Origin of the sequence: Kitasatospora sp. NPDC059160 (assembly GCF_042755465.1) — a bacterium.
Classification (GTDB): domain Bacteria; phylum Actinomycetota; class Actinomycetes; order Streptomycetales; family Streptomycetaceae; genus Kitasatospora.
In genome coordinates this window covers 117,794-168,319 of sequence record NZ_JBHZCN010000001.1, presented here as the reverse complement: position 1 = coordinate 168,319, position 50,526 = coordinate 117,794, and the positions used below count along the sequence as shown (strand labels likewise).

At 72.8% G+C, this 50,526-nt stretch carries 52 protein-coding genes (1 of these 52 running past the window's edge); 31 read left to right on the top strand and 21 right to left on the bottom strand.

Annotation, left to right across the window (positions count from 1 at the left end; translation table 11 throughout):
- Positions 1–83: 83 nt before the first annotated feature.
- From ACFXOZ_RS00780 to ACFXOZ_RS00770, 3 genes are all read right to left on the bottom strand, one after another.
- Positions 84–1,385 (bottom strand): DUF5667 domain-containing protein, encoded by a 1,302-nt coding sequence (locus ACFXOZ_RS00780; protein WP_380522896.1) that lies wholly within the window; start codon positions 1,383–1,385, stop codon positions 84–86.
- A 288-nt stretch (positions 1,386–1,673) separates the two neighbouring features.
- Positions 1,674–2,492, bottom strand: coding sequence for an ECF subfamily RNA polymerase sigma factor, BldN family (locus tag ACFXOZ_RS00775; RefSeq protein ID WP_375882333.1), 819 nt, complete (start codon positions 2,490–2,492; stop codon positions 1,674–1,676).
- 555 nt (positions 2,493–3,047) lie between these two features.
- Positions 3,048–4,070 (bottom strand): HAD family hydrolase, encoded by a 1,023-nt coding sequence (locus tag ACFXOZ_RS00770; RefSeq protein WP_375881755.1) that lies wholly within the window; start codon positions 4,068–4,070, stop codon positions 3,048–3,050.
- A gap of 118 nt (positions 4,071–4,188) precedes the next feature.
- On the opposite strand from ACFXOZ_RS00770, the gene ACFXOZ_RS00765 reads away from it, so the two are divergent.
- The 7 genes from ACFXOZ_RS00765 to hemB all read left to right on the top strand — a co-directional run bounded on the left by ACFXOZ_RS00765 (position 4,189) and on the right by hemB (position 11,637).
- Positions 4,189–4,464 carry a glutaredoxin family protein gene (locus tag ACFXOZ_RS00765; protein ID WP_375881756.1) on the top strand — a complete coding sequence of 92 codons (276 nt, stop codon included), beginning with the start codon at positions 4,189–4,191 and terminating at the stop codon, positions 4,462–4,464.
- Between the two features lie 163 nt (positions 4,465–4,627).
- Complete coding sequence (locus tag ACFXOZ_RS00760) at positions 4,628–5,362, top strand: exonuclease domain-containing protein (protein ID WP_380522893.1); 735 nt, start codon at positions 4,628–4,630, stop codon at positions 5,360–5,362.
- 107 nt (positions 5,363–5,469) lie between these two features.
- Positions 5,470–6,366, top strand: coding sequence for a redox-sensing transcriptional repressor Rex (locus ACFXOZ_RS00755; protein WP_375882336.1), 897 nt, complete (start codon positions 5,470–5,472; stop codon positions 6,364–6,366).
- 25 nt (positions 6,367–6,391) lie between these two features.
- Positions 6,392–7,732, top strand: a complete 1,341-nt coding sequence (locus ACFXOZ_RS00750; protein WP_375881762.1) for a glutamyl-tRNA reductase — start codon at positions 6,392–6,394, stop codon at positions 7,730–7,732.
- 41 nt (positions 7,733–7,773) lie between these two features.
- Positions 7,774–8,778 carry a hydroxymethylbilane synthase gene (gene hemC / locus ACFXOZ_RS00745; protein WP_380586232.1) on the top strand — a complete coding sequence of 335 codons (1,005 nt, stop codon included), beginning with the start codon at positions 7,774–7,776 and terminating at the stop codon, positions 8,776–8,778.
- A 73-nt stretch (positions 8,779–8,851) separates the two neighbouring features.
- Positions 8,852–10,498, top strand: a complete 1,647-nt coding sequence (locus tag ACFXOZ_RS00740; RefSeq protein ID WP_380586229.1) for a uroporphyrinogen-III synthase — start codon at positions 8,852–8,854, stop codon at positions 10,496–10,498.
- Between the two features lie 128 nt (positions 10,499–10,626).
- Positions 10,627–11,637: a porphobilinogen synthase gene (gene hemB / locus ACFXOZ_RS00735; protein ID WP_380586277.1), complete on the top strand. Its 1,011-nt coding sequence runs from the start codon at positions 10,627–10,629 to the stop codon at positions 11,635–11,637.
- Here hemB and ACFXOZ_RS00730 read toward each other — a convergent pair.
- The 3 genes from ACFXOZ_RS00730 to ACFXOZ_RS00720 form a co-directional block, all read right to left on the bottom strand.
- Positions 11,621–11,887 carry a hypothetical protein gene (locus tag ACFXOZ_RS00730; RefSeq protein WP_380522889.1) on the bottom strand — a complete coding sequence of 89 codons (267 nt, stop codon included), beginning with the start codon at positions 11,885–11,887 and terminating at the stop codon, positions 11,621–11,623. The genes hemB and ACFXOZ_RS00730 overlap by 17 nt on opposite strands.
- A 131-nt stretch (positions 11,888–12,018) precedes the next feature.
- Complete coding sequence (locus ACFXOZ_RS00725) at positions 12,019–12,363, bottom strand: rodlet layer protein (RefSeq protein WP_188309838.1); 345 nt, start codon at positions 12,361–12,363, stop codon at positions 12,019–12,021.
- An 82-nt stretch (positions 12,364–12,445) separates the two neighbouring features.
- Positions 12,446–12,790, bottom strand: coding sequence for a rodlet layer protein (locus ACFXOZ_RS00720; protein WP_375881773.1), 345 nt, complete (start codon positions 12,788–12,790; stop codon positions 12,446–12,448).
- Between the two features lie 280 nt (positions 12,791–13,070).
- On the opposite strand from ACFXOZ_RS00720, the gene ACFXOZ_RS00715 reads away from it, so the two are divergent.
- Positions 13,071–13,778, top strand: coding sequence for a hypothetical protein (locus ACFXOZ_RS00715; protein ID WP_375881776.1), 708 nt, complete (start codon positions 13,071–13,073; stop codon positions 13,776–13,778).
- A gap of 133 nt (positions 13,779–13,911) precedes the next feature.
- On the opposite strand, the gene ACFXOZ_RS00710 is transcribed toward ACFXOZ_RS00715, so the two are convergent.
- The 3 genes from ACFXOZ_RS00710 to ACFXOZ_RS00700 all read right to left on the bottom strand — a co-directional run bounded on the left by ACFXOZ_RS00710 (position 13,912) and on the right by ACFXOZ_RS00700 (position 15,063).
- Complete coding sequence (locus ACFXOZ_RS00710; RefSeq protein ID WP_380586222.1) at positions 13,912–14,292, bottom strand: hypothetical protein; 381 nt, start codon at positions 14,290–14,292, stop codon at positions 13,912–13,914.
- A 149-nt stretch (positions 14,293–14,441) separates the two neighbouring features.
- On the bottom strand, positions 14,442–14,711 hold the full coding sequence (locus tag ACFXOZ_RS00705; protein WP_380522886.1) for a chaplin: 270 nt from the start codon (positions 14,709–14,711) through the stop codon (positions 14,442–14,444).
- A 109-nt stretch (positions 14,712–14,820) separates the two neighbouring features.
- On the bottom strand, positions 14,821–15,063 hold the full coding sequence (locus ACFXOZ_RS00700) for a chaplin (RefSeq protein WP_380399087.1): 243 nt from the start codon (positions 15,061–15,063) through the stop codon (positions 14,821–14,823).
- A gap of 570 nt (positions 15,064–15,633) precedes the next feature.
- Between ACFXOZ_RS00700 and ACFXOZ_RS00695 the strand changes: the two genes are divergently transcribed.
- Complete coding sequence (locus ACFXOZ_RS00695) at positions 15,634–15,873, top strand: chaplin (RefSeq protein WP_380522885.1); 240 nt, start codon at positions 15,634–15,636, stop codon at positions 15,871–15,873.
- A 283-nt stretch (positions 15,874–16,156) separates the two neighbouring features.
- Positions 16,157–17,833: an RICIN domain-containing protein gene (locus ACFXOZ_RS00690; protein ID WP_375881788.1), complete on the top strand. Its 1,677-nt coding sequence runs from the start codon at positions 16,157–16,159 to the stop codon at positions 17,831–17,833.
- A gap of 12 nt (positions 17,834–17,845) precedes the next feature.
- Here the strand turns inward: ACFXOZ_RS00690 and ACFXOZ_RS00685 are convergent, their stop codons facing one another.
- The gene (locus ACFXOZ_RS00685) at positions 17,846–18,433 is read right to left on the bottom strand and encodes a DUF4291 domain-containing protein (protein ID WP_380586219.1); all 588 of its coding nucleotides are present in this window, start codon (positions 18,431–18,433) and stop codon (positions 17,846–17,848) included.
- Between the two features lie 155 nt (positions 18,434–18,588).
- Between ACFXOZ_RS00685 and ACFXOZ_RS00680 the strand changes: the two genes are divergently transcribed.
- Both ACFXOZ_RS00680 and ACFXOZ_RS00675 read left to right on the top strand, forming a co-directional pair.
- Entirely contained in the window at positions 18,589–19,875 is a 1,287-nt protein-coding gene (locus ACFXOZ_RS00680; protein ID WP_380586216.1) for a hypothetical protein, read from the top strand.
- A 63-nt stretch (positions 19,876–19,938) separates the two neighbouring features.
- Positions 19,939–20,427 carry a MarR family winged helix-turn-helix transcriptional regulator gene (locus ACFXOZ_RS00675; RefSeq protein WP_375881795.1) on the top strand — a complete coding sequence of 163 codons (489 nt, stop codon included), beginning with the start codon at positions 19,939–19,941 and terminating at the stop codon, positions 20,425–20,427.
- Positions 20,428–20,521: 94 nt separating this feature from the next.
- Here the strand turns inward: ACFXOZ_RS00675 and ACFXOZ_RS00670 are convergent, their stop codons facing one another.
- Entirely contained in the window at positions 20,522–21,004 is a 483-nt protein-coding gene (locus ACFXOZ_RS00670; protein ID WP_350507657.1) for a hypothetical protein, read from the bottom strand.
- 479 nt (positions 21,005–21,483) lie between these two features.
- On the opposite strand from ACFXOZ_RS00670, the gene hemL reads away from it, so the two are divergent.
- The 7 genes from hemL (at position 21,484) to ACFXOZ_RS00635 (ending at position 28,462) form a co-directional block, all read left to right on the top strand.
- A complete protein-coding gene (gene hemL / locus ACFXOZ_RS00665; RefSeq protein WP_380522882.1) occupies positions 21,484–22,812 on the top strand; it encodes a glutamate-1-semialdehyde 2,1-aminomutase in 1,329 nt (442 codons plus the stop codon).
- A 64-nt stretch (positions 22,813–22,876) separates the two neighbouring features.
- Complete coding sequence (locus tag ACFXOZ_RS00660) at positions 22,877–23,527, top strand: histidine phosphatase family protein (RefSeq protein WP_380586274.1); 651 nt, start codon at positions 22,877–22,879, stop codon at positions 23,525–23,527.
- 151 nt (positions 23,528–23,678) lie between these two features.
- Positions 23,679–24,284 (top strand): TlpA family protein disulfide reductase, encoded by a 606-nt coding sequence (locus ACFXOZ_RS00655; RefSeq protein ID WP_380586214.1) that lies wholly within the window; start codon positions 23,679–23,681, stop codon positions 24,282–24,284.
- The gene (locus ACFXOZ_RS00650) at positions 24,281–25,069 is read left to right on the top strand and encodes a cytochrome c biogenesis CcdA family protein (RefSeq protein WP_375881810.1); all 789 of its coding nucleotides are present in this window, start codon (positions 24,281–24,283) and stop codon (positions 25,067–25,069) included. Before ACFXOZ_RS00655 ends, ACFXOZ_RS00650 begins: the two co-directional genes overlap by 4 nt.
- Positions 25,070–25,071: 2 nt before the next feature.
- On the top strand, positions 25,072–26,799 hold the full coding sequence (locus ACFXOZ_RS00645) for a cytochrome c biogenesis protein ResB (RefSeq protein WP_380586211.1): 1,728 nt from the start codon (positions 25,072–25,074) through the stop codon (positions 26,797–26,799).
- 3 nt (positions 26,800–26,802) lie between these two features.
- The gene (gene ccsB, locus ACFXOZ_RS00640; protein WP_380586208.1) at positions 26,803–27,933 is read left to right on the top strand and encodes a c-type cytochrome biogenesis protein CcsB; all 1,131 of its coding nucleotides are present in this window, start codon (positions 26,803–26,805) and stop codon (positions 27,931–27,933) included.
- Between the two features lie 121 nt (positions 27,934–28,054).
- Positions 28,055–28,462 (top strand): hypothetical protein, encoded by a 408-nt coding sequence (locus ACFXOZ_RS00635; RefSeq protein ID WP_375881817.1) that lies wholly within the window; start codon positions 28,055–28,057, stop codon positions 28,460–28,462.
- Between the two features lie 45 nt (positions 28,463–28,507).
- On the opposite strand, the gene ACFXOZ_RS00630 is transcribed toward ACFXOZ_RS00635, so the two are convergent.
- Positions 28,508–29,566 carry a ScbA/BarX family gamma-butyrolactone biosynthesis protein gene (locus ACFXOZ_RS00630; protein ID WP_380586205.1) on the bottom strand — a complete coding sequence of 353 codons (1,059 nt, stop codon included), beginning with the start codon at positions 29,564–29,566 and terminating at the stop codon, positions 28,508–28,510.
- A 350-nt stretch (positions 29,567–29,916) separates the two neighbouring features.
- Between ACFXOZ_RS00630 and ACFXOZ_RS00625 the strand changes: the two genes are divergently transcribed.
- Positions 29,917–30,534 carry a ScbR family autoregulator-binding transcription factor gene (locus ACFXOZ_RS00625; RefSeq protein ID WP_380586202.1) on the top strand — a complete coding sequence of 206 codons (618 nt, stop codon included), beginning with the start codon at positions 29,917–29,919 and terminating at the stop codon, positions 30,532–30,534.
- An 85-nt stretch (positions 30,535–30,619) separates the two neighbouring features.
- On the opposite strand, the gene ACFXOZ_RS00620 is transcribed toward ACFXOZ_RS00625, so the two are convergent.
- The 4 genes from ACFXOZ_RS00620 to ACFXOZ_RS00605 all read right to left on the bottom strand — a co-directional run bounded on the left by ACFXOZ_RS00620 (position 30,620) and on the right by ACFXOZ_RS00605 (position 34,332).
- Positions 30,620–31,231, bottom strand: coding sequence for a ScbR family autoregulator-binding transcription factor (locus ACFXOZ_RS00620; RefSeq protein WP_375881825.1), 612 nt, complete (start codon positions 31,229–31,231; stop codon positions 30,620–30,622).
- Between the two features lie 259 nt (positions 31,232–31,490).
- Positions 31,491–31,700 carry an acyl-CoA carboxylase subunit epsilon gene (locus ACFXOZ_RS00615; protein ID WP_375881827.1) on the bottom strand — a complete coding sequence of 70 codons (210 nt, stop codon included), beginning with the start codon at positions 31,698–31,700 and terminating at the stop codon, positions 31,491–31,493.
- Positions 31,701–31,775: 75 nt separating this feature from the next.
- Entirely contained in the window at positions 31,776–33,377 is a 1,602-nt protein-coding gene (locus ACFXOZ_RS00610) for an acyl-CoA carboxylase subunit beta (RefSeq protein ID WP_375881829.1), read from the bottom strand.
- Positions 33,378–33,828: 451 nt separating this feature from the next.
- Positions 33,829–34,332, bottom strand: coding sequence for a PLD nuclease N-terminal domain-containing protein (locus tag ACFXOZ_RS00605; RefSeq protein ID WP_380522877.1), 504 nt, complete (start codon positions 34,330–34,332; stop codon positions 33,829–33,831).
- Positions 34,333–34,424: 92 nt separating this feature from the next.
- Between ACFXOZ_RS00605 and ACFXOZ_RS00600 the strand changes: the two genes are divergently transcribed.
- From ACFXOZ_RS00600 to ACFXOZ_RS00585, 4 genes are all read left to right on the top strand, one after another.
- Positions 34,425–35,882, top strand: a complete 1,458-nt coding sequence (locus tag ACFXOZ_RS00600; protein ID WP_380586199.1) for a menaquinone biosynthesis decarboxylase — start codon at positions 34,425–34,427, stop codon at positions 35,880–35,882.
- Positions 35,879–36,775: a menaquinone biosynthesis prenyltransferase MqnP gene (gene mqnP, locus ACFXOZ_RS00595; RefSeq protein ID WP_380522876.1), complete on the top strand. Its 897-nt coding sequence runs from the start codon at positions 35,879–35,881 to the stop codon at positions 36,773–36,775. The genes ACFXOZ_RS00600 and mqnP overlap by 4 nt, the downstream gene beginning before the upstream one ends.
- Positions 36,776–36,846: 71 nt before the next feature.
- On the top strand, positions 36,847–37,128 hold the full coding sequence (locus ACFXOZ_RS00590) for a type II toxin-antitoxin system Phd/YefM family antitoxin (protein WP_375881838.1): 282 nt from the start codon (positions 36,847–36,849) through the stop codon (positions 37,126–37,128).
- Between the two features lie 4 nt (positions 37,129–37,132).
- Complete coding sequence (locus ACFXOZ_RS00585) at positions 37,133–37,411, top strand: type II toxin-antitoxin system RelE/ParE family toxin (RefSeq protein ID WP_380586196.1); 279 nt, start codon at positions 37,133–37,135, stop codon at positions 37,409–37,411.
- Between the two features lie 115 nt (positions 37,412–37,526).
- On the opposite strand, the gene ACFXOZ_RS00580 is transcribed toward ACFXOZ_RS00585, so the two are convergent.
- Together ACFXOZ_RS00580 and ACFXOZ_RS00575 are read right to left on the bottom strand one after the other, a co-directional pair.
- Positions 37,527–38,282 carry an alpha/beta fold hydrolase gene (locus ACFXOZ_RS00580; RefSeq protein WP_380522874.1) on the bottom strand — a complete coding sequence of 252 codons (756 nt, stop codon included), beginning with the start codon at positions 38,280–38,282 and terminating at the stop codon, positions 37,527–37,529.
- Positions 38,283–38,375: 93 nt separating this feature from the next.
- Positions 38,376–39,602: an FAD-dependent oxidoreductase gene (locus ACFXOZ_RS00575; RefSeq protein ID WP_380586193.1), complete on the bottom strand. Its 1,227-nt coding sequence runs from the start codon at positions 39,600–39,602 to the stop codon at positions 38,376–38,378.
- Positions 39,603–39,699: 97 nt separating this feature from the next.
- On the opposite strand from ACFXOZ_RS00575, the gene ACFXOZ_RS00570 reads away from it, so the two are divergent.
- Positions 39,700–40,494, top strand: a complete 795-nt coding sequence (locus tag ACFXOZ_RS00570; protein ID WP_380586190.1) for a TetR/AcrR family transcriptional regulator — start codon at positions 39,700–39,702, stop codon at positions 40,492–40,494.
- Positions 40,495–40,647: 153 nt separating this feature from the next.
- Here the strand turns inward: ACFXOZ_RS00570 and ACFXOZ_RS00565 are convergent, their stop codons facing one another.
- From ACFXOZ_RS00565 to ACFXOZ_RS00555, 3 genes are all read right to left on the bottom strand, one after another.
- Positions 40,648–42,696 (bottom strand): LPXTG cell wall anchor domain-containing protein, encoded by a 2,049-nt coding sequence (locus tag ACFXOZ_RS00565; protein WP_380586187.1) that lies wholly within the window; start codon positions 42,694–42,696, stop codon positions 40,648–40,650.
- Between the two features lie 276 nt (positions 42,697–42,972).
- Complete coding sequence (locus ACFXOZ_RS00560) at positions 42,973–43,689, bottom strand: MOSC domain-containing protein (RefSeq protein ID WP_375881856.1); 717 nt, start codon at positions 43,687–43,689, stop codon at positions 42,973–42,975.
- Between the two features lie 65 nt (positions 43,690–43,754).
- Positions 43,755–44,501 carry a cyclase family protein gene (locus ACFXOZ_RS00555; protein ID WP_380399047.1) on the bottom strand — a complete coding sequence of 249 codons (747 nt, stop codon included), beginning with the start codon at positions 44,499–44,501 and terminating at the stop codon, positions 43,755–43,757.
- A gap of 91 nt (positions 44,502–44,592) precedes the next feature.
- On the opposite strand from ACFXOZ_RS00555, the gene ACFXOZ_RS00550 reads away from it, so the two are divergent.
- The 6 genes from ACFXOZ_RS00550 to ACFXOZ_RS00525 form a co-directional block, all read left to right on the top strand.
- Entirely contained in the window at positions 44,593–45,267 is a 675-nt protein-coding gene (locus tag ACFXOZ_RS00550; RefSeq protein WP_375881861.1) for a UbiX family flavin prenyltransferase, read from the top strand.
- A 119-nt stretch (positions 45,268–45,386) separates the two neighbouring features.
- Positions 45,387–45,845, top strand: a complete 459-nt coding sequence (locus ACFXOZ_RS00545; RefSeq protein ID WP_030232219.1) for an Lrp/AsnC family transcriptional regulator — start codon at positions 45,387–45,389, stop codon at positions 45,843–45,845.
- Positions 45,846–45,849: 4 nt separating this feature from the next.
- Positions 45,850–46,812 carry a threonine/serine dehydratase gene (locus ACFXOZ_RS00540; protein ID WP_375881863.1) on the top strand — a complete coding sequence of 321 codons (963 nt, stop codon included), beginning with the start codon at positions 45,850–45,852 and terminating at the stop codon, positions 46,810–46,812.
- Positions 46,813–47,072: 260 nt separating this feature from the next.
- On the top strand, positions 47,073–48,236 hold the full coding sequence (mqnE, locus tag ACFXOZ_RS00535; protein WP_375881866.1) for an aminofutalosine synthase MqnE: 1,164 nt from the start codon (positions 47,073–47,075) through the stop codon (positions 48,234–48,236).
- Between the two features lie 115 nt (positions 48,237–48,351).
- Positions 48,352–49,632, top strand: a complete 1,281-nt coding sequence (locus tag ACFXOZ_RS00530; RefSeq protein WP_380586183.1) for a L,D-transpeptidase family protein — start codon at positions 48,352–48,354, stop codon at positions 49,630–49,632.
- Between the two features lie 122 nt (positions 49,633–49,754).
- A protein-coding gene (locus ACFXOZ_RS00525; protein ID WP_380522867.1) for a beta-ketoacyl-ACP synthase III crosses the window boundary here: on the top strand, positions 49,755–50,526 show its 5' portion. It continues 173 nt past the right edge of the window; only the first 772 of its 945 coding nucleotides appear in the window; its start codon is at positions 49,755–49,757; its stop codon lies off the right edge, out of view.

The following is a 50,526-nucleotide window of genomic DNA, read 5'->3' as shown; positions in this document are numbered from 1 at the left end:
CGCGCCCCCCGGGCCGCCCCGCGGGGCGCGGGGGGGGGGGGCCCCGGGGGGCCGCCCCCCCCCCCGCCCCCCCACCGCCCCGCTCAGCTCCCGCCGAGGATCCGCAGCCCGGGCAGCAGGCCGGGGATCAGCGGAGGCACGTCCACGCCCTGCTGGGCGCCGCTCGGCGTGCTGGGCGCACCGGACGGCGGCTGCGGCACCTGCGGCGGGGCCGCGTCGGCGCTCGGCGAGGGCCGGCCGCCGGTGAGCCCGCTGGTGAGGTTGCCGACCAGTCCGTTGACGGCGTCCGGTGCGCTGCTGGGCAGGGTGCTCGGCAGTCCGCCGCCCTTGGCCCCGCCGCCGGCCGTGCTGCCGCTGCCGGCGGTGTCCGGGGCGCGGTCGGTGCCGGGGCGGTTGCCGCTGCCCGTGCCGCCCTGGGACTGCGCGGAGCCGGGTGCGGCGCCGGAGCCGTCGGGCCCGGTGCCGGCCGGGGAGCCGCCGGTCGAGGAGGAGGAGTCGTCGCCCGCTCCGGTGCCGCCCGGTCCACCGCTCTTGGCGGGGGGCTGGGTCAGGCGCAGGGGCGCGACGTCCTCGGTTATGTCGTCGAAGAGCTGGTTCACCAGGTGGGCCTGCTCGGTGAGTTGGACCGGCAGCCGGCCCTGCAGCTCGCTCCAGCGGCCGTCCTCGTCGTGGGCGAAGCCGGCCAGCGCGCGCATCGGGCCCAATGAGCCGTTGCTGCGGTAGACCGAACGCAGCAGCTCGCGGCCCTTGAGGGCGTCGGCGTGCATGTCGTCCAGCGCGCGGCGGACCCGGTCGACGGTGCCGGGGCTGAGCCCGGTGGTCGAACCGGACGGCCCGACCAGGGCGTTGGCCTCGCCGAGCCGGGTGGCGGCGTTGCCGAGCAGCAGTTCGCCGCGCTCCGAGTCGGAGTCCGCGAGGTCGAGTCGGAGCCCTTCGAGGCCGCGCTTCATGCCGTACAGCGTGTCCCCGGGGAGGGCACTGGTGCTTGCGGCGGCCGCGCCGGCCAGGCTGCCGACGGCGAGCCCGGCGACCAGTCCGCCGATCGCGAAGCGGCGGCTCCACCGGCCGCGCGGCGCCGTCCGGATCGCCCGGTGGCGGCGCTGGCGGGGCACCGCGGCGCCCGGCCCGCCCGCGAAGGCCTGCTCGAACGCGGCCATCAGCTGGGCGCGTTGGACCGTCCGGACCTCCTGGTCCAGGACTGGCCCGGGCAGTGCCCCCAGCGCGTCGGCCACCCCGACCAGTTCGGCCATCGCCACCGAACCGGCTTCGGCGGCGGCGATGTTGGCCGATTCGGCGGTGGCCGCGCGGAGTTGCTCCGCCTGGTGGGCCTCCAGCGCCTCGGCGAAGGCCTTCGCCCGTCGGTGCTCCAGCACGTTTGCCGTCACGGGCCACACCTCCCTTCGTCGTTGTCGACACCCCGGCCCGCCGGACGGTTGCCCCGGCGGGCCAAAGCCACTCCATCGGGTGACAGGTCACAATTCGGCTTGACCGTATGCCTGGTGGGGGCTTGCATGCTGGCCAACGAGCGGTACGGGCGGTCGGTTACGCACGGCTGATCATCGGACCGACCGTTCACCCGGACGTGTCGCCCGGGTGGCAGTGGTGACGGGCCGTCGGGCCGGCGCCGGGTCGGGCCCCGCCCGGGCCCTATCGCTCCCTCGGTCACCGTCGCCTCACCGCGCGTCGGGCGGCAGGAGCCGGGCGAGGGTGCGTACGGCGCGGTACTGGAGGGTCTTGATCGCACCCTCGTTCTTGCCCATGATCCGCGCCGTCTCGGCCACCGACAGCCCCTGGAGGAAGCGCAGCGTCACGCACTCCTGCTGCTGGGGGTTGAGCCGGCGCACCGCGTCCAGCAGGGCGGCGTTGGAGAGCGACTCCAGCACCGACTCCTCCGGGCTGCGCTCGCACTCGTTGGAGTCGAGCATCTCGCCGGTGGTGACCTCCAGCCGGAACCGGCTGGACTTGAAGTGGTCGGCGACCAGGTTGCGCGCGATGGTGACCAGCCAGGCCCCGAAGTCGCGGCCCTGCCAGGTGAAGGTGCCGATCCGGCGCAGCGCGCGCAGGAAGGTCTCGCTGGTGAGGTCCTCGGCGGTGGCCCGGCTGCCGACCCGGTAGTAGATGTAGCGGTAGACGGTGTCCGCGTAGTGGTCGTAGAGCCGGCCGAAGGCCTCGCTCTCGCCGGCCTGGGCCCGCTCGACCAGCTCCATGATCGGGTTGTGCTCGGTCTCGTAGCCGGGGCTCGGCGCGGTGCGGGTGCGGCTGCGGCCGACGCCGGTGCTGCCGGTGCGGCTGCGCGAGCCGGTGCCGGTGGAGCCGGCGGCGGTGGTGCGCAGCGCGGTGCCGGGGCCGTGCTGGTGGCCGAACGGCACACCGGCGGGCACGAGTTGGGGCGAGGCGGCGAGCTGGCTGCGGAGCAGGGTGCGCAGCAGGTCCAGGCCGGTGGAGATCTGCCGCTCGGCCGGGCGGCCGCGGAGGCCGGTGCGGGGGCGCAGGGGCGCGGACGACGGGCGGGAGGGTGCAGGCGCGTCGTTCCGGACGGGTGGGTACACGGGACTCCCAGAGGCAGAACTGTGGACGGATCACCTCCGCCTGCGCGGAGAGCACTCCCCATGACATCCGTTCGAGCGGGACGCATGGGTGACGTGCATCCAGGAGAGAATAACGCTTTGTGCAATGACAGCTACACCGTGTGGTCGAAGTGGTCGTTTGGGATCCATTTGTTGCGCATATTCGGCTGACACTGACCGGAGATGTCGGCGTTCATCCGGCTCAACGTGACCGTTCGGGCGCCCAGGGTGACCAATTCGGCGGCACTGCGGGCGGTTTCCCAGCCTTGGGGCCCCGCAACCCCCGACTTTCCCGGCCTGGCGAACGATCAGAACCGGTCACCGGGTGACAAGTTCGCACAGCGGGCCCGGACAGCCGTGTCGGAGCCGGGAGTTCGCTCGTACGAGGGGCCAGGTCAGGCCCCTGATTGACGCCCTCTCACCCGCACGGGGGAGCGGCAGAAACGGTTCCGTGGACGGCCGTCCGGCCCGGACCGGGGCTCAGCCGCGCCGACGGCGGCGCCGCAGCGCCACCCCGGCCGCGGCCGCACCGGCCAGCACCCCGAGCGCGGCCGCCGCCGGCAGGCCCGCCCGGGCCGCCTTGCGCCCGGTCCGGAAGTCGCGCACCCGCCACCCCTGCGCCCGGGCGTGCCGCCGCAGCGCGCCGTCCGGGTTCACCACGTACGGGTGGCCGACCAGCGAGAGCATCGGGATGTCGTTGGCCGAGTCGCTGTAGGCCGCGCAGCGGTCGAGGTCCAGCCGCTCGCGCCGGGCCAGCGCGTTCACCGCGGCGGCCTTGGCCGGGCCGTGCAGCAGGTCGCCGACCAGCCGGCCGGTGTAGTGGCCGTCCCGGGCCTCCGCGACGGTGCCCAGCGCGCCGGTCATGCCGAGCCGCCGGGCGATGATCCGGGCCACCTCCAGCGGGGCGGCGGTGACCAGCCAGACCCGCTGGCCGGCGTCCAGGTGCATCTGGACCAGGGCGCGGGTGCCCGGCCAGATCTTGTCGGCGACGACCTGCTCGAAGACCTCCTCGCAGATCACCTCCAGGTCGGCGGTGCGCTTGCCGGCCACGATGCCCAGGGCGGTGTTGCGGGCGTCCGAGATGTGGTCCGGGTCCTCGGTGCCGTGCAGCCGGAAGAGCGCCTGCTGCCAGGCGAAGCGGGCGATGTCGCGGCGGGTGAGGAAGCCGTGGCGGTAGAGGCCGACGCCGAGGTAGAAGATCGCGGCGCCGCGCAGGATGGTGTTGTCGCAGTCGAAGAAGGCGGCGGCGCGCGGGTCGTCCCGGTCCGGGGTGTGGTTCCCGGCCGGGGCCTTGGGGGCCTTCCCGGGCCGGCCGGGTGCCGGGCTCCCCTCGGTGGCGGGGGCCGCCCCGGGCTCCTGCGCCACCGGGGCGTCCGTCGCGGGGGAGAGCAGCGGTTCGGCGCGCAGCGCGGCCTCGGCCGCCGCTGCCGCGGCCTCGCCCGCCAGGGCGCTCCGCTCGGTGGTGGAGCGTCTCGCCTGGGTGAGCCTTCGGAGCACGGCCATGTCACCGAGCATAGCCAGCCGGGCGGGGAGCGGCCGTGACGGAGCCGTGCCCGTGCGGTGAACAGCTGCCGGGCGGGCACCGCCCGGGCCGGAGGGGCGGGTCGAGGACAATGGGCAGGTGAGCCCACTGCTGCGACGCAAGAGCCCCGAGCCGGCGGCCCGTACCGTGACCCTGGTCGGCAAGCCCGGCTGCCACCTGTGCGACGAGGCCCGGGAGGTGATCGTCCGGGTGGCGGCGGAGCTGGGCGCGACCTTCGAGGAGAAGGACATCACCCGGGACGAGGAGCTGTACCGCCGCTACTGGGAGCAGATCCCGGTCACCCTGGTCGACGGCCGCCAGCACGACTTCTGGCGGGTCGACGAGAACCGCCTGCGCAAGGCCCTGGGCGGCTGAGGAGGGGTTCGTGCGTGCACCACCTCCCCCGCCGACCGGCGGGGGAGCTTCGCCGAATCGTTGTCGAAGACACTCCGTTCCGGCGTGGGGCCGGGCGCCCCGGTCGGCTTACGATCGAACGCGTTTGCGCCCGTGGGGGGCTGAGCACGCGAGGAGTGCCGCCATGCTTCCCCGTCCGACCCCCGCGCTGCCCGCAGCCCCGGGCTTCGCCGTGGTGGACGTGGAGGCGACCGGCCGCAGCCCGTGGCGGCACCGGGTGGTCGAGGTCGCGGTGGTGCTGCTGGACGAGCGGCTCCGCCCCGAGGGCGAGTTCGCCACCCTGCTGGACCCGCTGGGCCCGGTCGGCCCGACCCATGTGCACCGGATACGCCAGGCCGACGTCGAGGGCGCGCCCCGCTTCCGGGAGATCGCCCCCCGGCTGCTGGAGCTGCTGGCCGGCCGGGTGCTGGTCGGTCACCACGTCAGCTGCGACCACGCCTTCCTGGAGCGCGAGTTCGCCCGGATCGGGGTGCCGCTGCCGCCCGTCCCCCTGCTGTGCACGATGCGGCTGGCCGGCGCCCACCTGCCGCAGGCCCGCGGCCAGGGCCTGGCGGCCTGCGCGGAGGCGGCCGGTCTGGGCTGGTTCCCGGCGCACACCGCGCTGGGCGACGCCCGGGTGACGGCGGAGCTGCTGCGGCACTGCGCGGGCGTCCCGTCCTGCCCGCCGGACGACTGGACCGGGCCGCTGCGCGAGGCCGCCCGGGTGTCCTGGCCACGGCTGGGGCGGGCCCGTTCCCGGCCGTCCGGCGGTACGGTGCCACTGCTGCGCCGGGAGGCGCCGTACGGCCCCTGGCTGCCCGGCGCCCGAGCCCCGGAAGTGGTCCTGACACAGGCCGGTGCTATGAGCTCATCGGCGTGATGCGTGTCACTGTGCCGGGACAAATCGGACACCATCTTTGTGCACACGTTCACAAACGCTTAGCCTGGCTGCCAAAGCCCAGCTTCACCCACAGGAGCACCGTGGCAATCGGCCGATCACCACAGAGCAGTTCGCAGACGCCCGACCAGGGCGCCGCGCGCCGACCCGCGCGCGCCCGGGGCATCCCGGAGGCGACCGTCGCCCGCCTCCCCCTCTACCTGCGGGCCCTCACCGCGCTCTCCGAGCGTTCGGTGCCGACCGTGTCCTCCGAGGAACTGGCCGCCGCCGCCGGTGTGAACTCGGCCAAGCTGCGCAAGGACTTCTCCTACCTCGGCTCCTACGGCACCCGGGGCGTCGGCTACGACGTCGAGTACCTCGTCTACCAGATCTCCCGCGAGCTCGGCCTGACCCAGGACTGGCCGGTCGTCATCGTCGGCATCGGGAACCTCGGCCACGCCCTCGCCAACTACGGCGGTTTCGCCTCCCGCGGCTTCCGGGTCGCCGCCCTGTTGGACGCCGACGCGAACGTGGTCGGTTCCACCGCGGCCGGACTGCCGGTGCGCCACATGGACGAGCTGGAGTCGATCGTCGAGAGCCAGCACGTCTCGATCGGTGTGATCACCACCCCGCCCGGCGCCGCCCAGCAGGTCTGCGACCGACTGGTCGAGGCGGGCGTCACCAGCATCCTGAACTTCGCCCCGACCGTGCTGACCGTCCCGGACGGCGTGGACGTGCGCAAGGTGGACCTCTCCATCGAGCTGCAGATCCTCGCCTTCCACGAGCAGCGCAAGGCCGGCGAGGAGCCCGACCGCACCGAGTCGGTGCTGGACCGCGCCCCCGGCCCGGTCCGCGCGGCCGCGGCCAAGCTGCGCCGGGCGGCCGGCGGCAGCGGCAAGGGCCGCACCGGCGCCGAGCCGGCGGCCAAGGAGCCGGCCGAGCCGTCGGCCAAGGGCAAGCCCGCCAAGGGCGGCGAGGGCGAGCTGTCCGCGGTGATGCCCGCGTGAACACCGAGAGCTGTGGGGGGCGGGCATGAGTCTTCTCGTCGTCGGACTGAGCCACCGGACGGCACCGGTCGGCGTGCTGGAGCGTGCCGCGCTGACCGGTGAGGTCCCGACCCGGCTGCTGCACGACGCGGCCGCGTCCTCGACCGTCGCCGAGGCCGCCCTGCTCAACACCTGCAACCGGATCGAGCTGTACGCGGACGTGGACAAGTTCCACGGCGGCGTCGCCGAGCTGTCGCTGCTGCTGGCCCACCACAGCGGGGTGGACCTGGAGGAGCTGACCTCCCACCTCTACGTCCACTACGAGGACCGCGCCGTCCACCACCTCTTCTCGGTGGCCTGCGGCCTGGACTCGATGGTGGTCGGCGAGGGCCAGATCCTCGGCCAGCTGCGCGACGCGCTGGCCAAGGCCCAGGACGAGCACACCGCCGGGCGCGGCCTGAACGAGCTGTTCCAGCAGGCCCTGCGGGTCGGCAAGCGGGCGCACAGCGAGACCGGGATCGACAAGGCCGGCCAGTCGCTGGTCACCTTCGGCCTGGAGCAGGTCGCCGCGGGCGCGGGCGAGATCGCCGGCAAGCGCGCGCTGGTGGTCGGGGCCGGCTCGATGAGCTCGCTGGCCGCCGCCACCCTGGTCCGCTCCGGGGTCACCGACCTGCTGATCGCCAACCGCACGCCGGCCCGCGCCGAGCGCCTGGTGGAGATCCTCGGCCCGGACGTGGCCCGCACCCTGGACCTCGCCAAGGTGCCGCAGGCGCTGGCCGACGTCGACCTGGTGATCTCCTGCACCGGCGCGGCCGGCGTGGTGGTCCGGGCCGAGGACGTCGCCGCCGCGGTCGCCGTGCGCACCGCCCCCGAGCCGCTGGCGCTGCTCGACCTCGCCATGCCGCGCGACGTCGACCACGCCGTGCACGAGCTGGACGGCGCCCTGCTGGTCGACCTGGAGAGCCTCTCCCACGCGCACGCCGCCAGCCCCGGCGCCGGCGACGTCGACGAGGTCACCCGGATCGTCTCCGACGAGGTGACGGCCTTCGGCGCCGCCCAGCGGGCCGCCCGGATCGCGCCGACCGTGGTCGCGCTGCGGGCGATGGCCTCCGACGTGGTCGCCGCCGAGCTGGGCCGGCTGGACTCCCGGCTGCCCGACCTGGACGAGCGCTCCCGCGCCGAGATCACCCAGACCGTCCGCCGCGTCGTCGACAAGCTGCTGCACGCCCCGACCGTCCGGGTGAAGCAGCTGGCCGCCGAGCCCGGCGGCGCGTCCTACGCGGACGCCCTGCGCGAGCTGTTCGACCTCGACCCGGCGGCCGTGCACGCCGTTTCGGGCACACCCGTCGGCGGCCGCCCCCAGCCTTCGGCCGGGAGCACCAGATGAACCGTCAGCCATCCCACGAGTACCACCGGGACGATCACCTCATGAATGGTCAACCGCTCACCGAGCAGGCTCCGGCCGCCGCCCTGCGGCTCGGCACCCGGCGCAGCGCGCTCGCCATGGCCCAGTCGGGCATGGTCGCCCGCGAGGTGACCAGGCTCACCGGCCGCCCCGTCGAGCTGGTCGAGATCACCACCTACGGCGACACCTCGCGCGAGGCGCTCGCCCAGATCGGCGGCACCGGCGTGTTCGTCTCCGCCCTGCGGGACGCCCTGCTGGAGGGCCGGATCGACTTCGCCGTGCACTCGCTCAAGGACCTGCCCACCGCCGCGCCCGAGGGCCTGGCGCTGGCCGCCGTCCCCGCCCGCGAGGACGTCCGGGACGCCCTGGTCGCGGCCGAGGGCCTGGCCCTGGACGAGCTGGTGGAGAAGCTGGCCGGGGCCGGTCGCCCGGCCCGGATCGGCACCGGCTCGCCGCGCCGGATGGCCCAGCTGAACGCCTGGGCCCGGGCCTGCGGCGCCCAGCTGGAGACCGTGGCGATCCGCGGCAACGTGGACACCCGGATCGGCTACGTGAGCGCCGGCGAGCTGGACGCCGTGGTGCTGGCCACGGCCGGCCTCAACCGGCTCGGCCGCAGCGCCGAGATCTCCCAGCACCTCGACCCCGAGCTGATGATCCCGGCCCCCGGCCAGGGCGCGCTCGCAATCGAGTGCGCCGCCGCCGACACGGACCTGACCGCCGCGCTCGCCGCGCTGGACCACGCCCCCACCCGGGTCGCCGTGGCCGCCGAGCGCGCCCTGCTGGCCACCCTGGAGGCCGGCTGCTCGGCCCCGGTGGCCGCACTGGCCACCTGGGGCCGGGAGAACGAACTGCAGCTGGACGGGGTGGTCGGCGATCCCGACGGCACCGCCCTGCTGAAGATGTCCGCCAACGGTCCGATCGTCCTCGACGAGACCGCCGAGCAGCAGGCGCGGGCCCTCGGCCACGCCCTGGCCGCCCGGCTGCTCGACGCGGGCGCGGCCACCCTGATGGGGGAGCGAGCCCGATGAGCGAGCGAAGCGAGCGAATCATGAAGAGCTGCGCGTTTCGCGAAGAGACCGCCGAGCGCAGCGAGGTGGGCGCATGAGCCCCACCGCCGCCACCGACGCCCTCTTCCCGGCCGGCCAGCCCACCGGACGGTGCACCTTCCTGGGGGCCGGTCCCGGGGACCCGGGGCTGCTGACCCTGCGCGCGGTCGAGGTGCTGTCCTCGGCCGACGTCCTGGTCGCCGACCCGCTGACCGCGGCCGCCGTGCGCACCCACTGTCCGGCCGGCGTGCAGGTGCACGCCCCGGCCGCCGAGGGCGCCGACTTCGACCTGGCCAAGCTGGTCGCCGAGGCCGTCCGGGCCGGCAAGCACGTGGTCCGCACCGTCGACGGCGACCCGGGCCTGGACGGTTGCGCCGCCGAGGAGATGCTCAGCTGCGCGGGCGACGGGATCCCCTTCGAGGTGATCCCGGGCGTCGCCCAGTCGGTCGGCGTCCCGGCGTACGCGGGCGTCCCGCTGCGCGGCGCGGCCGGCACCGACGTCCGCTTCGTGGACGGCGGCCAGCTGCTGTCCGGCGCCCCGGTCGACCTGGGCGCGCCGGAGACCACCCTGGTGGTCCGCACCACCCTGGGCCAGCTGCCGGCCACCGCGGGCGCGCTGGTCTCCAACGGCCGCAAGCCGGACTCGGCGCTGAGCGCCACGCTGTCCGGCACCACCACCCGCCAGCGGACCTTCACCTCCACGCTGGCCACCATCGCGGCCGACCTCAAGATCGCCCGGGTGCTGCCCTCGCCGGTCTCCGCCCCGGTGGACCCGGCGACCTCGGTGATAGCCGTGGTGGGTGAGCAGGTCGCCCACCGGGCCTCGCACTCGTGGTTCGAGACCAAGCCGCTGTTCGGCTGGAACGTCCTGGTGCCGCGCACCAAGGAGCAGGCCCACGGCCTGTCCGAGCAGCTGCGCTCGTACGGCGCGGTGCCGCAGGAGGTGCCGACCATCGCGGTCGAGCCGCCGCGCACCCCGCAGCAGATGGAGCGGGCCATCAAGGGCCTGGTCACCGGACGCTACGAGTGGATCGCCTTCACCTCGGTGAACGCCGTCCGCGCCGTCCGGGAGAAGTTCGAGGAGTACGGCCTGGACGCCCGCGCGTTCGCCGGGATCAAGGTCGCGGCGGTCGGCGAGACCACCGCCCAGGCCCTGGTGGACTTCGGCGTGAAGCCGGACCTGGTGCCCTCCGGGGAGCAGTCCGCGGCCGGGCTGCTGGAGGACTGGCCGCCGTACGACCCGGTCTTCGACCCGATCGACCGGGTGCTGCTGCCGCGCGCCGACATCGCCACCGAGACCCTGGTGGCCGGCCTGGTCGAGCTCGGCTGGGAGGTCGACGACGTGACGGCGTACCGGACGGTGCGCGCCTCGCCGCCGCCGGCCGAGACCCGCGAGGCGATCAAGGGCGGCGGTTTCGACGCGGTGCTGTTCACCTCGTCCTCGACCGTCCGGAACCTGGTCGGCATCGCCGGCAAGCCGCACAACGTCACGGTCATCGCCTGCATCGGCCCGGCCACCGCGAAGACCGCCGAGGAGCACGGCCTGCGGGTCGACGTGATGGCCCCGGCGCCGTCGGCGGCCGCGCTGGCCCAGGCGCTGGCAGACTTCGGCGCCAAGCGCCGGGACACCGCGACGGCCGCGGGCGAGCCGGTCTACCGGCCCAGCGAGCGCCGTCCGGGATCCCGCCGCAAGGCCCGCTGAGATCCCTCAACTATGGTGCTGGGGGCGGCGGTTCGTCGCCCCCAGCACTGCACAACCGTTCGGAGAGAGAAGCCGTGTCCGCTGAATTCCCGTACGTTCGCCCCCGTCGACTGCGGCAGAGCCCGGCGATGCGCCGACTGGTCGCCGAGACCCGGCTGCACCCGGCGGAGCTGATCCTGCCCGCCTTCGTCAGCGAGGGCATCAGCGAGCCCAAGCCGATCGCCGCGATGCCCGGCGTGGTCCAGCACACCCGGGACAGCCTGCGCAAGGCCGCGGTGGAGGCCGCCGAGGCGGGAGTCGGCGGCATCATGCTGTTCGGCCTGCCCGAGGTGAAGGACGCCGTCGGCTCCGAGGGCACCAATCCGGACGGGATCCTCCAGCGGGCCATCAGCGACGTGGTCGCCGAGGTCGGCGACCGGCTGGTGGTCATGTCCGACCTCTGCCTGGACGAGTTCACCGACCACGGCCACTGCGGCGTGCTGGCCGAGGACGGCAGCGTGGACAACGACGCGACCCTGGCGCGCTACGCCGAGATGGCCGTGGTCCAGGCCGAGGCCGGCGTCCACATGGTCGGCCCGTCGGGGATGATGGACGGTCAGATCGGCGTCGTCCGGCGGGCGTTGGACGCGGCCGGGTACCAGGACGTCAGCGTCCTCGCCTACACCGCCAAGTACGCCTCCGCGCTGTACGGGCCGTTCCGCGAGGCCGTCAACTCATCGCTCAAGGGCGACCGCAAGAGCTACCAGCAGGACCCGGCGAACGCCCGCGAGGCGCTGCGCGAGCTGGAGTTGGACCTCGCCGAGGGTGCGGACCTGGTGATGGTCAAGCCCGCGATGCTGTACCTGGACGTCCTGCGGCAGGTCGCCGACGCCTCGCCGGTGCCGGTGGCCGCGTACCAGATCTCCGGCGAGTACTCGATGGTGGAGGCCGCCGCCGCCAACGGATGGATCGAGCGGGAGCGCACCATCCTGGAGACTCGGTCTCTTATCCCGGGTGCGGGCGTGGAGATCTTATACAATTACGGGGCGGTCGTCGCCGCCGCGCTCCTACTGCTGCTTACCTACCTCCACCGCATTCCGCCGCGCCGCTCCCCCGCGGGGAGCGGCCCGGCCTTCCTCGTTGCTACTTCCAGCCCTTGATGTGCGCGAAGCCCCCACCGCCGCCGATCAGGTCGGTCGAGGTGGCGGCACCCTCGGCGAAGCCGCCGGCGACGACGTCGGTGGTGTGGCCGACGCCGAAGCCCCCACCGGCCACGAACGGGTGGTCACCGGAGGCGACGATGCCGCCGCCGCCCACCAGGCCGACGTGGGCGAACGCCGGGGTGGCGGCACCGGCGAGCGCGAGCGCGGCGGTGGCGGTCAGGGCGGCCTTGGCCAGCGTGCTCTTCATGGATCTGCCCTCTCTGTGGGGGCGCCCGGGGCGCCCGTCCTCTGACTGGTGCTGTGACTCTTGTCTGCCAAGCCCGGAGGGCCCGGGGAGCTTCTCCTCCCCGGGCCCTCCGTCCGTGCCGTGCCCCTTGATCAGCCGATCAGGTGCGAGACACCCGCGTCGCCCGAGGACTGGGTGTTCTGGCCGACGTTGCAGATCTGCTTCGGGGTGCTGTTCAGGACGGGCACCTCGACCGGAACCGCGACGCCGACGACGGCGACGGCGATGTTGTGGACCTCCGGCAGGCAGATGTTCGCGTTGTCCAGGGTGTGGAAGTTCGGGCTGCCGTTGCCGTGGGTGCCGGTCTGGTTGGTGCCGCCGTTGCCCTGGACGGAGGTGGCGGCGCCGTCCGAGTCGACGATGGCGGAAGCCGAGCCGGCGGACATCGCGATGGCGGCGGCGGCCAGGCCGGCGGCGGCGAGGGACTTCTTGATCATTTCCGGTTTTCCTCTCAAGGGTGAATCGGGGAGCGATTCGAGGGTGGTTCAGGGGGTGGTGCGGAGGTGGGCTGGGGGAACGTCAGCCGACCAGGTGGGACACGCCCGCGTCGCCGTGGCTCTGGGTGCCCTGGCCCTGGGTGCAGTACTGCTTGCCACCGCTGTTGGCGATCGGGACCTCGACCGGGACGGCCACACCGAGAACGCCGACGGCGATGTTGTGGATCTCGGGGAGGCAGACGTTCGCGTTGTCCAGGAAGTGGAAGTTCGGGCTGTTGTTCCCGACCGTCCCGGTGAAGTTGGTGCCGCCGTTGCCCTCGATGGAGGCGGCCGAGCCGTCCGCGTCACCGATGGCCGAAGCGGGAGCGGCGGCGCCGGCGAGCGCGGCGACGGCCAGGCCGGCGGCGGCGAAGGACTTCTGGATCATGGGGAGATCCCTCTCTGAAATGCTTTCGGTTTCCGTGCGTAGCAACGCGTCGGACGCTCAGACCCGGTCTGCAGTCACTGACGTCCAGATCAAAGAATGACGGCACGGAAGGTTACGGGGATTTTTGAAAAGAGTCCGGGAGGCGCGTCCGAGGGTGGTTTCCGGTCGGATTATTACGCCGAATCGGTTAACGCCCGCAATCCGAACTCCTGGTCACTCGTTGCGCAGATTGCTTTCCGGCTGCGGCCCCGCAGCCCTCCCCGAAGGAACGGTGAAAAGCATGAAGTTCTCCAAGCGGGCCGGCGCGATGCTGTTGGCGGTCGGTGCGGGCGTGCTCGCCTCCCAGGGAGCGGCCTCCGCCGCCCCGGTCAGCCCCGACCAGGTCGGAGCCCTGGAGGACAAGCTGGCCACCCAGCAGGTCCCGGCGGACGTACCGCTCACCCCGCTCGGCAGCCACGTCACGGCCGGCATCCCCACCTCCCTGCTCATGCCGCCGGTGGCCGGCCGGACCACCGACAACGGGCTGCTCCCGGACCACCTGGTGCCCCAGCTGGCCACCGGCAAGGTCGGCCCGAGCGCCAAGGCCCAGCTGCCGCTGCCGCTGGTCGACCAGGGTGCCGACCTCGGTGAGGTGCTGCTGGAGGCCCCGGCCGCGCCGCTCCAGGCCAAGACCCCCGGCCTGGACGTGGGCAAGCCGCTCTCCCTGGTGCACGACGGCACCGGCCAGCTGGCCGACGGCCGGCTCCGGGTGGACGAGGTGGACCCGCACCTGGTGCCCGGCGCCGTGCAGACCGTCCCCGGGGCCACCGCGAGCCTGGGCGGCGACGAGAGCCGGCTCTCCGTCACCGACGAGGCGAACGACCTGGCCAACACCACCACCGCCACCGCCACCGGCGTCCTGGGGCAGACCGACGCGACCGGCACGGCGACCTCGACCGTCACCGGCCTCGTCCAGCAGAGCGGCCTGGCCGACCTCACCCAGCTCTGAGCCCAGCTCCGAGCCTGGCTCCGAGCCCGGCACTGCGCCCGGCACTGAGCCCGGCTCCGGGCTGCCGCCCGACGCGCCGGAGCCCGGCACCCCTGGCCACCAGGAGGGGTGCCGGGCTCCGGCGCGTCCGCGGTCAGCCCGGCAGGACGCCGGAGAGCCCGCCCACCAGCGGGAGGTCCTTGACCCCGCCGCCCGCGCTCAGCGGTCCGGTCAGCGTGCCGGTGCCCACCGGGGCCAGGCCCTGGTCCGGCCGGACGGTCGCCCCGTTGTTGAGCACGTCGGCCGAGGAGTTGGCCCACGGGTCCAGGCGCAGGCTCTTGATCGGCGCGACGCCGTAGCCGAGGCCGGCCGTCGTCCCGTTCAGCGCCTGCCCGACGTCGGTCTTCGCCAGCGTGGCCGGGCCCGCGGCGGGCTCCTGCCCGGCGGCGGGAGCGGCCTGCGCCGAACCCGCGCCGAGCAGCACCACGGCGCCCACGGCGGCGGCCAGCCCGGCCCCGCTCTTCTTCGAAACCATGCGGTTCACCCTTCGGTGGAGTGCGGCCCGGCCCGGCGGAACCCGAGGGAGGGGCCCTGAGCATCCGGACGTCCCGTCCGGAGAAACCGAACTGCCCCCCGGCCGGCTGGTCGGGGGGCAGGACGGCCGAAACGCGTGCCGATCGGGGATCAGCAGTCGTCCGCGGGCTGCGGGTGCATCTCGACGTTGGCGCAGCTGTTGCCGAAGGCCGGGTTCAGCAGGCCGATCACGTCGATGGAGTTGCCGCACAGGTTGATCGGGATGTGCACCGGGACCTGGATCTGGTTGCCGGAGGCGACACCCGGGGAGCCGGCGGCCACGCCCTCGGCGCCCGAGCTGGCGGCGGCGGAGCCCGCCGCGCCCATCACCAGGCCGGCAGCGGCGGCGGAGAGGACGGCGACCTTCTTCACGTTCTGCATAGGGGTTGATCTCCTCGATCACACACGGGTGGAGCGCGCCGCGCCCCGGCGCTGCGGGGCGCGGCACGGGCTCGGTGAATCAGCTGTCGCCGGGTCGGCGACCGCGGGTTCAGCCGACGTTGGCGCAGGAGTTGCCGAAGGCCGGGTTCAGCAGGCCGATCACGTTGACGGTGTTGCCGCAGACGTTCAGCGGGATGTGGATCGGCACCTGGATCTGGTTGCCGGAGAGCACGCCGGGGGAGCCGGCGGCCACACCCTGGGCACCCGAGCTGGCGAACGCGCCGCCCGCGGCACCGAGCACCAGGCCGGTGGTGGCCAGCGACAGGATGGCGGCCTTCTTGAGGTTACGCATGTCTGTTCCTCCGATTTCTGCCCGACGCAAGGGGAATGTCGGGAAACGGGCGAGCACGAATACTCACCCGAACGGTTCAGGGATTGCCGTGTTTGTCACTCCGGCGGCGCACACCGGCGTGTTGCGCCCGTGGCTCGGGCGTCGACGCAGCCGCCGCGTTCTTCCGGTACCTCGCGAACATTTCCCGCACGGCCGGGAACGGTCCGGACAGAGGTGCGACCGGGAATTCCCGGTCAGGCGTTCAGGCGGTGTCGCCGAACGCCGGGTTCTGGGGGGCCCGCCACGTCGACCGGCCCGCCGTGGGCCGCGGTGCCGACGTGGCCGTGGGCGAGCTGCGCATGGGCGGTACTCGATTCGTGTGAGCAGGGCCTGGTGGATCGTCTTCGTGAGGGAGAACGAGGCAGCACGCGAGGGGAAACGGTCCGGACCGGTGATCACCCGAATGCCGGTCGGCGGCCGGATTGCTCCAGACGGGTGACAGTGCGGGCACCGTCGCAACCGCTCCGGACGGGTGTCGTTCTAGATGTCGCACTCCCCGTGCATCTCTGTATGAACAGTCAGGAGGCTCGCATGAGCATCAAGAAGACCGCCGCCGTCGGCGCGGCCGTGGTGGGCATCGTGGCCGCCGGCGCCGGCACCGCCATGGCCAGCTCCGGCGCCGAGGGTGTCGCTGCGGGTTCCCCCGGCGTCATCTCGGGCAACCAGATCCAGATCCCGGTGCACGTTCCCGTCAACCTGTGCGGCAACAGCGTCGACATCGTGGGTCTGCTGAACCCGGCGTTCGGCAACCACTGCGCCAACGTGGGCTGAACCCACCCCCGGTTCGGCCGGTGAGAGCCGCCGTTCCGTGCTTCCCTCCTGGGGCGCGGAACGGCGGCTCTTTTTTCGTGCTCTCCCGGGTCCTTCCGGGTCCGCTCGTGCCCTCCCGTGCCGCCGCCGTTCCGGGGGCGGTTTCCCGGTGCTGTCACGAGCCTTGTTGCACTACTTGTCAGTACCTAGAATGTGAGACCTGCTCACCTTTTCGGCACCTCTCTTGCCCCGCACCGCCCGGCAGCACGGGCCGGGCGGCCCCCACCCCCGCAAGGAGTCGCGTGTGATCAGGTTCCGCACCCCCGCTGCGCGGCGGGCGCGAACGGGCTCGTCCCGGTCCGCCGCACTGCTCGCCACCGGCGTCCTCGTCGCCACCCTCGGCCTGGCCGGCGCCCCCGCCGCGTTCGCCGACAGCGCCCCGGCCCCCGCCCCGGCGCCCACCCGCCCGGCCGCGATCGTCGCCCTCGGCGACAGCGCCATCTCCGGGGAGGGCGCCGGCACCGACACCAACGACGGCTACTTCCCGGAGACCGACACCTCCACCAACTACTGCCACCGGCACCCCAAGTCGGAGATCTTCACCACCGACATCCCCGGGGTCACCCCGATCGACCTGGCCTGCTCCGGCGCCCAGACCGGCGACCTGGTCAGCGACCCCGAACTGGCCAAGATCACCGGCGGTGGCAGCGGCGACTTCGGCGAGCCCAAACAGGACGTCAAACTCGCCGACACGGCGGCCAAGTACGACGTCAAGATGGTCGTCGTCACCATCGGCGCCAACGACGACTTCGACTTCAGCGGCATCATGATGCACTGCCTCGCGCAGTACTTCCCGATCCCCAAGGACCAGGGCTGCCGGGACACCATCGGCAGCGACGAGATCCGCCGGCGGGCCAAGGCGGTCCAGCCCAAGGTGGTCGCCGCGCTGCAGAACATCCGGCAGACCATGCGCCGGGCTGGCTACGCCGACTCCTCGTACCAGCTGGTCTACCAGTCGTACTTCAACCCGATCACCCCGGACATCCGGCGCAACGACTACCTCGGCAAGATCGCCGACGGCTGCCCGGCCTTCCCCGAGGACCTCGCCTGGGGCCACAACCTGGTGGTCCCCACGCTCAGCGACGCGCTCCGCGGCGCGGCCGAGCAGGTGCCCGGCGTCCGGTACTTGGACCAGCGGCGGGTCGCCTTCGGGCACGAGGTCTGCGCGGAGTGGACGAGTTCGCCGTACGAGTACAGCAACGGGGACGTCATCAACCTCTCCGAGTGGGCCCGCAACGGCTGCGACTCGCAGATCGGCATCCCCGGGCTGTGCATGAACATGGTCCGCCAGTCGTACCACCTGCGGGTGGCCGGCTACCGCGGCGAGGGCGTCTGCCTCGGCCAGTTCTTCGCCAAGCCGGACCAGACGGAGGCGTACTGCACCCTCAACCAGCAGAACACCACCTCGATCCAGCCGCTCACCCCCGGCAAGCCCTTCGGTGACACCCCCGAGGACGGCTCCTGGTACCAGCTCACCAACGCGGCCACCGGCAACGCCCTCGACCTCACCGGCGGCGGCAGCTACGGCGACTCCACCAACGGCCGGGCCGCCATCAGCTACCCGGCGACCGGCGGACTGAACCAGTCCTTCGTCCTGGAGGCGAAGGCCGGCGGCAGCTACGAGCTGGACTTCAGCGGCAACCGCGGCATGTGCCTGGACGCCAACGCGGCCTCCACCGCGCCCGGCACCCGGATCCAGCAGTGGGGCTGCAACGGCGGCGCCAACCAGCACTGGGTGTTCACACCGGCCGGCAACGGCAACTACCGGATCGCCGACTCGGCGGACCCGACCAAGGTCCTGGCGGCCGGCACCACCCTCGACGCCAAGGGCAACCCCTACGTCGAACTCGCCACCGACACCGGCGCCCCCACCCAGCTCTGGCAGCTCACCAAGCTCGGCATCGTCTACCTCCACAGCTGACCCCAGCCGACCTCAGCCCGCCGCCGCCCCCACCCGGGCGGCGGCGGCCGCACCCAGCGGGTAGGCCGTCTCCACCGGCAACAGCGCGGCATCCCGCTCCCGCCGCACCTGGTCCGCCAGCGCCGTGACGTCCGTGATGCCCCGGATCCACTCGTCCGCGTAGCGCCGCACCGCCTCGCCGCGCAGCCCGACCTGGATCGTCCGCCACTCCAGCGCCCGCAGGTCCGGCCCGCGCTCCGGATCCCACTGCACCCGCACCGGGCTCTGCCGCAGCTCCCGCTTCCAGGCCGCCTGCGAGGCGTGCACCCGCCCGGTGTAGCCGCTCAGCACGGCCCGCTCCAGCGCCCAGTCGAAGCCCTCGCGGCTGATCTCCAGGGCCAGCACCCGCTCCTGGCCGGGGCTCCGGCCCCAGTCGCTGCGGTGCATCATCCAGAGGAACGAGGGCTTGATCCAGGTCATCCGGTCCCGCTGGAACGCCTCCGGGAACCGCCCCTCGGCCGCCGCCGGTTCGGCGATCGCCGGCGGGAAGGCCTGGTAGACGGTGAGGGTGTCAGCGGTGTGGAGCGCCCGGATCCGGTGCTTCGGCGGCTGGAGCGGCATGCGGGCATCGTCGGGGGCGGCGGCGGCCGGGCGCCACGGGTTTTCCGGGGCGGGCGGGGGCGGGGTGGGGTGCGGGGGTGTGCCGTAGGCTCTCCGGAACGTCGTTGCGCCGGAGCCGCGCGCACCATGAGCGGGGCGGGGAGTACCCAGAGCAGATGAGCACGGCATCGAGCACCGAGTCGTCCAGCACCGAACCGTCCAGCGCCGCTCCGGTGGCCGGGCCGGGGGAGCCGGTCGAGGAGCGGGCGGACCGTACGCCCGGCCGGTTCATGGCGCTGGTGGACCGCTTCGCGCCCGCGCTGGGCGCGTACGCGGTGGTCAAGGCGATCGGCCTGACCGTGTTCCTGATGCTGCTGGAGCACACCGGCGACTACTTGAAGAAGCAGCCCGGCCGGGGCGGCGGCGCCCACTCCTGGGACGTGCTGGGCACCTGGGACGGCGTCTGGTACCAGCGGATCGCCGAGAACGGCTACGACCCGCAGCTGATCGAGCTGCACGGGTTCCCGCTGGCCACCTACTACGAGAACTCCTCCGCCTTCTTCCCGCTCTACCCGTGGCTGATGCGGCTGGTCGGCGCGGTCACCGGCCTCGGCCCGTACGGCTCCGGGATAGCGGTCTCGGTGCTCGCCTCGCTGGTCGCCGCGGCCGGGATCTTCGCGATCGCGGAGCGGCTCGCGGGGTTCCGGGCCGGTGTGGTCGCCGCGGTGGTCTGGGGCCTGTTCCCGGGCTCGGGCGTGGAGTGGGCGGTCTACTCGGACTCGCTGTTCGTCGCGCTGTCCACCTGGGCCTGCTACTGCGTGATGACCCGCCGCTGGCTCGCGGCCGGGCTGCTGGCCCTGGTCGCGGGCCTGAACCGGCCGACGGCGGCCGCGCTGATCGCGGCGGTGTCGATCGCCGCGCTGGTCGCCCTGGTGCGCCGCACCGACGGGGTGGCCCGCCCGCTGACCGCGATGCTGATCACCCCGTGGGGCCTGTTCGGCTACGTCGCCTGGGTGGGCTGGCGGATGGGCGACTGGGGCGGCTACTTCAAGCTCCAGCGCGGCGCCTGGAACCGCTACTTCGACTTCGGCGCCTCCACCGTGCGCACGGTGATGGACGTGATCACCGGCCACTGGGACTTCTGGCAGTCCAATCCGGTGCCGGACCTGATCGCGATCGCCCTGCTGATCGCCCTGCCCGGCCTGCTGGTGCTGCTGGCGCGGGCCCGTCCGCCGCTGGTGCTGTGGGTCTTCACCGCGCTGACCGTCTTCACGGCGCTGAGCAGCAACCAGATCTTCGGCAACATCTCCCGCTACCTGCTGCCGGCCTTCCCGCTGTGCATCGGCCTGGCGGTGGCGCTGCGCAAGGTGCGGACCTCCTCGCTGGTCGGGCTGTTCGCGATGCCGGTGATCGCGGCGGGCTGGTACGCGGGCTATGCGCTGTTCGAGTTGGGTATCCCGTAACCCCGATGTTGGTTGGCTACGGGATCATCCGGCAGCAGACGGGCCGTTGCTAATCTCGGACGTATGACGACGACCCCGCCCGTGCGCCAGATCCGCGACATCTCCGGCCTGCTGGACCACGCGAGCCACGTGCTGGCGACTCGGATGGCGGCCGCCTTCACCGAGCTCGGGATCACCCCGCGCGCGTACGGCGTGCTGTTCCACGCGCAGGAGACCGAGCGCACCCAGATCCAGCTGGCCGAGCTGGCGGACCTCGACAAGACCACCATGGTGGTCACCGTCGACGAGCTGGAGAAGGCGGGCCTGGCCGAGCGCCGCCCGTCCGCCACCGACCGCCGGGCGCGGATCATCTCGGTCACCGAGGCGGGCGAACGCGCCGTCGAGCAGGGCACCGCGATCGCCGACCGGGTCCACCGGGAGGTGCTGGAGGCGCTGCCGCGGCCCGAGCAGGAGGTCTTCGTCTCGGCCCTGTCCCGGCTGGTGGACGGGCACCTGGCGGAGCCGGTCGAGAGCGAACGCACCGTCCGACGGGCCCGCCGCTCCCGCGGCTGACCCGCCCGGGGAGCCGATCCCGGGTCAGGGGGAATCGACGGACCGTCAACCACCCTTGCCCCGAGCGGCGTTCAGCGGGCCGGGCGCGGTGCGCTCAGGGCCAGACCAGGCAGTACAGCTGGTGCCCGGCGTCGTGCAGCCGGTTGGCGAAGTCCTGCCACTCGTGCAGCATGCTGTAGATCACGAAGGCGTCGCGCGGTCCGCGGCGGTCCGGGACGGTGGACCAGATGAAGGCGGCCGCGCCGAGTTCGGTCTCGTCCGCCTTGCGCAGCGGCTCGACCACGTTGTGCGGGAGTTGGACGACCGCGTAGTCGGGGTGCAGCACGACGAGTTCCAGCGGCGGCACCTGGTGCAGCGGGACGCCCTGGATGCCGGTGAGGACCATGGCGCTCATGGTCTCCGGCTTGATCTTGGTGGAGAGGTGGCCGGTGGGGGAGCCGCTGGTCTCCATCAGGTCGCCGAGCCGCCCCAGCGCGCCGAGTTCGCCGGCGTCCAGGCCCAGCCCGCCCGGGCCGAGGGCGGTGGGGACTCTGGCGGCGGTGGCGCGGTCCGGTGCGCCGAAGTACTTGTACGTCACCCCCACGTGTCCCTCACCCCGCCTCTCGCCGCCGCGACGACCACGACCCGTACCCGCTCCCGTACCCCCGCGTGCGGTCTCGGCGGGCCTGCGGGGGCCACCCGCTGCCTCGTCGAACCCGTCCTGCGCCTCGGACACTCGGACCATCCTCACCGGAACTCGCCGGAATCGACAGACCCCCGCACGTCCGGCGTCCCGCCGGCCGTGCTCCTTACCGTCATTCGCCGCCGTGCCTACTCGCGGGCCGTACCCACCAGCGGCACACAGCAGTCCTCTCCACACCCCTGTACACAACCGGAGCGCTCGCGCACTCTGTGCACACAGTCTGACTGGTCCGTGTGACGGAACAACCAGCGGCCCCGCCCGTACACCACCGCCACGGGCGACCGTCAGGGACAACCGTACAGACAACGGTGCCCGGATCATCGTTCCAGATGATCGGGCCGGACATGCAGAGCCCAAGGACACGATTTGAGACCATGTCTCCCGTGAGCTACCCCTACGAAGCCCCCCAGTCCCAGTCGCTGTTCGATCGCGCCTCCGTGGTCACGCCCGGCGGCGTCAACTCCCCGGTGCGCGCCTTCCGCGCGGTCGGCGGCACACCGCGCTTCATGGTGTCCGGCACCGGCCCCTACCTCACCGACGCCGACGGCCGCGAGTACGTCGACCTGGTGTGCTCGTGGGGTCCGATGATCCTCGGCCACGCGAACCCGGCCGTGATCGAGGCCGTCCAGCGGGCGGTCTCCCGCGGCACCTCCTTCGGCACGCCCGGTCAGGGCGAGGTCGAGCTGGCCGAGGAGATCGTCTCCCGGGTGGCCCCGGTCGAGCAGGTCCGCCTGGTCTCCTCCGGCACCGAGGCCACCATGTCCGCGATCCGGCTCGCCCGCGGCTTCACCGGCCGGGCGAAGGTGGTCAAGTTCGCCGGCTGCTACCACGGTCACGTGGACGCGCTGCTGGCCGCCGCCGGTTCCGGCGTGGCCACCTTCGGCCTGCCGGACACCCCGGGCGTCACCGGCGCCCAGGCCGGCGACACCATCGTGCTGCCGTACAACGACCTGGCCGCCGTCGAGCAGGCCTTCGCCGCCCACCCGGGCGAGATCGCCTGCGTGATCACCGAGGCCTCGCCCGGCAACATGGGCGTCGTCCCGCCGCTGCCCGGCTTCAACGCCGGCCTGGCCCGGCTCTGCCGGGACAACGGCGCGCTGTTCGTCTCCGACGAGGTGATGACCGGCTTCCGCGTCTCCAAGGCCGGCTGGTACGGCCTGGAGGCGGCGCACGAGGGCTGGGCGCCGGACCTGCTGACCTTCGGCAAGGTCATGGGCGGCGGCTTCCCGGCCGCGGCCTTCGGCGGCCGGGCCGACGTGATGGCCCACCTGGCCCCGGCCGGCCCGGTCTACCAGGCGGGCACCCTGTCCGGGAACCCGGTCGCCACCGCGGCCGGCCTGGCCCAGCTGCGCGGCTGCACCGACGAGGTGTACGCGACGGTGGACGAGGTCTCCGCCGAGATCTCCGGCCTGGTCTCCGAGGCGCTCACCAAGGAGGGCGTGGCGCACCGGCTGCAGACCGCCGGGAACATGTTCTCGGTGTTCTTCACCGAGGCGCAGGTCACGAACTACGACCAGGCGAAGACCCAGGAGGCGTTCCGCTACACCGCCTTCTTCCACGCGATGCTGGCCGAGGGCGTCTACCTGCCGCCGTCCGCCTTCGAGTCCTGGTTCGTCTCGGCGACCCACGACGCCCGGGCGATCGAGCGGATCGCCGCCGCGCTGCCGGCCGCGGCCCGCGCCGCTGCCGCCGCCACGGCCTGAGCCCCCTCCCGACCACAGGAGCAGTTGAGAAGTGAGCGCCAAAGAGATCACCGTCGTCCACGTGATGCGCCACGGTGAGGTGCACAACCCGGAGGGCGTGCTGTACGGCCGCCTGCCGGGCTACCACCTGTCCGAGCTGGGCCGCCAGATGGCCGACCGGGTCGCCGAGGACCTCGCCGGGCGGGACATCGCCCACGTGGTGGCCTCCCCGCTGGAGCGGGCCCAGGAGACCGCCGAGCCGATCGCCAAGGCGCACGGCCTGGAGGTCGCGGTGGACCCGCGGCTGATCGAGGCGGAGAACGTCTTCGAGGGCAAGACCTTCGGCGTCGGCGACGGCTCGCTGCGCAACCCGGGCTACTGGAAGTACCTGACCAACCCGTTCAAGCCCTCCTGGGGCGAGCCGTACCTCGACCAGGTGGTGCGGATGATGGGCGCGCTCGGCGCCGCCCGGGACGCGGCCCGCGGGCACGAGGCGGTCTGCGTCAGCCACCAGCTGCCGGTCTGGATCCTCCGCTCCTTCGTGGAGCGCCGCCGGCTCTGGCACGACCCGCGCAACCGGCAGTGCTCGCTGGCCTCGCTGACCAGCTTCACCTTCGAAGGCGACAGCATCGTCTCGGTCGGGTACCGCGAGCCGGCCCGTGACCTGCTGCCGGCGCACCTGGTCGGCAAGGGCCGCAAGGGCGACAAGCCGGTGGGCAGGAGCTTCGGCGCCTGAGGCCCGTAAGCGGTGCGTAAGTATGACTTCGGGTCACCTGACGAAAGTCGGGTGGCCCGAAGTCTTCGCAGGTCAGAGGGTGTGCGACGCGCAAGGTAGGACCCCGGCGAACCCGCCCGGAACTCCATGCGAAACTTTTCACATGTCTGCCATGACGCGCCCCCGTCCCCGTGTCGCCGCAGCCGCCGCCACAGTCGCCGCCGCTGCGCTCGTCCTCACCGGCTGTTCCTCCTCGGGCTCGTCGAGCAGCAGCGAGGGGCAGGTCGGGTTCGTGACCGTCAAGGGGACCAACCTGTCCAAGGCGGACACCGGCAAGCGCGGGGACGCGCCGGACATCTCCGGGGAGACCCTGGAGGGCAACCAGGTCAAGCTCTCCGACTACCGCGGCAAGGTCGTGGTGCTGAACGTCTGGGGCTCCTGGTGCGGTCCGTGCCGGGCCGAGGCGAAGAACCTCCAGGCCGTCGCGGACGAGTACAAGGACAAGGGCGTCCAGTTCCTGGGCATCAACACCCGGGACACCGACAAGACCAACGCCGTCCGCTTCGAGCAGGAGCAGGGCGTCTCCTTCCCGAGCATCTTCGACCCGGCCGGCACCCAGCTGCTCAAGTTCCCCAAGGGCAGCCTCAACCCGCAGTCCATCCCGACCACCCTGGTCGTCGACCGCGACGGCAAGCTGGCCGCCCGCGCCGTCGGCGGGACGACCCAGGAGGCGCTGGAGTCGATCGTCCAGCCGGTGGTCGCGGAGCAGCAGCAGTGAGTGGGCCGCTGAACGCCGCCGCCCTCCCGCTGGCCGACACCTTCACCACGGTCCAGAGCGGGGCGCTGCTCGCCGCCGCGCCGGTCGCGCTCGCGGCCGGGCTGGTCTCGTTCTTCTCGCCCTGCGTGCTGCCGCTGGTGCCCGGCTACCTGTCGTACGTGACGGGCTTCTCCGCCGCCGACCTCGCGGACGCCCGCGGCGCCAAGCGCGGCCGGATGCTGCTCGGGGCGACCCTGTTCATCCTCGGCTTCACGGTGGTCTTCGTCTCCGGCGGGGCGCTGTTCGGCCAGTTCGGCAACACCCTGCAGGAGCACAAGCGGGCCATCGCGATCGTGCTCGGCTCGCTGACCGTGGTGATGGGCCTGGCCTTCATGGGCCTGGTGCCCGGCCTGAGCATGCGCGAGGTGCGCTCGCACCGCCGCCCGGCCGTCGGCCTGCTCGGCGCGCCGCTGCTGGGCATGGTGTTCGGCGTCGGCTGGACGCCCTGCATCGGCCCGACCCTGGCGGCCGTCCAGACGCTGTCGCTGAACCAGGCGGACGCGGCGCGCGGGGCCCTGCTGATGACCTTCTACTGCCTGGGCCTCGGCGTACCGTTCATCGTGGCCGCGCTGGCCTTCCGCCGGGCGCTGGGCGCCTTCGGGTGGGTCAAGCGGCACTACCCGCTCGTGATGCGGATCGGTGGCGGCATGCTCGTCGCGGTCGGTCTGCTGCTCGTCACCGGGATCTGGGATTCCTGGATGAGCGAACTGCAGTCCTGGACCGCCGACTCCCAGATCGGAATCTGACCGTGAGCAAGACCACGACCGATACCGAGCTGCCCCCGGCGCCGGACGACGACGCCGCCGCCGAACGGCTCAGCACCGCGCCGGTCGAGTCCGAGGGACCGACCGGCATAGGGGTGCTCGGCTGGGCGCGCTGGATGTGGCGCCAACTGACCTCGATGCGGGTCGCCCTGATCCTGCTGTTCCTGCTGTCGCTGGCCGCCATCCCGGGCTCGCTGATCCCGCAGAACGGCCAGAACCAGTTCAAGGTGCAGACCTGGAAGGCGCAGCACACCGCGGTCGCGCCGATCTACGAGAAGCTCCAGCTGTTCGACGTCTACAGCTCGGTCTGGTTCTCCGCGATCTACATCCTGCTGTTCGTCTCGCTGGCCGGCTGCATCATCCCGCGCACCTGGCAGTTCGTCGGCGTGCTGCGCTCCCAGCCCCCGGCCGCCCCGCGCAACCTGACCAGGATGCCGGTGTACGCGGTCTGGCGCACCGGGGCGGAGCCGGAGCGGGTGAACGCGGCCGCCCACCGGCTGCTGCGCAAGCGCGGCTTCCGGGCGAACCTGTCCGGCGGCTCGGTGGCCGCCGAGAAGGGCTACCTGCGCGAGGTCGGCAACCTGCTGTTCCACCTGTCGCTGTTCGCGCTGCTCGGCGGCTTCGCCTGGGCCAGCCTGGCCTCCGGCACCGGCGGCAAGCTGATGGTCGAGGGCCAGGGCTACTCCAACACCATCACCCAGCTCGACGACTTCACCGGCACCCGGTTCTACAACAACCAGGACCTCGACCCCTTCTACCTCAAGCTCGAGAACTTCACCTCGAAGTTCCAGAACACCGGTGACCAGATGGGCGCCGCCCGCCAGTTCACCGCGAACGTGGAGTACTACGAGGGCAGCGACGAGTCGAAGGTGAAGAAGGGCACGATCGAGGTCAACCACCCGCTGGAGATCGGCGGCAGCAAGGTCTTCCTGATCGGCCACGGCTACGCCCCGGTGATCACCGTGAAGAACGGCAAGGGCGACGTGGTTTACCACGACGTCGTGCCGTTCCTGCCGCAGGACGCCAACCTGACCTCGACCGGCGTGGTGAAGGCCTCCGACTACGGCGTCGGCCCGGACGGCACCAAGACCCAGCTGGGCTTCTCCGGCTTCTTCCTGCCGACCGCCCCGCTGAGCTTCGCCGGCACCGGCCCGGTCTCGCTGTTCCCCGGCGACGCCGCCCCCGAGCTGGTGCTGAACGCCTTCGCCGGCGACCTCGGCACCGACTCCGGCCTGCCGCAGAACATCTACCAGCTGAACACCTCCAAGCTCACCCAGCTGCAGCAGGACGGCCAGCCGGCCAAGGCCCTGCTCAAGCCCGGCCAGGGCTGGACCCTGCCGGACGGCTACGGCACCGTCACCTTCGAGGGCTACAAGCAGTGGGCGAGCTTCAACGTCTCGCACCGCCCCGGCAACGAGATCGCGCTGACCGGCGCGGTGCTGGCGATCCTCGGCCTGATCGGCTCGCTGTTCATCCAGCGCCGCCGGATCTGGGTGCGGGCGGTGGCCCTGCCGGGCGGCGGCACCCAGGTGGAGCTGGCCGGCCTGGCCCGCAGCGAGTCGGCGAAGATCGCCGAGGAGCTGGCCGAACTCGCGGTGGACCTCCAGGACGACGCCCCGGCGTCGGAGGAGGACCAGGAAGCCGACGAAGCGCCGGAAGACCCCGCAGCAGAAGACCCCACAGCCCCTGCCGACCAGAACTCCAAGGAGTAGACGGTGCACCTCGCCTCGGGAGTCGACCCACAGCTGGCCGACCTCTCCAACAAGCTGATCTATTCGGCGATGGCGGTCTACACGATCGCCATGTTCGCCCACATGTTCGAGTGGACGTTCGGTAGCAAGGGCGCGGTCGCCGTCCGCTCCAAGGAGCAGTCCGGCAACCTGGCCGAGACCGTCGCCGCGGCGGAGCCCAAGGCCGCCAAGAAGGTCACCGTCACCGTGGCCGGGGCGAAGGGCGGCACCACCACGCTGACCCGCACCGTCCTGGCGGGCGAGGGTGCGACGGTGGTCACCGGCGGGCGCGGCGAGGACGAGGTGGACGGCCCGGGCGCGGCCGGCACCAGCGAGAAGGCCGACCTGGCCGGCCGGATCGCGGTCTCGCTGACCGTCCTCGGGCTGCTGCTGCACGGCGGCGGCATCGTCGCCCGCGGCCTCTCGGTGTCCCGCTGGCCGTGGGGCAACATGTACGAGTTCTCCTGCGCCTTCGCCTTCGCGATGACGGCCGCCTACCTGGTGCTGCTGGCCGCCCGGAAGAACGTGCGCTGGCTCGGCCTGCCGGTCACCGTCGCGGCGCTGCTGACCCTCGGCATCGCCACCCAGGTGCTGTACACCGACTCCGAGCAGCTCGTCCCGGCGCTGCACTCGTACTGGCTGGCGATCCACGTCTCCACCGCGATCCTGTGCGGCGGCGCCTTCTACGCGGCGTTCATCGCCACGCTGCTCTACCTGGGCAAGGACTCGTTCGACAAGCGGATGGCGGCCGGCCTGACCACCGGCCCGCTGGGCACCTCGCCCTCGATCTGGCGCCGGCTGCCCGCCGCGTCCACCTTCGACAAGCTGTCGTACCGGATCAACGCCCTGGTCTTCCCGCTGTGGACGTTCACCATCATCGCGGGCGCGATCTGGGCCGAGGCCGCCTGGGGCAAGTACTGGGAGTGGGACCCGAAGGAGACCTGGTCGTTCATCACCTGGGTCGCCTACGCCTGCTACCTGCACGCCCGCGCGACGGCCGGCTGGAAGGGCCGCAAGGCCGCCTACCTGGCGCTGGCCGCCTTCGCCTGCTGGCTCTTCAACTACTACGGCGTGAACATCTTCGTCACCGGCAAGCACTCGTACGCGGGGATCTGACCGGAGGCACGCACCCACCGGCCCGGCTTTCCGCACGAGATCGCCGGGCCGAGGTGCAAGAGGGGTACGACGTGCCGGCCGTCCGTGCCGGTACGGGGAGGAACGAGGAGGAGATCGCGCAATGGAGTGCGACGAGGTCATGCTGACCGTCCGAATCACCGCCGCCGAGCGCATGTTGCTCCGACGGCTCGCCCAGGGACACCGGAGCGACGTGTCCGAAGTGGTGGCCGACGCTCTGCTGGACATCATCCCCACGCTCAGCGCGCCGGGGGACGCCTACCGGCTGCTGGGCGCCCTCGCGACGCCCGCGCCGTGCGCGCTGACCGTCTGGCTGCCGACCGCACTGGCCGACCTGCTGGTGCCCGGCGCGGCCCGGATCGCCCAGATCACCGAGGTCCGGATCGAGTCGGCCAGCGCGGCCCTGGGCGCGGCGCTGCGGCTCTGGCTGGCCCAGGACCCGGTCCGGCTGGCGGCCAACCTCAGCGTGATGCACGCCGGGCGGCGGCCGTCCGCGCTGGTGGCCGCCTGACCCCCGGCCCGCCTGACCTCGCACCGGACCCCGACGCGCCGGGCCTCAACTCGCCAGCGGCAGCAGGCCGGTCGCGGTGGGGCGGCCCTCGAAGGCGTCCCGCCGGACCGGCACCCGCGGACCGTCGACCGGCTCGGTGAGCAGCCGGCACTCGGCCGCCGTCCGCCCGTCCTGGAGCAGTCGCACCAGGACGGGGGTGCGGCGGCCGTCCGGTGTCCGCTCGCGGACGGCCCGGACGAAGCACGGCCGGTCCAGCTCGATGTAGTGGTCGAAGGCGGTCACCAGCTCGACCGGCACCACCGGCTCGGGGTGGTGCAGCCGCTGGGCGGCCTGCCGGGCGGCCTCCAGCACCAGCATCCCGGGCACGTGGTCGAGCCCGTGGTCGAACAGCACCGGGTGCCCGGCGTCGGCGCGCAGCAGCCAGGTGTCCGGCCGAAGGGTCGGGCTGAGCACCACGTCCGCGGCCTGCGCCCGCCCGACCAGCTCGGGCGCGGCGGGCTCCGGCGGGCGCGGCGGGGTGGCGGCGCCGCGGCCGGGGCCGCGCAGCCGCCGGTACGAGGCGGGGGTGACCACCCGCAGCTGGCCGTCGCCGTGGCCGATCCGCCGGCCGTCCCGGGTGACCTCGGCGTGCACCCGCAGCGAGGCCAGCCGGCCGTGCCGCATCCGGACGTCCTGGCAGCCGACGGTGAGCATCAGCGAGGCCGGGTCGGCGGTGACCGCGAGACCGGGCAGGCCGGCCTCGCCGAGCGCGTAGCCGAGCTCCTCCATGACGAAGTGGTGGTCGCGCGGCACCCCGAAGCCGGCGTGGCCGATCAGCAGCCCGGCCTGCCGGACGGTCTCGGCCATCAGCACCGGGTCGTGGTAGCGGTCCCCGGGCAGCCGGTAGAAGCCGTGCAGCCGGGGCCACTGGGCGCCGAGCAGGAAGTCGTACGGGCCGGTGGCCTGCCAGCCGGTGAGGAACACCTCGGAGACCGAGGCGCGGTGCACCAGGTGCCGGGAGACGGTCCGGTCGTGGAAGTCGTAGCCGGTGCCGGAGTGGGTGCCGTAGCCGGTGCCGGGGTGGGCGTACGGGCCGTGGGCGTCCGGCTCTACGATCAATGGCATGACTGGCCCCAGCTCCAGGGTGTCGGTCGAGCGCCCGCCACGGACGCCCCACAGCAAAACATACATACCACCCGGTTTGTCTTCTGCGGCCGGGGGTGGCCCGTCGCAAGACCCGGACCGACCACGCTACCTGGCCTCTGGTCTGCGGGAATGCCTGAACTGGGGACGGCAGACCTTGGGCGGGGGGTGGTCCCCGCTGGACGGCGGGGTCGACACAGGCGCTAGATTAGATACCAACCATGCGGTTTCGGCCAGTGCCCTCCGCATGCGAGGCGTCGCCTCCGACCGAGGGCGCGCCGACAGCGGCCGGGTGGGGCGGGGAACGCGTCCGGCGGAGTCCGGGGGGATCAGTGGTCAAGCAGGAACGCGCGGGGCGGACCAGGCGGGCCGTGCTGCTCGCCGCCGCGGACACCTTCGCGGGGGCCGGGTTCGAGGCCGCCAGCCTGGTCGACATCAGTCGCCGGGCCGGGGTGAGCAAGGGCGCCCTCTACTTCCACTTCGTCTCCAAGCAGGCCCTCGCCGACGGTGTGCGGGCCGCCGCCGGACGGGAGATCGGCGCGGCCGCGCTGCGCGCCCTGCGCACCGAGGACCGGGCCGTCCAGGCACTGATCGACTTCTCGCACGAGCTGGCCCGGTTGCTGCGCGAGGACGTGGTGGTCCGGGCCGGCGTCCGGCTCGGCCGCCAGGGCCTGCGGCTGGCCGACGGCTGCGCCGGACCGGGCACCGCCTGGCGCAGCCTCGCCGCCGTCGTCCAGCGGCTGCTGGAGCGCGCCGAACGGGCCGGGGAGCTGCGCCCCGGGGCGGACCGGCGGGCCTGCGCCGAACTGCTCACCGCGGTGGTGGCCGGCCAGGTGCTGCTGGCCGCCGAGGAGCCCGGCCGACCGGCCCCGGAGGCCGTCCGGCAGCTCTGGGCGGCCGCCCTGCCGGCCCTGGTGGGGCCGGACGACTGCCCGGGCTACCGGGTCTGACCGGGGCCGGTCGGGTCCGACCGGGGCGCGCTGGGCCGCCGGCCCCGGGCGGCGCCCAGTCGTGCGGTGCGGCGCTCAGCGGCGCTCAGCGGCGTTCGGCGACGCTCAGCCGGGCCAGGGCGTGCGGCTGGACGAGGCCCGGGAGCAGCAGCGTCCACAGGTCGGCCATCCGCTTGATCAGGTCCTGCCGGTCGGCCAGGACCTGGGAGCTCAGCTGGATCCCGGTCACCGCGCCGGTGATCACCCCGGAGGCCGCCACCAGGTCGACCCCCGGGTGGAGGTCCCCGGCCTCCCTGGCGCGCTCCAGCAGTGCGCCCACCAGGTCCATCCAGCCCTGGTAGGCGGCGATCTGCGGCTGGGTGAAGCTGCCGTGCTCGATCGTCAGCCGGATGCTGCCGCGCACCAGCGGGTCCTCCTGGAGCGCGCGGGCGAACGCGTACCCGAGGTCGATCAGGGTCTGCACCGGGCTGTCCGAGGAGGGCTCCCAGGTGGCGATCCAGGCGCCCTGGCCCTCGATCACGGCGAGCGCCAGCTCCTCCTTGGAGCGGAAGTGGAAGTACAGCGCGCCCTTGGTGACACCGGCCCGGTCCAGGATCTCGGCCATCGTGGCGGCGGCGTAGCCCCGCTCGTCGAACACCTCGGCCGCCGCGAGGAGTACCGCCTGGCGGGTTGCCAGCGCGCGGGCCTGCCTGGCCATCGCAGCCTCCCTGGAAAGTTCTGTACCTCGGCAGCGGCCGATCCTATGGGGGCCGACGGGGCGACGGGCGTGAACCGTCCGGTAGGTATCCTACCGAGCCGCTCCGCGCCCGGTCGGACGGGCACGAACGGCGCCGGGGGCCCCGGGTGCCCGCGCCGCGGCGGCCGGCGGAGCACGGCCGGGCAGCCCGACGGCCGGTCACCCGATGGGGGTGACCGGCCGTCGAGGTCGGACTCTCGGGGCCCGGGGCCCGGAGGCGTCAGGCGGCCTGCTGCCAGCTCACCGGCGAGTAGTAGGCCGGGCGGCGCTCCAGGCGCTGCCAGTTGGCGATGGGCTCGACCTGGGCGGCGGCCGCGGCCTGCTGCGCCACGGCGGCGCGGGCCATCAGGACGGCGGTCAGGGCGGCGAGCTCCTCGTCGGAGAGGCTGCCGCGGACGATGCGGACGAGGGGTTCGGCGGAAGCGGTCATGTCCTTGGTTTCTCCCCCGGTTGCTGTGGTGTGTGGTGTGCTCGGTACGGCCTGCTGCTGCGAACCGTGCCGCTGCTACATCGGCGGGTTGCCGTGCTTGCGGCTGGGCAGGTCGGCGTGCTTGGTACGGAGCATCGCCAGGGCGGAGGCGATCACCTGGCGGGTCTCCGCCGGGTCGATGACGTCGTCCACGAGGCCGCGCTCGGCCGCGTAGTACGGGTGCATCAGCTCGCTCTTGTATTCCTTGATCTTCTCGGCGCGCATGGCGTCGGGGTCGTCGGCGCCGTTGATCTCGCGGCGGAAGATGACGTTGGCGGCGCCCTCGGCGCCCATCACCGCGATCTCGTTGGTCGGCCAGGCGTAGGACAGGTCCGCACCGATGGAGCGGGAGTCCATGACGATGTAGGCGCCGCCGTAGGCCTTGCGCAGGATCAGCGAGATGCGCGGCACGGTGGCGTTGCAGTAGGCGTACAGCAGCTTGGCGCCGTGCCGGATGATGCCGCCGTGCTCCTGGTCGACGCCGGGCAGGAAGCCGGGCACGTCCAGCAGGGTGACCAGCGGGATGTTGAAGGCGTCGCACATCTGGACGAAGCGCGCGGCCTTCTCGCTGGCGTTGATGTCGAGCACGCCGGCCAGCGACTGCGGCTGGTTGGCGATGATGCCGGTGACGTGGCCGTCGACCCGGGCCAGCACGCAGAGCACGTTGGTGGCCCAGCGCTCGTGGACCTCCAGGAACTCGCCGTGGTCGACGATCTCCTCGATCACCTTGCGCATGTCGTACGGGCGGTTGCCGTCGACGGGCACCAGGTCCAGCAGGCTGTCGTTGCGGCGCTCGACCGGGTCCTCGCTGACCACCGACGGCGGCATCTCGCGGTTGTTCTGCGGCAGCAGCGACAGGAGGAAGCGGACCTCCTCGATGCAGGACTGCTCGTCGTCGTAGACGAAGTGCGAGACGCCCGAGACGCCGGCGTGCACGTCGGCGCCGCCCAGGCCGTTCTGGCTGATCTTCTCGCCGGTCACGGCCTGGACCACGTCGGGGCCGGTGATGAACATCTGCGAGGTCTCGCGGACCATGAAGACGAAGTCGGTCAGCGCGGGGGAGTACGCGGCGCCGCCGGCGCACGGGCCGAGCATCACCGAGATCTGCGGGATGACGCCGGAGGCCTTGGTGTTGCGCTGGAAGATGCCGCCGTAACCGGCCAGGGCGGTGACGCCCTCCTGGATGCGGGCGCCGGCGCCGTCGTTCAGCGAGACCAGCGGGGCACCGGCCGCGATGGCCATGTCCATGATCTTGTGGATCTTCTGCGCGTGGGCCTCGCCCAGGGCGCCGCCGAAGATCCGGAAGTCGTGCGCGTAGGTGAACACGGTGCGCCCGTGCACGGTGCCCCAGCCGACGACCACGCCGTCGGTGTGCGGCTTCTTGGCCTCCAGGCCGAAGCCCTGGGCGCGGTGCCGGCGCAGCGGCTCGACCTCGCGGAAGGAGCCCTCGTCCAGCAGCAGGTCGATGCGCTCGCGGGCGGTCAGCTTGCCCTTCGCGTGCTGGGCCTCGGTGGCCTTGTCGCTCGGGCCGCGGCGCACCTGCGCGCGGAGCTCGTGGAGCTCGGCGACCCGCCCCTTGGCATCGGCCGGGACCTCGGGGACCTCGCCGCCGACCGGCGCCTCATGCACAACCGTCATCTCGAACCACTCCAAGGGTGAGGGAACTGTCCGACAGCCAGCGTCTGCTGTACCCCCAGCTGCGAATCAACTTCTTCACTTATGACTGTACGAGGGGCCGTGCGCTGGTTTCGGCGTCGATTCCGTACAAGGTCGAGTTCGTTTAGCTGTCAGGCCTGTACAGAAGCGGTCGTCCCGAGGGCTGTGCGCTCGGTGGCCGTTCGAATACCGGGGGTTGTCGGGCAGATGATGGTCCGATGATCTGAGCATGAAGGAAAACGCAGGTCAGGACCGTCCTCCAGCAGTGTGGGGCGGCCGTCCGGAGTACCGCTCGAGGACGGCTGGACCGTGGCGCCGGGAACGGGGCGATCAAGGCCGGACGCTTCCCGGTCGTAGGGAAGCGCCAAAAAGGCCGCAGCCCACCCGTGGGTGCCCGGGTGGGCTGTCCGGGGGAGCGGCGGACCCGCTCCGATCAGCTCTTTCGCCCGTCCTCGGGCTCCTCGCCGCCGCGCAGCTCCTGCTCCCGGCGGCGCAGATCGGCCTCCCACCGCCGGAGCATGTCCTCGTGGTCCTTGTCGTCCTTCTGCAAGGACCCGCCCTTCGAGGGGGCGTCCTTCTTCTCGGGGCCGTTCTCGGCGGACCCGTTCCTCGCGGACCCGTTCCCGAGGGAGGCCAGGAACTCCGGGTCGTCGTCCGGGGCCACCGGCCGGCCGCGGCGCGGGGCGGCGGAACCGCTCCGGCCGTCCGCGTCCGTCCGTCCCGGTCCTCCGTCCGGCGCGCCCGTGCGCAGGAAGCCGCGCCGCTTCCCGGCCACCAGCCAGGCGATCGGGCCGAGCGGCGGGAAGAGCAGCACGATGATCAGCCAGATCGGCTTCGGCAGGTGCCGGACCTCTCCCTCGGGCGTGACCAGGCAGTCGATGAACGCCCACACCCACAGCGCGAGCGGAAGGACGATGGTCAGAAGAATCCTCAGCACGGCTGTGATCTCCCCCGCGAGGGCCGGAGCGGCGGGCGCCTCCCGGGGCCCTTGACGCAAGCCAGGCTATCGGGTGGCGGATACTGACTGGCATGGCATACGACGATCTCCGCTCGTTTCTCCGAGCCCTCGACCGCGAGGGCGACCTCAAGCGCATCAAGGCGGAGGTGGACCCCCACCTGGAGATCGGCGAGATCGTCGACCGCGTGCAGAAGGCCAAGGGCCCGGCGCTGTTGTTCGAGAACGTCAAGGGCTCGTCGATGCCGATCGCGATGAACGTCTTCGGCACCGAGCGGCGCCTCGCCAAGTCGCTCGGCCTCAAGGGCCCGGAGGACATCTCCGAGAAGATCGCCGGCCTGCTCAAGCCCGAACTGCCGCAGGGCTTCACCGGGTTCCGGGACGCCTTCGGCAAGCTCGCCTCGATGGCCCACGTCCCGCCCCGGAACGTGAAGTCCGGCGATGCCCCGGTCCAGGAGGTCGTGCTCACCGGCGACGACGTCAACCTGGACGAGCTGCCCGCGCTGTTCACCTGGCCGCTGGACGGCGGCTCCTTCTTCAACCTGGGCCTGACCCACACCAAGGACCCGGACTCCGGGGTCCGCAACCTCGGCCTCTACCGGCTCCAGCGGCACGACCGCCGCACCATCGGGATGCACTGGCAGATCCACAAGGACAGCCGCAACCACTACGCCGTCGCGGCCGAGCGCGGCGAGCGCCTCCCGGTGGCGATCGCCTTCGGCTGCCCGCCGGCCGTCACCTACGCGGCCACCGCACCGCTGCCCGGCGACATCGACGAGTACCTGTTCGCCGGCTTCGTCGCGGGCGAGCGGGTCCGGATGGTCGACTGCAAGACCGTCCCGCTGCAGGTCCCGGCCGACGCCGAGGTGGTCCTGGAGGGCTGGCTGGAGCCCGGCGAGATGCTCCCCGAGGGCCCGTTCGGCGACCACACCGGCTTCTACACCCCGCAGGAGCCGTTCCCGGCGCTGACGATCGACTGCGTGACCATGCGCCGCCGGCCGATCCTGCAGTCCATCGTGGTCGGCCGCCCGCCGACCGAGGACGGCCCGCTGGGCAAGTTCACCGAGCGGTTCTTCCTGCCGCTGCTGAAGATCATCATCCCGGACATCGTCGACTACGACCTGCCCGAGGCCGGCGGCTTCCACAACTGCGTGATCGTCTCGATCGACAAGAAGTACCCCAAGCACGCCCAGAAGACGATGCACGCGATCTGGGGCGCCCACATGATGTCGCTCACCAAGCTGATCATCGTGGTGGACTCCGACTGCGACGTCCACGACTACCAGGAAGTGGCCTGGCGGGCCTTCGGGAACGTCGACTACAGCCGCGACCTCACCGTGGTCGAGGGCCCGGTCGACCACCTCGACCACGCCTCCTACCAGCAGTTCTGGGGCGGCAAGGCGGGCATCGACGCGACCCGCAAGCTCCCCGAGGAGGGCTACACCCGGGACGGCGGCTGGCCGGAGATGGTCTCCTCGGACCCGGCCACGGCCGCACTGGTGACCCGTCGTTGGAAGGAGTACGGGCTGTGAGCACCGCCGCCGTCGAGACCCCGGGGCGCACCAAGGCCTTCCTGCGCCTGGTGATGATCGAGCACTCGGTCTTCGCCCTGCCCTTCGCCTACATCGCCGCGCTGACCGCCATGTTCCTGGCGGACAAGCGGGTGCACTGGGGCGAACTGTTCGTCGTCACCGTCTGCATGGTCGGCCTGCGCACCTTCGCGATGGCCGCCAACCGGATCATCGACCGCGAGATCGACGCCCGGAACCCGCGCACCGCCGGGCGCGAACTCGTCACCGGCGCCGTCTCGTTGAGGACCGCGTACGCCGGCTCGGCGGTCGCCCTGGTGGTCTTCCTCGGCGCGGCGGCCCTGCTCAACCCGCTCTGCCTGGCCCTCGCGCCGGTGGCCGTGGTGCCGATGGTCGTCTACCCGTACGGCAAGCGGTTCACCAACTTCCCGCAGGCGATCCTCGGCCTGGCCCAGGCGATGGGCCCGGTCGGCGCCTGGCTCGCGGTGACCGGCAGCTGGTCCTGGGAGGCCGTGGTCCTCGGGGTCGCGGTCGGCATCTGGATCGGCGGCTTCGACCTGATCTACGCCTGCCAGGACGTCGAGTCCGACCGGGAGCACGGCGTCGGCTCGCCGCCGGCCCGTTTCGGCGTCCCGGCCGCCATCCGCGGCGCCCGGGTCTGCCACGTCCTGACCACCCTGCTGCTCGGCTGGTTCGCGGTGCTCACCGACGCCGGCCCCGCGTTCTGGGTCGGCCTGGCCGTCGTCGCGGGCGCCTTCGTCTACGAGCACACCATCGTGAAGCCGAACGACCTGTCGAGGCTCAACCGGGCCTTCTTCCAGACGAACAGCTTCGTCGGCATCTCGCTGTTCTTCTTCGCCCTGGTCGACCTGGTCATCCGCGGCCTCGGCATCTGACCCCTGCGGGCCCGGCCCCGGCCGGCCCCGGATCCTCTCTGGAACAGATGTACATCTGTTACATTCGTGCCATGAGTGAGTCTGTCGTGGAATCCATGGCCGATGTGCGCAGCCACCTGGCGGACGTCATCGACCGGGCCCGTAGGGACGGCACCCCGACGATCATCACCCGGCGGGGGAAGCAGGAAGCCGTGGTGATCGACATCGACGAGTACCGGCGCCTGAGCCGACTGGCCGAGGAGGCCGAGGACGCCTGGCTCAGCGGGCTCGCGAAGGAGGCCGAGGCCGAGGGGCGCGAAGGGTCCGTCTCCCTGGAGGAGATGGCCGCGATGCTGCGCGCCCAGCAAGGGTGACCCGATGGGCCACGTGACACGCTTCACCCCCCAGGGGCAGCGCGACATGCTTAAGGTGCCGCGCCCCGACGCCCTGCGGATCATGTACCGCCTCACCGAGTTCCAGCGGGCGCTCGACAGCGGCGGCACGGAGCCCTTCGACATCAAGCCGCTCCAGGGTCATCCGGGGCACTGGCGCCTCCGGGTCGGCGACTACCGGGTCGTCTACACGATCGAGGACGGGCTGCTGGTCGTGTGGGTGGTGGCCGTGGGCAACCGGCGCGAGGTCTACCGCCGGTACTGAGACGTCGCCCCGGTCCGGCCCCGGCCGGGCCCCGGGGGGTCATGCGGGCTCACGGGGCTCTCCTCTCGTCCCGTCCGAGCCTACTCGCCGCCGGTTCGCGGTAGCGCTCCGCGGCTCAGTTGTGGAGGAAGGCCTCCATCGCGGTCGCCAGTGCCACCGGCGCCTCGTACATCGGGTAGTGCCCGGTGCCGCCGAGCTCCTCCAACTCGGCGTTGGGGTAGTGCTCCAGCCAGGTGCCGCGCATCACGTCGGCGGTCAGCGCGAGGTCGTGCTCGCCGACGATGACCTTGACCGGGACGGGGTTCCCGCTGATCCGGGGCTCCAGGTCGGCCGTGGTCCAGTCCTGGACGTAGCCGTCGAAGGCCTCGACGGTCGACAGCCGCAGCGACTGGTCGACCATCCGGTCCAGCCAGACCCGGCCCGCCCGCTGCCCGGTGACCAGGTCGAGGATCGCGTACCGCTTCTCGCGGTCCTCGGCGGCGCCGTAGAACAGCGCCTCGCCCGCCTCGTCCAGCGGGTACGCCCCGGCCGGAACCGGCGACAGGCCGACCAGCTTGCGCACCCGCAGCGGGGCCTCGGCCAGGACCTGCTGGGCCGCCTTGCCGCCCATCGAGTGGCCGACCAGCGAGAAGCGGTCCCAGCCGAGCTGGTCGGCGAGGGCGAGCGCGTCGGCGGCGATCTCGGCGAGGGTGTAGGCGCCGGTCACGTCCTTGCGCTCGCCGTAGCCGCGGTAGTCGAGGAAGGCGTAGCTGAACGCCCTGCCGTCGAGGTAGTCCAGGAAGGGGCCCCAGCCCGCGCTGGTGCCGAACCAGTCGTGCAGGACGAGGACGGGGTGGGCGCCCGTACCGGTCAGGCGATGAGGGATCGTCATGCCGGGGGTCGTTCCCCGGAAACCGCCCGCCCGAACGGCCGGTCCGGGGCGGGCCGTTCGGGCCCGGGCTCGAGCGGCCGGCCGGGCGGAGGGTCAGGCGGACGGCCGGCGGGCGAAGGCTGGGGCGTGTTCGGGGCGCGGCCCGATGGCGAGCAGCCGGGACAGGCCGATCCGGACGGCGGGCACCCGGCGGGCGACCGCGGCGAAGGCGGTCGGCGGCCCGGAGCGCCGGCCGGTGAGCACCGGGACGAACATGATGCCGTGCAGGACCCGCTGGAGGCGCTGCATGACCACGGTCGGCCACCAGCGGCGCCGCTGGACCCGGGCCAGCGCGGCGACGGTCGGCCGGCCGCGGCGCAGCGGTTCGGCGAGCAGGGCGGCGGCCGCGACGGCGTCCTGGATGGCGAGGTTGATGCCGACGCCGCCGGCCGGGGACATCGCGTGGGCGGCGTCGCCGATCAGCAGCAGCCCGTCGACGTACCAGCGGTCCAGCCGGTTGAGCTTGACGTCGAGCAGGTGGAGCTCGTCCGTCCCGGCCAACTGGTCGACCCGGTCGGCGAACTGCGGCATGAGCCGGGCGATCCGGGCGCGGAAGCGCTCGATGCCCTCGGCGCGCAGCTCGGGGTCGAAGCCCTTGGACTTGAAGTAGGCGATCTGGAAGTAGTCGTCGCGGGTGAAGCTGAGGGCCAGCTCGCGCTCGCCGAAGCCGGGGGTGAGGCTGGGCGGCGCGGCCTGCTCGTGGGCGTGCCGGGGGAGCCGGAACCACCAGACGTCGAAGGGCACCGGGTACTCCTCGGGCACCAGGCCGGCCTCCCGGCGCAGGGTGGAGTGCCGGCCGTCGGCGGCGACGGTGAGGTCGGCGCGCAGCTCGCCCTCCTCGCCGTCCCGGGTGCGGTAGCGGACGCCGACCACCCGGCCGTGCTCCCGGAGCAGTCCGGTGGCCTCGGTGTTCATCCGCAGGGTGAAGGTGGGTTCCCGCTTCGCCTCCTCGACCAGGAAGTTGAGCAGGTCCCACTGCGGCATCATGGCGATGTAGTTGTACGGCGCGGGCAGCCGGTCGAAGGCGCTCAGCGCGACGTCCCCGACGCCGGGCACCGGTACCACCAGGTTGCCGAGCCGGCTCTGCGGCAGGGCGGCGAACTTCCGGCCGAGGCCCAGTTCGTCCATCAGGCGCACGGTGGACGCGTGGACGGTGTCGCCGCGGAAGTCCCGCAGGAAGTCGGCGTGCTTCTCCAGCACGGTCACCTCGACGCCCGCTCGGGCCAGCATCAGGCCCAGCACCATTCCGGCCGGTCCGCCCCCGGAGATGACGACGCTCATGGCTCTCTCCCCTTCGATCCCTTGCCGTTCCTGGGTGGAACTTGCCTATAGAGCGTCTCTGGAACCGTCTCAGGTGTCAAGTAGTACGATGTCTCACATGAACGAACTGGTGGCGGCCGCCCTGGCGGCCGCGAAGGCACGGGGGCGGGACGTCGCGGACGTCCCGCTGACGGCGATCGCCTCGGCGGCCGGAATGTCGCGCAGCACCCTGCTGCGCCGCCTCGGCGGCTCCCGGGCCCCGCTGGACGAGGCCGTCCGGCAGGCCGGCGTCGACCCGGGCGGACGGCCGCCGGTGCGGGAACGGGCGATCGAGGCGGCGGGCCGGCTGGTCGCCGAACGCGGCCTCGCCGGAGTGACCCTGGACGCCGTGGCCGACCGGGCCGACTGCTCACTGCCCAGCCTGCACACCGTCTTCGAGGGGCGGGACGGCCTGTTCACCGCCGTCTTCCTCCAGTACGGCCCGCTGCCGGACCTGGAGACACTGGCCGCGGACCCGCCGGAGAGCCTGGAGGAGACCGTCCGGGCGATCCACCACACCTTCGCCGCGGCCTTCGACCGCGAGCCGAGGGTCGTCCCGGCGGTCTTCGCCGACCTCTTCGGCCGCCCGGACGGCCCCGCCGCCCGGATGATGGAGGCCCACCTGCCGCGGATGTTCGACGGCCTCTCCCGCCTGCTGCTGCCGTACGTCGAGGCGGGGCGGCTGCGCCCGCTGCCGCTCCCGGTGCTGGCCCAGCTGATGCTCGGCCCGCTGCTCAACCACGTCCTGATGAGACCGGTGCTGGAGCCCGCGTTCGGCGCCGGACTGCCGTCGCCTGACGAGGTGCTGGACCTGTTCGTCGAGGCCTACCTACGGGCGGTCGCCCTGCCCGGGCCGGGCCACCGGAACCCCTGAACCGACCCCGAGGAGAACCGTGATCGGCACCCTGCAGTGCCTGGTGCTCGACTGCCCCGCGCCGGGCCCGCGGCTGAGGGGCGGCCGGAACGGCCGAGCCCCGGCCCCCGGACGGTGCCGGGAGCCGGGGCTCGGGTGCTTCTCGGAGCGGGATCAGGCGTTGCGACGGCGACGCGCGAAGAAGAGGGCGCCGATGCCGCTGGCGAGCAGGCCGGCGGCGGCCGCGGCGGACGCCAGCATGCCGTCCGAGCCGGTGTGGGCGAGCGAGCCGCCGGCCAGCTGGGTGTCGGTCGTGGTGCCGGTGCCGGTGCTGTCGGCCGTGGTGCCGGTGCTGGTGGTGCTGGAGCCGCCACCGGTGGTGGTGGTGAGGCCGGCCTTGACGGCGGTGCCAGTGCCCTTGTCGCTGCCGCCGGCCGGGGTGCTGGTGACGTCGACGGGGAAGCCCTGCGGGCCGACGAAGGCAGGGTAGTCGCTGCCCTCGCCGAGGACGGCCCAGGTGTTGACGTAGGTCCGGCCGATCGGGGCGTCGTCGGTGAAGGCGAGGCGGACGTGCCTGGTGACGGTGCTACCGGCCGGCAGGTTCTTGTCCGCGCTGAGGTGGTAGAGGACCTGGTCGGCGCCCGGCTGGCTGGTCGGGACGCCGGTGATGTTCTCCCAGCTGCCGTCGGCCTTCTGGACCTGGAGCGTGGTGCGCCGGTCGGCCTGGACGACCTGGGACACGTTGTCGTAGGCCGAGGCGCTGGGGTTGGTGAAGTTGACGTCGAACTCGGCCGGGATGCCGCCGGGGACGGCGTTGGTGGGCGCGCCCTTGGCCTGCACGGTGAGGGCCTTGAGTGCGATGTCCTTGGTGCTGGAGGCGAGGGTGCTCTGCCCCGCCTTGTCGAGGACGGTCGAGGCGAGCTTGACGGTGCCGTTCAGGCCGGCCCAGTCGTTGTTGAGCGGGGCGGAGAGGCGCAGCTGGACGGTCTTGGTGCCGTTGGCGGGGACGGTCACGCCCGTGAGCGAGCCGATGAAGTGGAACCCGTCGGGCTGCTGCGTGAAGGTGAGCCCGACCGGGTTCCAGGTGCCGTCGGCGGCACGGGACTCCAGGGCGAGGCGGCCGTCGCTGCGGGCGGCCGGGTTGCTGGCGTCGAGCTTGAGGTTGAACTGCGTGTCGGAGCTGCTCGCGTTGGTGACGGTCTCGGTGAACTCGACCGGCTTGCCACCGCCGTTGCCGATCGACGACGGCTCCTGCACCGACAGGCCCAGGGGGGAGCCGACGAGGTTGATCGCGATGTACTGGGGGCCGACGTAGGTGGGCGAGTACCCGCTGCCCATGTCGAGCTCCGCCCACGTGTGGACGGTGGTCGAGCCGATCGGCGCGTCGCCGTTGTAGGCGAGGCGGAGGTGCCGGGTGAAGGTCTCGCCGGGGGCCAGGTTCCGGTCGTCCGCGAGCAGGTAGCGGAGGTCTCCGTCGGCGTGGGGGAGGGAGGTGCCGGTGAGGGTCTGCCAGCTGCCGTCGGTCTTCTGCATCTGGAGCGTGCTGTACTTGCTGGCCGTCACGACCTTGGAGACGTTGGTGAAGCGGGAGGCGGTGGGGTTGGCGATGGTGACGTCGAACTCGACCGGCGCGCCGCCGACGAGTGCGGTGGTCGGCGCGTTCCCGACCGTCATGGTCACGTACCGGGCCGAGACCGCCTTGGTGCTCTCGGCGAGGACGGTGCCGCCGGTGGCGTCCAGGACGGCGGAGCTGAGCGTGACGGTGGACACCCGGTCGCTCCAGTAGGCGTGCAGCCCGGTGGTGAGGCGCAGCTGGACGGTCCGGGTGGTACCGGCGGCGACGTCCAGGCCGGGCACCGTGTCGGTGACGGGCTTCCAGGTGCCGTCCGTGTCGCGGTACTCGACCTTGATGACCTGGTACGCGAGGGGGCTGGCGTCGGTCGTGGCCTTGACCCGCAGCTTGAACGTGGCGTCGGTGCTGCCGGGGTTGGTGACGGCCTCGGTGAACTCGACCGGCTCCCCGCCGCGGCCGACCGTCTCCGGCGCGTTGACCTGCAGCGACGGCTTGTCGGCCGCGGCCTGGGCGGTCGGCTCGGCGGAGGCGGTGGCGGCCGGGGCGTCGGCGGCGTAGGCGGCCGGGGCGGCGACCACGGCGCCGGTGGCGAGCAGCACGCCCAGGGTGGCGGCGGTGACGACGGCGGAGCGGGAACGGCGTGCACGCACGACGGACATTCTGAATACCCCCCAGGGTGTTTCACCGGCAGCTTTGCGCTGCTGGTCGATCAGTTCGGTACGGGTCGGACCTGAGGTCCGGGGTCGGTGTCCCCGGTGTCGCCTGCGGTCCGCTCCGGCGGGTTTCCCCGCCGCTCACTCACATAGACGTGCAAGGGTCGCGGGGGTTGCAGGTGAGTTCGAAACTTTTTCGGGGAATCTTCGAGACCGCTCTGACCTGCGGTTATATCGGCGCCGGTGTCGGCATCGTGGCACCGTGACCAGGACTCAGTCCAGCACCAGCCGGTCGCCGAGCCGCAGCCGCCCGGGGGCGGCGACCTCGGCGAGGGCGTCGAGCCGGCCGTCGTGGGCGTGCACGATCGCCTTGAGGATCTCCGGCGCGTGCGGCAGGCCGGGCTGCGGGGCGCCGCTCATCGCGCAGCGCTCGCTGGCGGAGACGAAGGCGAGCCGGGCGCTGTCCGGTGCCCCGCCGTGGGCCTGCCGGCCGAGCCAGGCGTCCTCGACGAAGGGCGGGGTGCCCGGCGGGGTGCGCAGCACGATGTTGGGGCGGAACCGGCGTTCGTCGACCACGGCGAAGGGGACGGCCTCGCGGACCCAGTCCAGGGTGGCGGTGCTGAGCACGCTGACGGGCAGTCGGTCGAAGTGCGGGACGGCGTCCTCGCGGGCGAGTTCGACGTCCTCGCGCTGGAGGTAGGCGCGCAGGAAGGCGGTCGGGTGGTCGACCGGGCGGCCGAGCGGGTCGAACAGTTCGGGGCCGTCGATCCGGCGGCCGAGGCGGGCGGAGAGCCGGAGCAGCCCGTCCATCCGGCGGAAGCGGCGGGTGTTCTTGCCCGAGCCGAGCTTCCCGGAGGCGTCGCGGACGGCGTAGAGGCGGTCCCCGGCCAGGCCGCGCACGTCCACGTCGACGGAGTCGAGCCGCTCGCCCCCGGTGGACTTCACGGGGTAGCGCCAGAGTCGCTCGACCACTCCGATGATCTCAGCCATGGCCGGAAAGCCTAGTGGCGCCATCGGAGTTGGTCTAGACCAAGTGCGGCCCGGGTCGGGGCCGGTCAGCCCAGTCGCGCCACCGCCCGCACCGGGGCCCCGTCCGCGGCCACCAGGCGCAGCGGGAACAGCGACACCTCCACCGGCCGGCCGGCCTCCTGCGCCGCCAGCAGCGCCCGCAGGTCGGTCAGGTTCTCCGCGATCACCCCGCCGCCGTCCGCGCCCAGCAGCACCCGGTGGGCGGCCAGCGTCGGCTCCTCCACCGGGTCGGGCCCGTCGTGCTCGTCGGTGAGGTCGGCGAGCAGTGCGGCGACCGCCGGGTCCTCCGGCCCCGGGTCGGGGGTGGGGTCCACGCTCAGCGCGTCCACCCCGACCGTCCGCACCCCGGCGGCCACGATCGCCTCGGCGGCGGCCGCGGTCAGGCTGGGGTGGGCCAGGTAGGCGTCGGTGCCCCAGTGCCGGGCCCAGCCGGTGGCCAGCAGCAGGACGGTGCCCTCGGCGCAGCGCGCCAGCGCGGGCGCCAGCAGGTCGGGGGTGACGGCCGTCCGGGGCTCCAGCCCGCGCAGGTCGGCGACCACGGCCGGGCCGGTGAACCGCTCCAGCGGCAGTCCGTCCAGGGTCGGCCAGGTGACGTCCACGTGGTACGGCGCGTCCACGTGCGTCCCGGACTGCGAGCCGAGGTGCAGGGCCAGCACGTTCACCCCCGCCGTGGCGGTGGTGAGCGCGGGCGCCAGCAGGACGGCCGGGTCGCCGGGGTAGACCGGCATCGCGGTGGTCACCTGATGGGTGAGGTCGACGAGGGTCGCTGCCATGCGCCCATCCTCCCAGGGGGCGGGCCCGCGCGGGCCCGGTCCGCGGTGCCCGGGGCGGAGCCGCAGGTGGGGGCGGGACAGAATTGCCTCCATGGGAACTGCGAAGCGTCAGCCGTGGGTGGTCGGGGTCTCGGGAGCGTCGGGGACGCCGTACGCGGCCTCGGTGATCCGGGCGCTGCTCGCCGCCGGCGAGGCGGTGGACCTGATCGTCAGCCGGGCCGCCCGGCTCACCATCCTGGACGAGACCGGCATCTCCTTCCGGGACGCCCACTGGCGCGCGGACCTCGCCCGCTGGCTGGGCACGGACGAGGGCCTGGACGACGTCCGCTACTGGCCGGCCGGGGACTTCGCGGCCGGCCCGTCCAGCGGCTCGTACCCGGCCAAGGGGATGCTGGTGGTCCCCGCGACCACCGGCGCGGTGGCCGGGATCGCGCTCGGCCTGAGCAAGGACCTGCTCCAGCGGGTGGCCAGCGTCACCCTCAAGGAGCGCCGTCCGCTCGTCGTCTGCGTGCGCGAGGCACCACTCAACGGGGTGACGTTGAAGCACCTGGTGGAACTCGACGCGCAGGGCGCCGTCGTGCTCCCCGCCTCGCCCGGTTTCTACGCCGGCGGCTCCACCGTGCGCGAACTGGTGGATTTCGTGGCCGGCCGGGTGCTGGACGCCGTCGGCGTGCCGCACTCCCTGTACCTGCGCTGGGAGGGCGAGTTGGGCGCGGCCGCCCGCAAACCGGGCGACGGGGAGGCCGCTCGGGCTGAGGGGGAGTAAGGAGAGCGAGGGCGGGAGAGTATCTTCTCTGCGATATCCGGGTCGTTCAGCGCACGGCGCCTTTGAATCCGGATAATGATCTGTGGGTCTGGTGAGGTTCGGAAGGACGCGGACGGTATATGGACACGGTGGACAGACAGCTCATCCAGGCGCTCCGGGAGAACGGCCGTGCGTCCTACGCCGAGCTGGGCCGACTGGTCGGACTCTCCGGCCCGAGCGTCACGGACCGCATCAACCGCCTGGAGCAGGCCGGTGTGATCACCGGCTACCGGGCGACGGTCAACCCGGCCTCGCTCGGCTTCGGCGTCACGGCCCTGATCGGTCTCCAGTTGACCGACGCCGCCGACCACGAGGACGTCGCGTTCCGGCTGAAGGACCTCAACGAGGTCGAGGACTGCTGGTTCATCGCGGGTGACGACTCCTACATGCTCAAGGTCCGGGTGGCCGACGTGGCCGGCCTGGAGTCGGTGGTCAAGCGGATCTCGGGCACGAAGGGCGTGGCCCGCACCCGCACCACCGTCGTACTCTCCACGAAGTGGGAGAACCGGGTGAGCGAGCTCCCCCCCGAAGGAGAGTGACGGCATGGCACTGGTCGGTCTGGAGGAGCTGCACGCCGCCCGGGAGCGGATCGCCGGGGTCGCCGTGCGCACCCCGCTGGTCCCCGCCCCCTGGGCGTCCGAGGACGGGCGGCGGCTCTGGCTCAAGCCCGAGAACCTCCAGCCGACCGGGGCCTTCAAGACCCGCGGCGCCTACAACCGGCTGGCCGCGCTCACCCCGGACGAGCGCGCCCGCGGCGTGGTCGCCCAGTCCAGCGGCAACCACGCGCAGGCGGTGGCCTACGCGGCGCAGCTGCTCGGCCTCAAGGCCGTGATCGTGATGCCGGACACCTCGCCCGCCGTGAAGGTCGAGGCCACCCGCGCGTTCGGCGCCGAGGTGATCCTCGTCCCGCCGGGGGAGCGGGACACCCTGCCCGGCGAGCTGGCCGAGCGGTTCGGCTTCGTCTGGGTGCCGCCGTACGACGACCCGTTCATCATCGCGGGCCAGGGCACGGTGGGCCTGGAGATCGCCGAGGACGCCCCGACCGGGCTGGACACCGTGCTGGTGCCGGTCAGCGGCGGCGGCCTGATCAGCGGGACGGCCGCCGCGCTCAAGCTCACCCGCCCGGGCGTCCGGGTGATCGGGGTGGAGCCGGAGCTGGCCGCCGACGCCCAGGAGAGCCTGCGCTCCGGGCGCCGGGTGGAGTGGCCGGTCGCCGACACCTACCGGACGCTCGCGGACGGGCTGCGCACCCCCTCGGTGGGCGTGCTGCCGTACGAGCACCTCACCGCCTACGTCGACGACATCGTCACCGTCACGGAGGACGAGATCCGCGCCACCGTCGCCCTGCTGGCCCGCCGCGGCCGGCTGGTCGCCGAGCCCTCCGGCGCGGTCGCCCCGGCCGCCTACTTCCACCGCGCCGCCGAGACCGGGGGCCGGACGGTGGCCGCCGTGGTCAGCGGCGGCAACATCGACCCGGGTCTGCTCGCCGAGCTGCTCAGCGCCTAGGGCCCGTCTTCAAACTCCCGTCGTCCACCCGGAGGGCGGGCGGGGCGGCGTTGGGGTGCGTGCATCGCAAGGCGGAGGAGGGAGCCACTGCGGAGCATTGGCGACCGACGACAACGCGGCGAGGTGCGTGCCCCGGCGTCGCCCCGCAGGCGGGAGTTTGAAGACGGGCCCTAGGGGCACGCCCTCGCCCGGCCTCCGTCGGCATAGGCGTAACCTCGTCTCCGGCAAGGAATCGAATGTCTGAGGAGGCGGGTCACCGCATGGACGCAGGGCTCAAGCGCGAGCTGGAGGCGAAGGTCTACGCGGGTGAGCGGCTGACCCGCGAGGACGGGATCGCGCTCTACGGGAGCGACGACCTGGCCTGGCTGGGCGGGCTGGCCCACCACGTGCGCACGCGGAAGAACGGCGACGTCGTCCACTTCAACGTCAACCGCCACCTCAACATGACGAACGTCTGCAGCGCCTCCTGCGCGTACTGCTCGTTCCAGCGCAAGCCGGGCGAGAAGGACGCCTACACGATGCGCATCGAGGAGGCCGTCCGTCTCGCCAAGGCGATGGAGAGCGACTCCCTCACCGAGCTGCACATCGTCAACGGCCTGCACCCCACCCTGCCGTGGCGCTACTACCCGCGCTCGCTGCGGGAGCTCAAGGCGGCGCTGCCGAACGTCTCGTTGAAGGCCTTCACCGCCACCGAGATCCACTGGTTCGAGAAGATCAGCGGCCTGCCCGCCGACGAGATCCTGGACGAGCTGATCGACGCCGGTCTGGAGTCGCTGACCGGCGGCGGCGCGGAGATCTTCGACTGGGAGGTCCGCCAGCACATCGTCGACCACGACACCCACTGGGAGGACTGGTCGCGGATCCACCGCCTGGCGCACGCCAAGGGCCTCAAGACCCCGGCCACCATGCTGTACGGCCACATCGAGGAGCCCCGCCACCGGGTCGACCACGTGCTGCGGCTGCGTGAGCTCCAGGACGAGACCGGCGGCTTCCAGGTCTTCATCCCGCTGCGCTACCAGCACGACTTCCACGACTCCAAGGACGGCGTCGTGCGCAACAAGCTGATGGCCCGTACCGAGATGGCAACCGGTGCCGAGGCGTTGAAGACCTTCGCGGTCTCCCGGCTGCTCTTCGACAACGTCCCGCACGTCAAGGTCTTCTGGGTGATGCACGGCGTCACCACCGCCCAGCTGGCGCTCAGCCACGGCGCGGACGACATGGACGGCTCGGTGGTCGAGTACAAGATCACCCACGACGCGGACAACTTCGGCACCCCGAACAAGCTCGGCCGCGAGGACCTGCTCGGCCTGATCCGGGACGCCGGCTTCCGCCCGGTGGAGCGCAACACCCGCTACGAGATCATCCGCGAGTACGACGGCCCCGACCTGACGCGTCGCGAGACCCCGCAGGCGATGCGCCTCTGACCTGCGCTTTCCCCGCCGCCCGGACCGCACCCGCGCTCCGGGCGGCGGCGTCTTCACGGCTCCCGCACGCGCCCCGGGTTTACCAACGGGTAGGGCGTTTGGCAGGATCGACGGCATGTCCGGTTCCCATCGCGCCACCGAGTACCCGCCGTACGAGCCGATGCCGGAGCCGGGGTACGGGGTGCCGCAGCAGTCGCACGAGGCGCCGTACCAGGCGTACGAGCCGTACCCGCAGGCCGTCCCGCAGCCCGCCGCGCAGGAGTACTACGGCGAGTACCGGCAGCCGGCCGACGGGTACTCCAGGGCGTACGAGCAGCCGTTCCAGCCCTTCCAGCCGTACGTCGTCGAGCCGGAGCCCGCCTACCAGGGGACCGCTCACCAGGAGCCGTCGGTCTACCAGGAGCCCGCCTACCAGGAGCCGGTGTACGGGCAGCCGGAGTACGAGCAGCCCGAACCGGTCGAGCCCCTCGCGCCCCTCGCCTCCGTCACGCCCATCGCCGCCGCGGCCCCCGCGCCCGGTGGCCGGGCCGCCTCCCGGGGCCGGCGGCGCAAGGCGAAGCAGAAACGACACGGCAAGGCCGTGATGGCCGGCACCGCGCTGCTGGTCGCGGCCGCCGCCGGCTGGTACACCGTCGGCCAGGACGGCGCCAAGTCCGTCGCCGCGGCCGCCGACGGCCCCGGGCCGGAGGGCGTCAGCAAGCCCGACCACCCCGTCACGCCCGCCCCCGCGGCCGTCCAGGCCGCCGCCGACCGGCAGAGCGCCCCCGCGGCCGCCGGCCGCAGCGAGACCCGCCCGGACGGCTCCCTGCCCGCGATACCCGGCCTCGGGGCCGCCTTCACCGCGAAGATCCCCGCCGCGACCACCCAGGTCGTGGTCGCCACCGGCCAGGGCAAGGACACCGACAGGAACAGCGTCACGCTGTGGACCCGCACCCCCGAGGGCCGCTGGCTGGCCGGTGAGACCTGGCAGGGCCACAACGGCAAGAACGGCTGGACCACCGACCACAACGAGGGCGACCTGCGCAGCCCGATCGGCGTCTTCGACCTCACCGACGCCGGCGGCCGCAACGCCAACCCCGGCAGCAAGCTCCCGTACGACAAGGACGCCAGCTTCGTGGTCTCCGGGACGGGCTTCTTCGGCGACCAGCTGGCCGGCTCCTTCGACTACGTGGTCGCGATCAACTACAACCGGGTCGCCGGCAGCTCCCCGCTCGACATGCGCCGCCCGATGGGCAGCAAGAAGGGCGGCGGGATCTGGCTGCACGTCGACCACGACGGCCCGACCCACGGCTGCGTGTCGATACCCGAGGACAAGATGGCCCAGCTGATCCGCACCCTGGACCCGGCCGCCCATCCGGTGATCGTGATGGGCGACGCCACCTCGCTGGCCGCCTGACCTCGGCGGACGCCCGGGCCCAGGCGCCCCAAGGGCCTTGTGGAGCCCCTACAGATCACAGCGGCGGATCCTGTAGCCGGTCGTGCCCGGCTGACCAGCGGGTAACCCGGTTCCATGGCAGCATGAGCGGTTCGCGCATTGTGGCACTCGGGCACTACCAGCCTCCCAAGGTGCTCTCCAACGACGACCTGGCGGCATTCGTCGACACCGACGACGAGTGGATCCGCACCCGGGTGGGGATCCGCACCCGGCACATCGCCGAGGGCGAGACCCTGGTCGACCTCGCCACCGAGGCCGCGCAGAAGGCGCTGGCCAACAGCGGCCGGACGGCGGCGGAGATCGACCTGGTGGTGGTCGCCACCTGCACCGCGATCGAACGCAGCCCCAACACCGCCGCCGCGGTGGCTGCCCGGCTGGGCGTCCGCGCGCCCGCCGCCTACGACATCAACACGGTCTGCTCCGGCTTCTCCTACGCGCTGGCCACCGCCGACCACGCGATCCGGGCCGGTGCGGCGCGGCGCGCGCTGGTGATCGGCGCCGAACGGATGTCCGACACCCTCGACTGGACCGACCGCTCCACCTGCGTGATCTTCGGCGACGGCGCCGGCGCCGCGGTGGTCGAGGCCCAGGAGGAGGACGCCGAGCCGGGCATCGGACCGGTGGTCTGGGGCTCCGAGCCGGAACGGGGCGACGCCGTGGTGATCACCGGCTGGGATCCGGTGATCAGCCAGCAGGGCCAGTCGGTGTTTCGTTGGGCCACCACCCAGCTCGCCCCGCTGGCCCGGCAGGCCTGCGAGCGGGCCGGGATCGACCCGTCGGAGCTCAAGGGCTTCGTCCCGCACCAGGCCAACCTGCGGATCATCGACGCGATCGCCGCCAAGCTGGGCCTCGGCG

Coding starts and splice junctions, on each gene's coding strand:
- ACFXOZ_RS00660 (WP_380586274.1), top strand. CDS start 22,877: ATGCGCCACGGTGAGGTGCACAACCCGGAGGGCGTGCTGTACGGCCGC.
- ACFXOZ_RS00585 (WP_380586196.1), top strand. CDS start 37,133: ATGGGCCACGTGACACGCTTCACCCCCCAGGGGCAGCGCGACATGCTT.
- ACFXOZ_RS00575 (WP_380586193.1), bottom strand. CDS start 39,602: ATGAGCGTCGTCATCTCCGGGGGCGGACCGGCCGGAATGGTGCTGGGC.
- ACFXOZ_RS00545 (WP_030232219.1), top strand. CDS start 45,387: ATGGACACGGTGGACAGACAGCTCATCCAGGCGCTCCGGGAGAACGGC.
- mqnE (WP_375881866.1), top strand. CDS start 47,073: ATGGACGCAGGGCTCAAGCGCGAGCTGGAGGCGAAGGTCTACGCGGGT.
- ACFXOZ_RS00720 (WP_375881773.1), bottom strand. CDS start 12,790: ATGATCCAGAAGTCCTTCGCCGCCGCCGGCCTGGCCGTCGCCGCGCTC.
- ACFXOZ_RS00550 (WP_375881861.1), top strand. CDS start 44,593: ATGGGAACTGCGAAGCGTCAGCCGTGGGTGGTCGGGGTCTCGGGAGCG.
- ACFXOZ_RS00560 (WP_375881856.1), bottom strand. CDS start 43,689: ATGGCTGAGATCATCGGAGTGGTCGAGCGACTCTGGCGCTACCCCGTG.
- ACFXOZ_RS00695 (WP_380522885.1), top strand. CDS start 15,634: ATGAGCATCAAGAAGACCGCCGCCGTCGGCGCGGCCGTGGTGGGCATC.
- ACFXOZ_RS00610 (WP_375881829.1), bottom strand. CDS start 33,377: ATGACGGTTGTGCATGAGGCGCCGGTCGGCGGCGAGGTCCCCGAGGTC.
- ACFXOZ_RS00655 (WP_380586214.1), top strand. CDS start 23,679: ATGACGCGCCCCCGTCCCCGTGTCGCCGCAGCCGCCGCCACAGTCGCC.
- ACFXOZ_RS00555 (WP_380399047.1), bottom strand. CDS start 44,501: ATGGCAGCGACCCTCGTCGACCTCACCCATCAGGTGACCACCGCGATG.
- ACFXOZ_RS00685 (WP_380586219.1), bottom strand. CDS start 18,433: ATGCCGCTCCAGCCGCCGAAGCACCGGATCCGGGCGCTCCACACCGCT.
- ACFXOZ_RS00530 (WP_380586183.1), top strand. CDS start 48,352: ATGTCCGGTTCCCATCGCGCCACCGAGTACCCGCCGTACGAGCCGATG.
- ACFXOZ_RS00725 (WP_188309838.1), bottom strand. CDS start 12,363: ATGATCAAGAAGTCCCTCGCCGCCGCCGGCCTGGCCGCCGCCGCCATC.
- ACFXOZ_RS00760 (WP_380522893.1), top strand. CDS start 4,628: ATGCTTCCCCGTCCGACCCCCGCGCTGCCCGCAGCCCCGGGCTTCGCC.
- ACFXOZ_RS00740 (WP_380586229.1), top strand. CDS start 8,852: ATGAGCCCCACCGCCGCCACCGACGCCCTCTTCCCGGCCGGCCAGCCC.
- ACFXOZ_RS00710 (WP_380586222.1), bottom strand. CDS start 14,292: ATGGTTTCGAAGAAGAGCGGGGCCGGGCTGGCCGCCGCCGTGGGCGCC.
- ACFXOZ_RS00570 (WP_380586190.1), top strand. CDS start 39,700: ATGAACGAACTGGTGGCGGCCGCCCTGGCGGCCGCGAAGGCACGGGGG.
- ACFXOZ_RS00700 (WP_380399087.1), bottom strand. CDS start 15,063: ATGCGTAACCTCAAGAAGGCCGCCATCCTGTCGCTGGCCACCACCGGC.
- ACFXOZ_RS00675 (WP_375881795.1), top strand. CDS start 19,939: ATGACGACGACCCCGCCCGTGCGCCAGATCCGCGACATCTCCGGCCTG.
- hemL (WP_380522882.1), top strand. CDS start 21,484: ATGTCTCCCGTGAGCTACCCCTACGAAGCCCCCCAGTCCCAGTCGCTG.
- ACFXOZ_RS00620 (WP_375881825.1), bottom strand. CDS start 31,231: ATGGCCAGGCAGGCCCGCGCGCTGGCAACCCGCCAGGCGGTACTCCTC.
- ACFXOZ_RS00730 (WP_380522889.1), bottom strand. CDS start 11,887: ATGAAGAGCACGCTGGCCAAGGCCGCCCTGACCGCCACCGCCGCGCTC.
- ACFXOZ_RS00715 (WP_375881776.1), top strand. CDS start 13,071: ATGAAGTTCTCCAAGCGGGCCGGCGCGATGCTGTTGGCGGTCGGTGCG.
- hemC (WP_380586232.1), top strand. CDS start 7,774: ATGAATGGTCAACCGCTCACCGAGCAGGCTCCGGCCGCCGCCCTGCGG.
- ACFXOZ_RS00590 (WP_375881838.1), top strand. CDS start 36,847: ATGAGTGAGTCTGTCGTGGAATCCATGGCCGATGTGCGCAGCCACCTG.
- ACFXOZ_RS00750 (WP_375881762.1), top strand. CDS start 6,392: ATGAGTCTTCTCGTCGTCGGACTGAGCCACCGGACGGCACCGGTCGGC.
- ACFXOZ_RS00680 (WP_380586216.1), top strand. CDS start 18,589: ATGAGCACGGCATCGAGCACCGAGTCGTCCAGCACCGAACCGTCCAGC.
- ACFXOZ_RS00600 (WP_380586199.1), top strand. CDS start 34,425: ATGGCATACGACGATCTCCGCTCGTTTCTCCGAGCCCTCGACCGCGAG.
- hemB (WP_380586277.1), top strand. CDS start 10,627: ATGCGCCGACTGGTCGCCGAGACCCGGCTGCACCCGGCGGAGCTGATC.
- ACFXOZ_RS00705 (WP_380522886.1), bottom strand. CDS start 14,711: ATGCAGAACGTGAAGAAGGTCGCCGTCCTCTCCGCCGCCGCTGCCGGC.
- ACFXOZ_RS00540 (WP_375881863.1), top strand. CDS start 45,850: ATGGCACTGGTCGGTCTGGAGGAGCTGCACGCCGCCCGGGAGCGGATC.
- ACFXOZ_RS00615 (WP_375881827.1), bottom strand. CDS start 31,700: ATGACCGCTTCCGCCGAACCCCTCGTCCGCATCGTCCGCGGCAGCCTC.
- ACFXOZ_RS00580 (WP_380522874.1), bottom strand. CDS start 38,282: ATGACGATCCCTCATCGCCTGACCGGTACGGGCGCCCACCCCGTCCTC.
- ACFXOZ_RS00635 (WP_375881817.1), top strand. CDS start 28,055: ATGGAGTGCGACGAGGTCATGCTGACCGTCCGAATCACCGCCGCCGAG.
- ACFXOZ_RS00630 (WP_380586205.1), bottom strand. CDS start 29,566: ATGCCATTGATCGTAGAGCCGGACGCCCACGGCCCGTACGCCCACCCC.
- ACFXOZ_RS00770 (WP_375881755.1), bottom strand. CDS start 4,070: ATGGCCGTGCTCCGAAGGCTCACCCAGGCGAGACGCTCCACCACCGAG.